General features: G+C 64.6%; 49 protein-coding genes, 2 tRNA genes and 1 pseudogene (2 of these 52 cut by a window edge). 22 read left to right on the top strand and 30 right to left on the bottom strand.

Features of this window, described 5'->3' with window-relative positions; translation table 11 throughout:
* Window positions 1-660 carry the 3' portion of a septal ring lytic transglycosylase RlpA family protein gene (locus IVA92_RS34730; protein WP_247281109.1) on the top strand. The gene continues 276 nt to the left of window position 1, outside the view, so only the last 660 of its 936 coding nucleotides appear in the window; the start codon falls outside the window, past its left edge; its stop codon occupies window positions 658-660.
* On the opposite strand, the gene IVA92_RS34725 is transcribed toward IVA92_RS34730, so the two are convergent.
* Entirely contained in the window at window positions 654-1,610 is a 957-nt protein-coding gene (locus IVA92_RS34725; RefSeq protein WP_247281108.1) for an alpha/beta hydrolase, read from the bottom strand. The two genes, IVA92_RS34730 and IVA92_RS34725, sit on opposite strands and share 7 nt — an antisense overlap.
* Before the next feature lie 154 nt (window positions 1,611-1,764).
* On the opposite strand from IVA92_RS34725, the gene IVA92_RS34720 reads away from it, so the two are divergent.
* From IVA92_RS34720 to IVA92_RS34680, 9 genes are all read left to right on the top strand, one after another.
* Window positions 1,765-3,027, top strand: coding sequence for a D-alanyl-D-alanine carboxypeptidase family protein (locus IVA92_RS34720; RefSeq protein WP_247281107.1), 1,263 nt, complete (start codon window positions 1,765-1,767; stop codon window positions 3,025-3,027).
* Between the two features lie 2 nt (window positions 3,028-3,029).
* Window positions 3,030-3,713: a dTMP kinase gene (tmk, locus tag IVA92_RS34715; protein ID WP_247281106.1), complete on the top strand. Its 684-nt coding sequence runs from the start codon at window positions 3,030-3,032 to the stop codon at window positions 3,711-3,713.
* Complete coding sequence (locus IVA92_RS34710; RefSeq protein ID WP_247281105.1) at window positions 3,710-4,756, top strand: DNA polymerase III subunit delta'; 1,047 nt, start codon at window positions 3,710-3,712, stop codon at window positions 4,754-4,756. Before tmk ends, IVA92_RS34710 begins: the two co-directional genes overlap by 4 nt.
* A 47-nt stretch (window positions 4,757-4,803) precedes the next feature.
* Window positions 4,804-6,768 (top strand): methionine--tRNA ligase, encoded by a 1,965-nt coding sequence (metG, locus tag IVA92_RS34705; protein ID WP_247281104.1) that lies wholly within the window; start codon window positions 4,804-4,806, stop codon window positions 6,766-6,768.
* Window positions 6,769-6,780: 12 nt separating this feature from the next.
* A complete protein-coding gene (locus tag IVA92_RS34700; protein ID WP_247281103.1) occupies window positions 6,781-7,557 on the top strand; it encodes a TatD family hydrolase in 777 nt (258 codons plus the stop codon).
* A 13-nt stretch (window positions 7,558-7,570) separates the two neighbouring features.
* Window positions 7,571-8,368, top strand: a complete 798-nt coding sequence (locus IVA92_RS34695; protein WP_247281102.1) for an MBL fold metallo-hydrolase — start codon at window positions 7,571-7,573, stop codon at window positions 8,366-8,368.
* Between the two features lie 164 nt (window positions 8,369-8,532).
* Window positions 8,533-9,126: a TRAP transporter small permease gene (locus IVA92_RS34690; protein WP_247281131.1), complete on the top strand. Its 594-nt coding sequence runs from the start codon at window positions 8,533-8,535 to the stop codon at window positions 9,124-9,126.
* Between the two features lie 2 nt (window positions 9,127-9,128).
* The gene (locus IVA92_RS34685; protein WP_247281101.1) at window positions 9,129-10,442 is read left to right on the top strand and encodes a TRAP transporter large permease subunit; all 1,314 of its coding nucleotides are present in this window, start codon (window positions 9,129-9,131) and stop codon (window positions 10,440-10,442) included.
* Window positions 10,443-10,481: 39 nt separating this feature from the next.
* Complete coding sequence (locus IVA92_RS34680) at window positions 10,482-11,459, top strand: TRAP transporter substrate-binding protein (protein ID WP_247281100.1); 978 nt, start codon at window positions 10,482-10,484, stop codon at window positions 11,457-11,459.
* A gap of 72 nt (window positions 11,460-11,531) precedes the next feature.
* Here IVA92_RS34680 and IVA92_RS34675 read toward each other — a convergent pair whose 3' ends face one another.
* The 3 genes from IVA92_RS34675 to IVA92_RS34665 are packed head-to-tail and all read right to left on the bottom strand — an operon-like array spanning window position 11,532 to window position 16,127.
* Window positions 11,532-13,181, bottom strand: a complete 1,650-nt coding sequence (locus tag IVA92_RS34675) for an acyl-CoA synthetase (protein WP_247281099.1) — start codon at window positions 13,179-13,181, stop codon at window positions 11,532-11,534.
* A gap of 20 nt (window positions 13,182-13,201) precedes the next feature.
* Window positions 13,202-15,091: a TRAP transporter large permease subunit gene (locus IVA92_RS34670; RefSeq protein WP_247281098.1), complete on the bottom strand. Its 1,890-nt coding sequence runs from the start codon at window positions 15,089-15,091 to the stop codon at window positions 13,202-13,204.
* A gap of 16 nt (window positions 15,092-15,107) precedes the next feature.
* Window positions 15,108-16,127 (bottom strand): TRAP transporter substrate-binding protein, encoded by a 1,020-nt coding sequence (locus IVA92_RS34665; protein ID WP_247281097.1) that lies wholly within the window; start codon window positions 16,125-16,127, stop codon window positions 15,108-15,110.
* Between the two features lie 480 nt (window positions 16,128-16,607).
* Here IVA92_RS34665 and IVA92_RS34660 point away from each other — a divergent pair.
* Window positions 16,608-17,814: pseudogene (locus tag IVA92_RS34660) on the top strand (Xaa-Pro peptidase family protein).
* Window positions 17,815-17,956: 142 nt separating this feature from the next.
* Here IVA92_RS34660 and fsrB read toward each other — a convergent pair.
* From fsrB to IVA92_RS34640, 4 genes are all read right to left on the bottom strand, one after another.
* Window positions 17,957-19,249: a siderophore utilization protein FsrB gene (gene fsrB, locus IVA92_RS34655; RefSeq protein WP_247281096.1), complete on the bottom strand. Its 1,293-nt coding sequence runs from the start codon at window positions 19,247-19,249 to the stop codon at window positions 17,957-17,959.
* Between the two features lie 57 nt (window positions 19,250-19,306).
* Window positions 19,307-21,295 (bottom strand): TonB-dependent siderophore receptor, encoded by a 1,989-nt coding sequence (locus IVA92_RS34650; RefSeq protein ID WP_247281130.1) that lies wholly within the window; start codon window positions 21,293-21,295, stop codon window positions 19,307-19,309.
* 522 nt (window positions 21,296-21,817) lie between these two features.
* A complete protein-coding gene (locus IVA92_RS34645) occupies window positions 21,818-22,483 on the bottom strand; it encodes a methionine ABC transporter permease (protein WP_247281095.1) in 666 nt (221 codons plus the stop codon).
* Entirely contained in the window at window positions 22,473-23,624 is a 1,152-nt protein-coding gene (locus IVA92_RS34640; RefSeq protein WP_247281094.1) for a methionine ABC transporter ATP-binding protein, read from the bottom strand. Before IVA92_RS34640 ends, IVA92_RS34645 begins: the two co-directional genes overlap by 11 nt.
* Before the next feature lie 334 nt (window positions 23,625-23,958).
* On the opposite strand from IVA92_RS34640, the gene nthA reads away from it, so the two are divergent.
* From nthA to IVA92_RS34625, 3 genes are read left to right on the top strand one after another with little or no spacing between them, the layout of a single operon-like run.
* The gene (gene nthA, locus IVA92_RS34635) at window positions 23,959-24,591 is read left to right on the top strand and encodes a nitrile hydratase subunit alpha (protein ID WP_247281093.1); all 633 of its coding nucleotides are present in this window, start codon (window positions 23,959-23,961) and stop codon (window positions 24,589-24,591) included.
* The gene (nthB, locus tag IVA92_RS34630; protein WP_247281092.1) at window positions 24,588-25,247 is read left to right on the top strand and encodes a nitrile hydratase subunit beta; all 660 of its coding nucleotides are present in this window, start codon (window positions 24,588-24,590) and stop codon (window positions 25,245-25,247) included. The genes nthA and nthB overlap by 4 nt, the downstream gene beginning before the upstream one ends.
* Window positions 25,247-25,630, top strand: a complete 384-nt coding sequence (locus tag IVA92_RS34625) for a nitrile hydratase accessory protein (protein WP_247281091.1) — start codon at window positions 25,247-25,249, stop codon at window positions 25,628-25,630. The genes nthB and IVA92_RS34625 overlap by 1 nt, the downstream gene beginning before the upstream one ends.
* A 121-nt stretch (window positions 25,631-25,751) precedes the next feature.
* Here IVA92_RS34625 and queC read toward each other — a convergent pair whose 3' ends face one another.
* The gene (gene queC, locus IVA92_RS34620) at window positions 25,752-26,465 is read right to left on the bottom strand and encodes a 7-cyano-7-deazaguanine synthase QueC (protein ID WP_247281090.1); all 714 of its coding nucleotides are present in this window, start codon (window positions 26,463-26,465) and stop codon (window positions 25,752-25,754) included.
* Window positions 26,466-26,590: 125 nt separating this feature from the next.
* Here queC and mazG point away from each other — a divergent pair, with 125 nt between their 5' ends.
* On the top strand, window positions 26,591-27,445 hold the full coding sequence (gene mazG / locus IVA92_RS34615; protein ID WP_247281089.1) for a nucleoside triphosphate pyrophosphohydrolase: 855 nt from the start codon (window positions 26,591-26,593) through the stop codon (window positions 27,443-27,445).
* 59 nt (window positions 27,446-27,504) lie between these two features.
* Here mazG and hflX read toward each other — a convergent pair whose 3' ends face one another.
* From hflX to IVA92_RS34595, 4 genes are all read right to left on the bottom strand, one after another.
* The gene (hflX, locus tag IVA92_RS34610) at window positions 27,505-28,902 is read right to left on the bottom strand and encodes a GTPase HflX (protein ID WP_247281088.1); all 1,398 of its coding nucleotides are present in this window, start codon (window positions 28,900-28,902) and stop codon (window positions 27,505-27,507) included.
* 11 nt (window positions 28,903-28,913) lie between these two features.
* Window positions 28,914-29,162: an RNA chaperone Hfq gene (gene hfq, locus IVA92_RS34605; protein WP_007591126.1), complete on the bottom strand. Its 249-nt coding sequence runs from the start codon at window positions 29,160-29,162 to the stop codon at window positions 28,914-28,916.
* Between the two features lie 248 nt (window positions 29,163-29,410).
* Entirely contained in the window at window positions 29,411-30,781 is a 1,371-nt protein-coding gene (locus IVA92_RS34600; RefSeq protein WP_247281087.1) for a sigma-54 dependent transcriptional regulator, read from the bottom strand.
* Window positions 30,782-30,798: 17 nt separating this feature from the next.
* Complete coding sequence (locus IVA92_RS34595; RefSeq protein ID WP_247281086.1) at window positions 30,799-33,210, bottom strand: PAS domain-containing sensor histidine kinase; 2,412 nt, start codon at window positions 33,208-33,210, stop codon at window positions 30,799-30,801.
* A gap of 174 nt (window positions 33,211-33,384) precedes the next feature.
* Between IVA92_RS34595 and IVA92_RS34590 the strand changes: the two genes are divergently transcribed.
* Window positions 33,385-33,531: a hypothetical protein gene (locus tag IVA92_RS34590; protein WP_247281085.1), complete on the top strand. Its 147-nt coding sequence runs from the start codon at window positions 33,385-33,387 to the stop codon at window positions 33,529-33,531.
* Between the two features lie 166 nt (window positions 33,532-33,697).
* On the opposite strand, the gene ntrC is transcribed toward IVA92_RS34590, so the two are convergent.
* Genes ntrC through dusB form a run of 3 tightly spaced genes read right to left on the bottom strand, consistent with a single transcriptional unit; the run spans window position 33,698 to window position 37,317 of the window.
* A complete protein-coding gene (gene ntrC, locus IVA92_RS34585) occupies window positions 33,698-35,140 on the bottom strand; it encodes a nitrogen regulation protein NR(I) (protein WP_247281084.1) in 1,443 nt (480 codons plus the stop codon).
* 9 nt (window positions 35,141-35,149) lie between these two features.
* Window positions 35,150-36,319 (bottom strand): nitrogen regulation protein NR(II), encoded by a 1,170-nt coding sequence (locus tag IVA92_RS34580; protein WP_247281083.1) that lies wholly within the window; start codon window positions 36,317-36,319, stop codon window positions 35,150-35,152.
* Window positions 36,316-37,317 (bottom strand): tRNA dihydrouridine synthase DusB, encoded by a 1,002-nt coding sequence (gene dusB, locus IVA92_RS34575; RefSeq protein WP_247281129.1) that lies wholly within the window; start codon window positions 37,315-37,317, stop codon window positions 36,316-36,318. The genes IVA92_RS34580 and dusB overlap by 4 nt, the downstream gene beginning before the upstream one ends.
* On the opposite strand from dusB, the gene IVA92_RS34570 reads away from it, so the two are divergent.
* The 3 genes from IVA92_RS34570 (at window position 37,289) to IVA92_RS34560 (ending at window position 39,394) form a co-directional block, all read left to right on the top strand.
* The gene (locus IVA92_RS34570; RefSeq protein ID WP_247281135.1) at window positions 37,289-37,537 is read left to right on the top strand and encodes a hypothetical protein; all 249 of its coding nucleotides are present in this window, start codon (window positions 37,289-37,291) and stop codon (window positions 37,535-37,537) included. The genes dusB and IVA92_RS34570 overlap by 29 nt on opposite strands.
* 62 nt (window positions 37,538-37,599) lie before the next feature.
* Complete coding sequence (locus tag IVA92_RS34565; protein ID WP_247281082.1) at window positions 37,600-38,781, top strand: bifunctional 2-C-methyl-D-erythritol 4-phosphate cytidylyltransferase/2-C-methyl-D-erythritol 2,4-cyclodiphosphate synthase; 1,182 nt, start codon at window positions 37,600-37,602, stop codon at window positions 38,779-38,781.
* Between the two features lie 4 nt (window positions 38,782-38,785).
* Window positions 38,786-39,394, top strand: a complete 609-nt coding sequence (locus tag IVA92_RS34560) for a CinA family protein (protein WP_247281081.1) — start codon at window positions 38,786-38,788, stop codon at window positions 39,392-39,394.
* Between the two features lie 7 nt (window positions 39,395-39,401).
* Here IVA92_RS34560 and IVA92_RS34555 read toward each other — a convergent pair whose 3' ends face one another.
* The 3 genes from IVA92_RS34555 to lipA all read right to left on the bottom strand — a co-directional run bounded on the left by IVA92_RS34555 (window position 39,402) and on the right by lipA (window position 42,515).
* The gene (locus IVA92_RS34555) at window positions 39,402-40,178 is read right to left on the bottom strand and encodes a mechanosensitive ion channel domain-containing protein (protein ID WP_247281080.1); all 777 of its coding nucleotides are present in this window, start codon (window positions 40,176-40,178) and stop codon (window positions 39,402-39,404) included.
* Between the two features lie 903 nt (window positions 40,179-41,081).
* Entirely contained in the window at window positions 41,082-41,552 is a 471-nt protein-coding gene (locus IVA92_RS34550) for a type II toxin-antitoxin system RatA family toxin (protein WP_247281079.1), read from the bottom strand.
* 6 nt (window positions 41,553-41,558) lie between these two features.
* Entirely contained in the window at window positions 41,559-42,515 is a 957-nt protein-coding gene (lipA, locus tag IVA92_RS34545; protein ID WP_247281078.1) for a lipoyl synthase, read from the bottom strand.
* Between the two features lie 130 nt (window positions 42,516-42,645).
* On the opposite strand from lipA, the gene IVA92_RS34540 reads away from it, so the two are divergent.
* Entirely contained in the window at window positions 42,646-43,248 is a 603-nt protein-coding gene (locus tag IVA92_RS34540; RefSeq protein ID WP_247281077.1) for a DNA-3-methyladenine glycosylase, read from the top strand.
* 89 nt (window positions 43,249-43,337) lie between these two features.
* Here the strand turns inward: IVA92_RS34540 and IVA92_RS34535 are convergent, their stop codons facing one another.
* From IVA92_RS34535 to IVA92_RS34505, 7 genes are all read right to left on the bottom strand, one after another.
* Window positions 43,338-46,214, bottom strand: a complete 2,877-nt coding sequence (locus tag IVA92_RS34535; RefSeq protein ID WP_247281076.1) for a valine--tRNA ligase — start codon at window positions 46,212-46,214, stop codon at window positions 43,338-43,340.
* Between the two features lie 126 nt (window positions 46,215-46,340).
* Window positions 46,341-47,099 carry a DUF2497 domain-containing protein gene (locus tag IVA92_RS34530; RefSeq protein WP_247281075.1) on the bottom strand — a complete coding sequence of 253 codons (759 nt, stop codon included), beginning with the start codon at window positions 47,097-47,099 and terminating at the stop codon, window positions 46,341-46,343.
* A gap of 303 nt (window positions 47,100-47,402) precedes the next feature.
* On the bottom strand, window positions 47,403-48,788 hold the full coding sequence (locus IVA92_RS34525; protein ID WP_247281128.1) for a TolC family outer membrane protein: 1,386 nt from the start codon (window positions 48,786-48,788) through the stop codon (window positions 47,403-47,405).
* Window positions 48,789-48,990: 202 nt separating this feature from the next.
* Window positions 48,991-49,653: a protein-L-isoaspartate O-methyltransferase gene (locus IVA92_RS34520; RefSeq protein WP_247281074.1), complete on the bottom strand. Its 663-nt coding sequence runs from the start codon at window positions 49,651-49,653 to the stop codon at window positions 48,991-48,993.
* A 149-nt stretch (window positions 49,654-49,802) separates the two neighbouring features.
* Window positions 49,803-49,982 (bottom strand): hypothetical protein, encoded by a 180-nt coding sequence (locus IVA92_RS34515; protein ID WP_247281073.1) that lies wholly within the window; start codon window positions 49,980-49,982, stop codon window positions 49,803-49,805.
* A gap of 211 nt (window positions 49,983-50,193) precedes the next feature.
* Window positions 50,194-50,268 (bottom strand) — tRNA-Asn (locus IVA92_RS34510).
* A gap of 361 nt (window positions 50,269-50,629) precedes the next feature.
* Window positions 50,630-50,890: a hypothetical protein gene (locus tag IVA92_RS34505; protein ID WP_247281072.1), complete on the bottom strand. Its 261-nt coding sequence runs from the start codon at window positions 50,888-50,890 to the stop codon at window positions 50,630-50,632.
* Between the two features lie 257 nt (window positions 50,891-51,147).
* Between IVA92_RS34505 and IVA92_RS34500 the strand changes: the two genes are divergently transcribed.
* A complete protein-coding gene (locus IVA92_RS34500; protein WP_247281071.1) occupies window positions 51,148-51,342 on the top strand; it encodes a hypothetical protein in 195 nt (64 codons plus the stop codon).
* A 226-nt stretch (window positions 51,343-51,568) separates the two neighbouring features.
* The gene (locus IVA92_RS34495) at window positions 51,569-51,721 is read left to right on the top strand and encodes a hypothetical protein (RefSeq protein ID WP_247281070.1); all 153 of its coding nucleotides are present in this window, start codon (window positions 51,569-51,571) and stop codon (window positions 51,719-51,721) included.
* A 271-nt stretch (window positions 51,722-51,992) separates the two neighbouring features.
* On the opposite strand, the gene IVA92_RS34490 is transcribed toward IVA92_RS34495, so the two are convergent.
* The 4 genes from IVA92_RS34490 to IVA92_RS34475 form a co-directional block, all read right to left on the bottom strand.
* A tRNA-Cys gene (locus IVA92_RS34490) sits at window positions 51,993-52,066 on the bottom strand.
* Between the two features lie 124 nt (window positions 52,067-52,190).
* Window positions 52,191-52,928: a tRNA-uridine aminocarboxypropyltransferase gene (locus IVA92_RS34485; RefSeq protein WP_247281069.1), complete on the bottom strand. Its 738-nt coding sequence runs from the start codon at window positions 52,926-52,928 to the stop codon at window positions 52,191-52,193.
* A 36-nt stretch (window positions 52,929-52,964) separates the two neighbouring features.
* Entirely contained in the window at window positions 52,965-56,069 is a 3,105-nt protein-coding gene (locus IVA92_RS34480) for an efflux RND transporter permease subunit (RefSeq protein WP_247281068.1), read from the bottom strand.
* Window positions 56,069-56,931: the 3' end of an efflux RND transporter permease subunit gene (locus IVA92_RS34475; protein ID WP_247281067.1), read on the bottom strand. 2,287 nt of this gene lie beyond the right edge of the window; only the last 863 of its 3,150 coding nucleotides appear in the window; its start codon lies beyond the right edge, outside the window; the stop codon is at window positions 56,069-56,071. Before IVA92_RS34475 ends, IVA92_RS34480 begins: the two co-directional genes overlap by 1 nt.

Here is a 56,931-nt window from a genome sequence, read left to right as displayed (position 1 = left end):
TGGTATGGCGATGATTTTCACGGCCGCCTGACCGCCAACGGCGAAGTGTTCGACATGACCTCGCTCACGGCGGCGCATCCGACCCTGCCGATGCCGTCCTATGCGCGGGTGACCAATATTTCCAACGGCAAGTCGCTGATCGTCCGCGTCAACGACCGCGGGCCCTATCACGGCAACCGGCTCATCGACGTCTCGAACAAGGCCGCCGAACTCCTTGAATTCAAAGGCAATGGCGTCGCCAAGGTCCGGGTCGAATATGTCGGCCGGGCGCCGCTGGAAGGCTCCGACGATCGCCAGCTGATAGCCACCTTGCGTACCGGCGTTCCGGCGCCTACCCCCTCAATGGTCCGGGTCGCTTCGGCCAAGCCTTTCGTGCCGGAATTGCCCTCGTCGAGCCGCGGTGCCATTCGCGGCGAGGTTCCGATGCCGGAGGGGCGGCCCTACAATCTCGGCAACAGCTCGGCCGATATGGCCTCGCTCAACGCGACCTCGGAAATGTCGGCCTCGAGCCGCAGCCGGGGCCGGGGCCACCAGAACGCCCGTGCCGTGTCCTATGACGACGACGGCCGCTATGCGACCGAGAGCGCGCTGTCCGGCGCCTACGCCTCGGATGGCGCGGCCGAGGCCCGCAGCATCCTGAGTGGCCGCGGCCTCTACTGAGTTGTGCTCGCCGTCAGGAATTTCACCAGCGCTGCGTTCACCTCCTCGGGCCGCTCCTGCTGCACCCAATGGCCGGCGCCCTCGAGGATCAGCTTGTGTTTCAGATTGGGCAGCACGCGCTCGAGCTCGTTGACGCGCTTCGCCCCGATCAGGCCGGTGATGACGGCGTCCTTCGAGCCGGCGATGAACAGTGACGGCTGCTGGATCTGTGCATCCTGCCAGGGCGCCGTCAGCTCCCAATTGCGGTCGATGTTGCGGTACCAGTTCAGCCCGCCGCGGAAGCCGCATTTGCGAAAGCTTTCGGTGAAATAGGCTAGGTCAGCCTCGCTCAGCCAGCGGGGCAGTGGCTCCTCGGCGCCCGCATGGCCGAGAAAGCCCTTGCCCTCCTGCACGAACATGGCCGCCGAGGGATCGGCGAGGCCGCGGCCGCCGAGCACGATGCGCATGGTGCGGGCGACGTCGCGCTCGAGCTCGGCCTCGGCGACGCCCGGCGTCTGGAAATATTGCCAATAGAAATTGGTGATGCCGCCCTGGCGCAGCAGATCGAGCGGCTTGCCGCGGCCGCGGAACGGCGGCGGCACGCTCAGGCCCGCGACCGCCGTGAAGATGTCGGGGCGGAACAGCGCGGCGTGCCAGGCGACCGGAGCGCCCCAATCGTGGCCGACCACCATTGCCTTGCTCTCGCCCAGCGCCTGCACCAGGCCGACGACATCGCCGACCGTGTCGAAGATGGAGTAGGCGGCCGCATCAGGGGGCGCCGCGCTCTGGCCGTAGCCACGCATGTCAGGAGCGACCACATGAAACCCGGCGGCCGCGAGTGCCGGGATCTGGTGGCGCCAGGAATAGGACAGTTCCGGCCAGCCATGGCACAGCACCACCAGCGGACCCTGGCCCTGCTCGCGGATGAAGAGCTCGATCCCGTTGGCCTTGATCATACGGGTTGAGGACATTCAAGTTTCCGCCTTGCTTCAGGGGTTTGGTCGGCAAATATAAGATGCCACGATAGGGGCGCGAGGAGAATCGTGCAATCTCAGGGACAGGCGTCCACCTCCGTGTTGTTCGCATCTGTTCCAACTGGTAGAACGCCGCTCTCAGGGCTTGGCCATGACATTTCGTCCTTCTTTGCTTCGTCGCCCCCGGTTCACCGCCGGTGCGCTGGCGCGCGGGCTGATCGCGGCGATTCTGGTCGCGGGCATCGGATGGGGCGGGGCGCTCTACGCCGCCAACCAGAGCGTGCAGGGCGCCAAGAAGGCGGAAGACACCGGCTTCGACGGCGACGCCCCGACTGCGATCCTGATCGAGGCCTCCTCGGGCAGCGTGCTGTTCGAGAAGAACGCCGACGAGCTGCGCGCGCCCTCCAGCATGATGAAGCTGATGACCGCAGAGGTCGTCTTCAACGCCATCAAGAAGGGCGACATCAAGCTGACCGACGAATATCGGATCAGCGAGAACGCCTGGCGCCGGGGCGGCGCGCCCTCCGGGGGCTCGACCATGTTCGCCGCGATCAACAGTAAGGTCTCGGTCAGTGATCTCCTGCATGGCGCGATCATCCAGAGCGGCAACGATGCCTGCATCGCGCTCGCCGAAGCCATCGCGGGCAACGAGCGGATTTTCGCGACCGACTTCATGACCAAGCGCGCACGCGAGCTCGGCCTCACCAGATCGACCTTCGCCAATTCCAACGGCTTGCCCGATCCCGGCAACAAGATGACGGTGCGCGAGCTCGGCATCCTTGCCCGCCACATCATCCTTGATTTCCCCGAGTTCTACAAATTGTTCGGCGAGAAGGAGTTTACCTGGAACAAGATCCGCCAGCCCAACCGCAATCCGCTACTCAATTCGATGGAAGGCGCTGACGGGCTCAAGACCGGCTACACCAAGGAAGGCGGCTACGGCATGGTGGGCTCGGCCGTGCAAAACGGCACGCGACTGATCGTTGTCGTCAACGGGCTCGATGATCCCGAGGACCGTGCCACGGAAGCCAAGAAGATGCTGGAATGGGGCTTTCGCAATTTCGAGACCCGCACCCTGATCGCAGCCGAACAGCCCGTCGGCTACGCCAAGGTGTTCGGCGGCGAGAGCCGCTCGGTCAAGCTCGTGGCCAAGACGCCCGTGAAAGTGATGGTCCACAAGAACGGCAGCGACAAGCTGATCGCCCGCATCGTCTATCGCGGCCCGGTGCGCGCGCCGGTCGAGGCCGGCCAGCAGGTCGGGGTGGTCAAGGTCTGGCGCAGCGGCACCATCGCGGTTGAGACGCCGGTCTATGCCGCCGAAGCGATCGGCACCGGCTCGACCATGCGCCGCGCAATCGACGGCGCCAGCGAGCTCGTGATCGGTATGTTCCGCGCAGGCGCCGAGAAGCTCTGATCATGAGTGAAAGCGCGGTACGCTGGCCGTCGGGACGCGGGCGCTTCATCACCTTTGAGGGCGGCGAAGGGACGGGCAAGTCGACCCAGATCAAGAAGCTCGCCGACCGCCTCACGGCGGCAAGGATGCGCATCCTCGTCACGCGCGAGCCGGGCGGCTCGCCTGGCGCCGAGATCATGCGACATCTGGTGCTGTCAGGCATGGGCAAGCTGCTCGGCCCCGAAGCCGAGACGTTGCTGTTCGCCGCTGCCCGCGACGACCACGTCCGCACCGTAATCCAGCCCGCGCTCAGCCAGGGCGTCTGGGTGCTGTGCGACCGCTTCGCCGACTCGACGCGGGCCTATCAGGGCAGCCTCGGCCGCGTGCCGGATGGCCTGATCAACGCGATGCAGCGGGTCACGATCGGCGATCTCAAGCCGGATCTCACCATCATTCTCGACCTGCCGGTCGAGATCGGCTTGCAGCGGGCAGCCACGCGCCGCGGCAGCGCCGCACCCGACAGGTTCGAGGGCGAGGATCTCAAGTTCCACCAAGGCCTGCGCGACGCCTATCGCAAGATCGCCGCGGAAGATCCCGCGCGTTGTGCGCTGATCGACGCCAATTCCGATCCTGACACGGTTGCCGGGCGCGTCTGGACGGCGCTGCGCGAACGTCTCCTTGCCACGCCCGCGGTGATTTCCGCATGAGCCCGCGTCGGACCGAGCGCGAAACCGCCATTCCGCATCCGCGCGAGACATCGAAGCTGTTTGGGCATCGCGAGGCCGAGACCGCGCTGCTCGCAGCCTATCGCAGCGGGCGCATCCCGCATGCCTGGCTGATCGGCGGACCGCAAGGCATCGGCAAGGCAACGCTGGCCTACCGCATGGCGCGCTTCGTGCTCGCCCACGGCCAGCCGCTGGCGCCGTCCGTGCAGCGCGCCGAAGACCTTGCGATCGATCCCGACGATGCCGTGGCGCGGCAGGTTGCGGCGAGTTCGCATGGCGGGCTGTTGACGCTGGAGCGCACCGCGAATGATCGCGGCGTGATGCGCACCGTGATCACCGTCGACGAGACGCGCGAGACGATCGGCTTCTTCGGCTCGACGGCTGCCGCCGACGGCTGGCGCGTCTGCATCGTCGACACGGTCGACGAGCTCAATCCAAACGCGGCCAACGCGCTTTTGAAGATCCTCGAAGAACCGCCGCAGCAATCGCTATTCCTGTTGGTGAGCCACGCGCCGGCACGCGTGCTCGCCACCATCCAGTCGCGTTGCCGCAAGCTGCGCCTGCGCCCGCTCGCCACCGATGACGTGATCAGTGCGGCGGCTTCGGCCGGCGACCTCGATCCGAATGATCCGGCGCTGCACGAGGCGGCGGAGGCTTCCGAGGGCAGCGTGGCGCGGGCACTGACGCTGCTCGGCGGTGACGCGCTCAAGCTCCAGCAGCGCACCGCGGCACTGCTCGCGCGTCTGCCGCAGGTCGATCCGCGCGAACTGCACACGCTCGGCGATTCGCTCGGGACCAGCGACCGCGTCGCGCTTGCCGCCTTCATCGACGGCATCGATCGCTGGATCGCCGAACGCCTGCATGCGGACGAAGCCAATACGAACCAGAATCTGCCGCGCCTTGCGCGTCTAGCTGAGGTATGGGAAAAGATCGTCCGCGCCGCGCGCGACACCGAAACCTACAATCTGGAGCGCAAGCCCTTGGTTTTCTCGGTGTTCGGCTGGCTGGCGGACGCAACGCGCTAGGCGCAGGTTCGTTTCCAATTTTCGAGAAGCCGGTAAAGGAATTCGTGGTGGCAACGCGAGCTAAAAAAACCGCCAAGGGCAAGAAGAAGGCTGCGAAGAAAGCGGTCAAGAAAGCCACGAAGAAGGCTGTGAAGGCGCGTGCGCGCAAAGGTGCCAAGACGGTCAAGAAGACCAAGAAGGTTGTCGCCAAAAAAGGCGTGAAGAAGAGCGCAGGGAAGACGGCAAAGAAGGCCGGCCGGGCGGCGAAGAAGCAGGTCGTCGCCAAAAAGGCCTCGAAGAAAACCGCCGCCCAAACGCCGGCCAAGGCTCCGGCGAAGAACGTGGTCAAGAAGGCGAGGGTGACTGCGCCTGCCGTGATCGCCGCGCCAGCTCCTGTCGCCGCTCCTCAAAGAGCCGCCAAGCTGAAGGCGCCGCGTGCGCCAAAGCCCGTCGCAGCGCCGCAAACGGCCGCGCCCGTTGCCACCCCCGCGCGCGATAACGTCTTCTACATCACGACCGCCATTGCCTATCCCAACGGAAGCCCGCATATAGGCCACGCCTATGAGGCGATCGCGACCGACGTGCTGGCGCGCTTTGCGCGGCTCGATGGCAAGGACGTGTTCTTCCTGACCGGCACCGACGAGCACGGTCAAAAAATGGTGCAGACGGCGGCCGGTGAAAACATGTCCGTGTCCGCGCTCGCGACCCGCAATGCCGGCCGCTTCAAGGAGATGGATGAGCGCCTGAACGTGTCGTTCGACCGCTTCATCCGCACCACCGAGGAGCAGCATCATCGCTCCAGCCAGGAGATTTGGCGGCGCATGGAAGCGAACGGCGACATCTATGCCGATACCTATTCGGGGTGGTACTCGGTCCGTGACGAGGCGTATTACGCCGAGGACGAGACGCGCCTGAACGATGACGGGTTGCGGCTCGGACCGCAGGGCACGCCGGTCGAATGGGTCGAGGAGAAGAGCTATTTCTTTCGCCTATCGGCGTACCAGGACAAGCTGCTCAAGCTTTATGCGGATCATCCCGATTTCATCGGGCCCGACTCCCGCAAGAACGAGGTGGTAAGCTTCGTCAGAGGTGGCCTGCGCGATCTCTCGATCTCGCGCACGACCTTCGACTGGGGCGTCAAGGTGCCCGGCGATGAAGAGCACGTGATGTATGTCTGGGTCGATGCGCTGACCAATTACATCACCGGCGTCGGCTTCCCCGACGAGAGCGACGAGAACTGGCGCTACTGGCCCGCCGACGTGCACATCATCGGCAAGGACATCATCCGTTTCCATGCGGTGTATTGGCCGGCGTTCCTGATGTCGGCGGGCATTCCGCTGCCGAAGCGGATCTATGCCCACGGCTTCCTGTTCAACAGGGGCGAGAAGATGTCGAAGTCGGTTGGCAACGTCGTCGATCCCTTCAACCTCGCCGACCAGTATGGCGTCGACCAGATGCGCTATTTCTTCCTGCGCGAGGTGCCGTTCGGCCAGGACGGCAACTACAATCACGAGGCCATCGTCGCGCGCATTAACGCCGATCTCGCCAACGATCTCGGCAACCTTGCGCAGCGCTCGCTGTCGATGATCGCCAGGCAGCTCGGCGGCGTGCTGCCGGAGCCCGGCGAGTTCAGCGACAACGACAACGCAATCTTGGCGATGGCCGACGGCATGATCGCCACGTCGCGTGAAGCCATGGCCACGCAGCAGATCCACCAATGGCTCAACGCCGTGTGGGCCGTGGTGGCGGAGGCCAACCGCTATTTCGCGGGCGAGGCGCCGTGGGCGCTCGCCAAGACCGATCCCGCCAGGCAGAAGACCGTGCTTTACGTCACCGCGGAAGTCGTGCGCCAGATCGCGATTCTGACGCAGCCGGCGATGCCGACCGCCTCGGGATTGCTGCTCGACAGCCTCGGCATCCCGGAAGCCGAGCGCAGCTTCGCCACCCTGGGTGGCACCTCGCGCATCGCGCCGGGCTCGACGCTGCCGGCGCCGAAACCGGCGTTCCCGCGCTACGTCGAGCCGGCGGCCTGAGGCGGTCGCGCGATGCTGGTCGACAGTCATTGCCACCTGGATTTTCCGGACTTTGCGGAAGATCTCGACGGGATCGTGTCGCGTGCGCGTGCAGCCGGCGTCAAACGCATGGTCACGATCTCGACGCGGGTGCGGAAGCTGAACGATCTCGTCGCCATTGCCGAGCGCTACGACGATGTCTATTGCTCGGTCGGCACTCACCCGCACAATGCGGATGAGGAGGACGGCATCGCGCCGGACGAGCTGATCGCGCTGACGCAGCATCCCAAGGTCGTCGCGCTCGGTGAAGCCGGGCTCGATTATTTCTATGACAACGGCTCACCGGAGGCGCAGGCGAGGGGCTTTCGCGCCCACATTGCCGCCGCCCGCGCCACCGGCCTGCCGCTGGTGATCCACACCCGCGAGGCGGACGAGGACTGTGCCAGCATCCTGGAGGATGAGGCCGCACGCGGATCGTTTCGCGCGGTGCTGCATTGTTACACCGGCGGGCGCGAGCTGGCGCTGAAGGCGGTCTCGCTCGGGCTGTATATCGGCTTCACGGGTATCCTGACCTTCAAGAAGTCGGAATCCCTGCGCGCGCTTGCGGCCGAACTGCCGCGCGATCGTATTCTGGTCGAGACGGACTCGCCTTATCTTGCGCCCGGAAAATTCCGGGGCAAACGCAACGAACCGGCCTATGTGGTCGAAGTCGCAAAGGTGCTCGCCGAGACACGCGGCGTGTCGACCGAGGAAATCTCGCGCCAGACCACCGAAAACTTCTTCCGTCTGTTCTCGAAGGTGAAAGCTTGAGACTGGGAGCCGCATGACACTGACGCTGACGATCCTGGGCTGCGGCTCCTCCGCCGGCGTGCCGCGCCCGGCGCTCGGCTGGGGCGCCTGCGATCCCAACAATCCCAAGAACCGCCGTCGCCGCTGCTCGCTGCTGGTCGAACGAAAGTCCGAGCACGGCACCACACGCATCTTGATCGACACCTCGCCGGACCTGCGCGAGCAATTGCTTTCCACCAACGTCGACCACATCGATGCCGTGTTCTTGACCCACGAGCATGCCGACCAGACCCATGGCATGGACGATCTGCGTTCGGTCGTCATGCACATGCGACGGCGCATCCCGACCTACTTCAACCAGTCGACCGCGAAGGACATCCTGTCGCGGTTCTCCTACTGCTTCATCTCGCCGGAGGGCAGCGACTATCCGCCGATCCTGACGCGGCATTCGATCGAGGCGGGCGAAAGTCAGACGATTTTGGGGAAGGGCGGCGCGGTGACGATGACCGCCTTCCTGGTGCAGCACGGCAATATTCCCGCGCTCGGCTACCGCATCGGGGATGCCGCCTACACACCCGACCTCAACGACATCCCGCGCGAGAGCTGGGGCGCATTGGAAAATCTGGACCTCTGGATCGTCGACGGCCTGCGCTACACCAGTCATGTCAGCCATTTCAGCATCAACGATGCGCTGTCGTGGATCGAACGTTTCAAGCCGAAGCGCGCGGTCATCACCAACATGACCGCCGACGTCGATTACGAGGTCATCAGGCAGTCGCTGCCCGCGGGCGTGGTGCCGGCCTATGACGGGCTGCGACTGGAGACGCACTAAACCCGCGGTGGAAATTCTCCTGGCAGCCGGCATACACCTTGCTTGTGGCCGCCTCATCATGTTGATCTAACGTCTGAAAGACAGGCGTCGGACAGGGCGATATTCAAGCAGGACCAGCACTTGACGTGCAATCGCCGGGGTCGGTTGAATCGCCTCATGTGAAGATGGGGATTGCGTTGGCAGCGGACGATGTAGCGGCTCGAGGACTGGTGCGACGCGCTCTGGACCTCCTTTATCTCGGCGCGGGCTACGCCGCGGGCGTCTTCCTGGTTGCGATCTTTGCAATCATGATGGTCATGTCGGTCGGGCGTCAGTTTGCGATCAACATTCCCGCCGGCGACGATTTCGCGTCCTGGTGCATGGCCGCGATGGCTTTCCTAGGACTCGCGCACACCTTCAAGCGCGGAGAGATGATCCGTGTCGGCCTGCTGCTGGAGCGTCTGCACGGGCGGACCAAGCAGGTGGCTGAGATCGTTGCGCTCGGCATTGCCGCGGCGTTCATCCTCTATTTCACCTGGCATGCCGTGCGGATGACCTACGATTCCTGGCGCTTTAACGACGTGGCGCAGGGCGTCGTCGCGCTTCCGCTCTGGATTCCGCAGCTCGGCTTTGCTGGCGGCCTTGCGATCCTGTCGATCGCGCTGATCGATGAAATGGTCAATGTCGTCGGCGGCAACCGGCCGAGCTACGAGAAGGGCTCGCCGGACGAGACGCCCGACGAATTCATCGAGCGCATCTCGCAGGGCGGCGGAGGTTGAGCATGGCCAATCTCGGCATGATCGAGCTGTCGTTCATCCTGCTCGGCGTCATGATCCTGCTGCTCGGCAGCGGCGTCTGGATCGCGGTCTCGCTCGGGCTCGTCGGCTTCGTGGCGATGGCGCTAACGACGAGTTTGCCGCTCGGTACGGTGCTCGCCACCACGACCTGGAGCGCGAGCGCGTCCTGGACGCTGGCTGCACTGCCGCTGTTCATCTGGATGGGAGAGATACTTTTCCGGACAAAATTATCGGAAGAGATGTTCCGCGGCCTGTCACCCTGGGTGCAGTGGCTGCCGGGACGGCTGACGCATGTGAATGTGATCGGCTGCGGCATCTTCGCGGCGGTGTCGGGCTCGTCGGCCGCGACCTGTGCGACCATCGGCAAGATCGCACTGCCGGAACTCGACAAGCGTGGCTACGACAAGGGCCTGAGCCTCGGATCGCTCGCGGGCTCCGGCACGCTCGGGCTCTTGATTCCGCCCTCAATCCCGATGGTGGTCTATGCCGTCACGGCGAATGTCTCCGTGCTCCAGGTGTTCCTCGGCGGCTTCCTGCCGGGCGTGCTCGTGATTGTGCTCTATTCCGGCTACATCATCATCTGGTCGCTGCTCAACCCAAAGAAAATTCCGCCGCGCGATCCGCCGATGCCGTTCCGGCAGAAGCTCCGCGAGTCGGCCAAGCTGGCGCCCTGCCTGCTGCTGATCCTGACGGTCTTCCTGTCGCTCGTGCTCGGCTTCGCGACGGCGACGGAATGCGCTGCGTGGGGTGTCTCAGGCGCGCTGCTGCTGGCGTGGTGGAGCGGCACGCTCACGCGCAAGAACTTCCTCGAGAGCATCATGAGCGCGACGCGCCTGACCTGCATGATCATGCTAATCCTGGCAGGCGCGGCCTATACGACGGCTGCGATGGCCTATACGGGTATTCCGGCGGCGCTCGCCACCTGGGTCCAGGGGCAGCAGCTCACACCCGGCATGCTCGCCCTCTATCTCAGCATCATGTACATCATCCTGGGATGCCTGATCGACGGCATTTCGATGATCGTCCTGACCGCCGTCATCGTACTGCCCATGGTCAGGCAGGCGGGCCTCGATCTGGTCTGGTTCGGCGTCTATCTCATCATCCACGTCGAGATGGCGCAAATCACGCCACCGGTGGGCTTCAATCTGTTCGTGCTCCAGAACATGAGTGGCCGCGATACGTTCACCGTTGCACGGGCGGCCTTCCCATTCTTCGTCCTGCTGCTGGCCGCCGTGTTCATCATCACGGAGTATCCGCAGATCGTGATGTTCTTGCCGAAGCTTGCTTTCCCAGACTGAGCATACCCGTCTTTCAGATTGACCTTAAGGAGAAGCCCGATGATGTCTCGTTTAGTCCGCGCGTGCCTGATCGCCGGCGTCGTGATGGCCGCGGCACCTGCTTTGGCCCAGACCAAATGGAATTTGCCGGCCGCCTATCCTGCCGACAATCCGCACTCCGAAAATCTGATCGCCTTCGCCAAGGACGTCGAGGCCGCCACGTCCGGCAAGCTCCAGATCACCGTTCATCCGGGGGCCTCGCTGTTCAAGGCGCCCGACATCAAGCGCGCGGTGGTGACCGGGCAGGCGCAGATGGGTGAGGTGCTGCTGTCGATCCACGAGAACGAGGACCCGCTCTTCGGTGTCGACGTCGTGCCGTTCCTCGCGACCAGCTTCCCCGACGCGATGAAGCTGTATCAGGCCTCCAAGTCCGCGATCGCCAAGAAGCTCGATGCGCAGGGCCTCAAGCTGCTGTTCGCCGTGCCGTGGGCGCCGCAGGGCGTCTACGTCAACAAGCCGCTCGCGACGATCGAAGACATGAAGGGCCTGAAGTGGCGCGCCTATAATGTCGGCACCGCGCGCATCGGCGAGTTGGTCGGCGCACAATCGGTCACGATCCAGGCTGCCGAACTGCCGCAGGCACTTGCGACCGGCGTGGTGAACTCCTTCATGTCGTCGGGCGGCACGGGTTACGATGCGAAGGCCTGGGAGTCGCTCAAATACTTCTACGACGTGCAGGCCTGGATTCCGAAGGACTACACCTTCGTGAACAAGGCCGCGTTCGAGGCGCTCGACAAGCCGACGCAGGAGGCGATCCTCAAGGCGGCTGCGACGGCGGAAACCCGCGGCTGGAAGGCCTGGCAAGACAAGAGCACCTGGTACATCGAACAGCTCAAGGCCAAAGGCATGACGGTGGAGCCGCCGAGCCCCGCCCTCAAGGCCGGCTTCCAGAAGATCGGCGAGCAGCTCACCGCCGACTGGCTCAAGAAGGCCGGACCCGATGGCCAGGCGCTGATCGACGCCTACAAGAAGATGTGAGGACAAAGCAAAATCCTGCCCCACCAAACAGGCGTGGGAGCAGGATTTACTCGCAGGCTGCGCGAGGTGACCTCAGGCCGAGATCGCCTTGGCCGAGCCGACCTCGTTGCGCAGCAGGAATTTCTGGATCTTGCCGGTCGAAGTCTTTGGAATCGGCCCGAATACGACAGCTTTCGGCGTCTTGAACCCAGACATGTGGCTGCGGCAGAAGGCGATGATGTCAGCCTCGCTCGCGCTGGCGCCGTCCTTCAGCTCGACGAAGGCGCAGGGCACCTCGCCCCATTTCGGATCGGGCTTGGCGACCACGGCGGCGAACAGCACGGCCGGGTGCTTGTAGAGGATGTCCTCGACCTCGACGGATGAGATGTTCTCGCCGCCGGAGATGATAATATCCTTGGACCGGTCCTTGATGATGACGTAGCCGTGCTCGTCGAGCACGCCGAGGTCGCCGGTGTGAAACCAGCCGCCCTCGAAGGCTTCCTTGGTCGCCTTCTCGTTCTTGAGGTAGCCCTTCATCACGATGTTGCCGCGGAACATGACCTCGCCGATGGTCTCGCCGTCGCGCGGCACCTCTTGCATCGTCTGCGGATTGATGACGGTGACGGCTTCCTGAAGCGGGTAGGGCACGCCTTGCCGGCGCTTCATGCGCGCGCGTTCGGCGGGCGGAAGCTCGTCCCAGCCGGGCTGCTCGGCGCAGACGGAGGCGGGGCCGTAGACCTCGGTCAGCCCGTAGACATGCGTCAGCTTGATGCCGATGCTTTCGGCGCCTTCGAGCACGGCGACGGGCGGCGCCGCACCTGCGATCAGGCCGACGACGCGGCGCGCGACCTCGCCCTTTGGCGCGTCGGGCGCATTGATCAGCGTGTTGTAGACGATCGGCGCGCCGCACATGTGGGTGACGCCGTGCTGCCTGATCAGCTCGAAGATTTTGGTCGGCTCGACCTTGCGCAGGCAGACATTGATGCCGGCTGAGGCTGCGATGGTCCAGGGGAAGCACCAACCGTTGCAATGGAACATCGGCAGCGTCCAGAGATACACCGGGTGCTGACCGAGATTGCCGGCGAGGATGTTGCTGACGGCATTCAGATACGCGCCGCGATGATGGGTGACCACGCCCTTGGGATTTCCCGTGGTGCCCGAGGTGTAGCTCAGCGCGATCGCATCCCATTCGTCGGTCGGCAGGACGGCCTCGAAGTTCGGGTCGCCTTGCGCGACGGCGTCCTCGTACTCGATCTCGCCGATGCGCTTGCCGCCCTTGAAGGCGGCATCGTCGACGTCGATCACGAATGGCCTTGGCCCGGTCATGTGTGCGAGTGCGTCACTGATGACACCGGAGAATTCCGGGTCAACCAGGATGATCTTGGCCCCGCCATGGTCAAGCTGAAACGCGATGGAAGGCGCATCGAGGCGGATGTTGAGCGCGTTGAGCACGGCGCCCGTCATGGGGACGGCAAAGTGCGCCTCGTTCATCGCCGGAACGTTCGGCAGCATCGCAGCAACGGTGTCACCGACGCCGATGCCCTTGCCTGTCAGGTAAGAGGCAAAGCGTCGGCAGCGCTCGTGCGTCTGCGCCCAGGTGAAGCTGCGGCCCTCATAGACGCTGCTGACGTGATCGGGATAGACGGCGGCGCTTCGCGCGAGGAAGCTCAACGGGCTGAGGGGCACATAATTGGCGGGGGTCTTGTCGAGGCCGATATTGTACTGGTTCTGCCGCTCACTCATCGACACCTCCTGAAAGCGCCTTAAAGGAATCCGATCGAGATCCAGGGGAAGATCGCGACGATGATCAATCCCACGAGCAGCGCCAGCAGATAGCCCCAGATCGGCCTGATGCCTTCGGCCGGGTCGACGCGTCCAATGGCGCAGGCGGCATAATAGCCGACGCCGAAGGGTGGGGCGAATAGCCCGATACCCATGGCGAGAATGATCACCATCGCATAGTGCACCTCGTGCACGCCGACGGCGCGGGCGATCGGGAACAGCAGCGGCCCGAACAGCACGATTGCCGGAATGCCCTCCAGCACGCTGCCGAGAATGGTGAAGGCCAGAATCGAGACGGCGATGAAGGTCGCCGCCCCGCCGGGCAATCCCGTCATGGCCGCCGCCAGCGAGCGCGAGAAGCCGGATTGGGTCAGGCCCCACGCCATGCCGGTTGCGGTGCCGATGATCAGCAGGATTGCGCCCGACAGCGCTGCGGTCTCGACCAGCATGGGAAACAACCGCCGCCAGTCGAAGCGGCGGTACACCAGAACGCCGACAAGGGCGCCGTAGACGATGCCGATGGTGGAGACCTCGGTGGCGGTCGCGATGCCCTCGACCACGGCGTAGCGGATCACGAAGGGCAGCGCGAGTGCGGGCAGGGCGATGATGAAAGTCCTGCCGACCTCGGATGCCTTGGCGCGGCGGACGTGGCTCATGTCCTCGTGGCGGTAGCGCCACCACACCAGCATGCAGAGCGTGATCGCCAGCACCACGCCGGGCAATAGACCGCCGGTGAAGAGGGCGGCGATCGACACGCCCGTGACCGAGCCGATGGTGATCAGCACGAGGCTGGGCGGAATGGTCTCGGTCTGGGCCCCCGTCGCCGCAAGGAGCGCGACGAGGTCGCCGGGCCTGGCGCCGCGCTGCTTCATCTCCGGGAACAGCACCGGCGCGACCGCCGCCATATCGGCGGCCTTGGCGCCGGAGATGCCGGAGACCAGGTACATCGCGCCGACCAGCACATAATGCAGGCCGCCGCGGACATGCCCGAGCAGGCTCGCCAGGAACGCCACCATGGCCCGCGCCATGCCGGTCATCTCGATCAGCAGCCCCAGGAACACGAACAGCGGCACCGAGAGCAGGATGAGGTGGCTCATGCCCTCATCCATCCGGCCGACCAGCACCATCACCGGCGTGCGCGTGGTCAGCGCCAGATAGCCGAAGATCGCGAGCCCGAAGCCGAACGCAATGGGAACGCCGGCAAAGACGCAGAAGCCGGCAACGCCGACGAAGAAGATGACCAGGTTGAGATTGCCGAGGGGGCGCAGCGATGGCTCCGCCAGCCAGAATGCGCCGATCAGGACCGCAACCGACAATACGGCGGCTGCAACCATCCGGTAATCGGCGGCGCGCAGCAGCCGCAGCAAGGCGAACGCCGCCATCAAGCCGATGCCGGCCGGCAGCGCCGCAGCACGCCACATATTCGAGATCTGGAGCGCCGGTGTGGTGATGTAGCTCTCTTCATAAGCATAGTCGCAGGACGGCCAGACGATCAGCACCAGGAACGCCAGCGCGGCCGATGTCGCGATCAGATCGAGATAGGCCCGCAACGCGGGCCGGGCACTGGCGACGACCGCGGTCATGCGCATGTGCTCGGAGCGGCGGAATGCGACTGCCGCGCCCAGCATGGCGAGCCACAGGAACAGGATCGAGGCGAGCTCGTCTGACCAGATCAGCGGCCGATGCAGTCCGTAGCGCGCAACCACGCCGGCAAACAGGATCGCGATCTCGGCGACGACCAGGATCGCCGCCGGGATCTCCACAAGAAGGCCAAGTGCGCGCTCCAGCGAAGCCAGCAACGAAGGTCGGCGAGGGGACTGAACAGTCGCCTCGCCCGCCACTTCGGTCACCTCGACTTCGACATGAGGCATGACGAGGCCTAACGCGTTACGACAGCTTGCCCACCGCCTTTTCCAGGAGGTCCCAGGCTTGATCGCCGTATTTGCCCTTCCATTCGGCATAGAAGCCGGCGGACCGCAGCTTGTCGCGGAACGGGGCCACGGCCGGCTGGTTGAAGGTCAGGCCCTTGCCCGCCAGCTCCTGCTGGAGATTGGCGTTGAGCTTGGCGGTATCCTCACGCTCCTTGACGGCAGCGGCGTTGATGTTCTTGGCGACGACGGTGCGTACGTCCTGCGGCAGCTTTTCCCAGGCACGGCGGTTGGCCAGGAACCAGAAGCCGTCCCACATGTGGTTGGTCAGCGAGCAGTACTTCTGCACCTCGTACAGCTTTGCGGTCGAGATGATCGCCAGCGGGTTCTCCTGGCCCTCGACGATCTTGGTCTGGAGCGCCGAATAGACCTCGGCGAAATTGATCGAGGCGGGCGCTGCATCGAATGCCTTGAACATCGAAGTCCATAGCGGCGACACCGGCACGCGGATCTTGAATCCCTTGAGATCGTCCGGACCGGTGATCGGCTTGGTCGACGATGTGGTCTGGCGGAAGCCGTTGTCCCAGATCTTGTCCATGACCTCGAGCCCCGCCTTCTTGATCTCGCCGCGGACGAAGGCGCCGAGATCGCCGTCCATGGCCTTCCAGACCGTGTCGTAGTCCGGGAACGCGAAGCCGATGCCGTTGATGGACGCCGCCGGCACCAGGGTCGAGAGGATCAGCCCTGACAGCGTGAAGAACTCGACGCCGCCGGAGCGGATCTGGCTCAGCATGTCGGTGTCCGACCCGAGCTGGTTGTTTGGAAAGATCTGGAGGTCGAACTTGCCGTTGGTCTCGGCCTTGATCGCCGCGGCCATCTCCTTGGCGCGCACGTTCAGCGGATGGCTGTCCGGCAGGTTGTTGGCGTATTTGTAGGTGAACTCGGCGCTCTGGGCGCGGGCCACATGGGGCGCACTGAGGCCGCCCAGGACCGCGGTCGCGGCGGAGGCCTTGAGAAGCGTGCGTCGGGAAAAGCTCATGGGTCTGCTTCCTCGGAGTTTGTTGTTGTTGTGAGATGCAAACCTATACGGACGCCGGGTCAGAAGGTCATCTGCGATCTCGCGAAGGCTCGCTTATTGCAGCCGGACAACGTCGCGGCAATATCGGCTTTCGGAGAGATGGCCGCACAAAAAATGCGAAAACAACCCCATGCACAGTAGCCGCCAAAGAGCCGGTGCGGCGGCCGGCGCAAACCCGAAAATGGGCCCGGATCGAAGGTGTAGTGGCAGGAATTTCATCTAAATGGCTGATCTAATTGTACATAAAGATATTCCATAATATACCTTATGCGAATCGTGGATATGGGCGTGCGCGGGTTGGGGCGCCTGACCTCCGAGCTATTCGGACCCTACTTCCGGCCCTAACATCAGGAGCCAACTGACCACCCGGCTATTAAGTCGGATGGTCATGATCAGGAATTCGCAGGCAGATCAAACCGCCGCGACCATGGGAGGTTCGTCATGCAGGAGACCGTTGCCGTTGCCGGCGCCGCCACCTCGGGCGCCATTCCGTTCGATGCCGCCAAGCTCGACCGTCTCATGGAGGCCGCCGGCCTCGACGTCCTGATCCGCGACCTCCAAGCACAATGTGCAGTATCTGCTGGGCGCCGAGCGCGCGATCTTCTTCGGCTACATGGACGCGCTCGGCGTCAGCCGCTATTTGCCGGTCCTGGTCTATCCCAAGGGCGCACCTGAGAAAGCGGTCTATGTCGGCCACCGGCTGGAGACCCATCAGCGCGCGGTCGCGCCGCCCTGGGTGCCGCAGGTCCGGACCGAATCCAATGGTTCGGTGGACGCCATTGCGCAGGCTGCGGGCCTGATTCGGCAGGCCGGCGTGCCATTGAACCGGATCGGTATCGAGATGCCGTTCATGCCGATGGACGCCGGGAAGGCGCTGGCCGACACCCTGCCCGGTGCCGAGCTCAAGGATGCGGTGCTGGTGCTGGAGCGGCTGCGGGCAGTCAAGTCGGCGGAGGAATTGGCGAAGCTGAAGACGGCGTCCGAGCTCGTCGTCGCATCCATGCTGGCGGTGATCGCCGGGCACGGTCGGGGCACGACCAAGCGGCAATTGTCGGAGGCGTTGCGCCTCGCCGAAGCCAACCGCGGCCTGACCTTCGAGTATTGCCTGCTGGCCTGCGGCAGCAGCCACAACCGGGCGCCATCGGCGCAGCACTGGGAGCAAGGCGAGGTGCTGTCGCTGGACTCCGGCGGCAATTATCACGGCTATATCGGCGACGTCGCCCGCATGGCCGTGTTGGGCGCGCCGGATGCGGAGCTGAAGGATTGTCTGGCCGAAATCGAGGCGGTCCAGCGCGCCGCCTTCGCGGCCGTCCGGCCGGGCGCCTTGGGCGGCGACATCTACGTCGCGGCCGAACGCCAGCTCGCCCAGATCACCCAGCGCGACTGCACCGATTTCCTCGCCCACGGCATGGGGCTCGTCAGCCACGAAGCCCCTCGCCTGACCGCCAGAGGTCCGATTCCCTACGACGACACCGACGCCCGTCAACCGCTCGAAGCCGGCATGGTGGTCTCGATCGAGACCACAATGAAGCATCCGAGGCGCGGCTTCATCAAGCTCGAGGATACAGTTGCGGTGACGTCGACGGGCTACGAAATTTTCGGCGAAGGTGGCCGCGGGTGGAATCTTGGCGGCAGCGCCTTAGCGTAGCGGCGGTTGATCGAGCTGGCTCTGCGCCCTTCTTGACGCCCGCCGCGAACCAGCTCTGGCTCGGCGCTTCCTTGGCGAAGCATTTCGCGCAGGTCGAGATAATGCCGCTCGGCGCGGCCGCATAGCTGGGCGATGCCACGCCCTACTCTGCTGGCGTGAGCTGCTGCTGGCCGAGGCGCATCGCCGCGGTCTCGCGCGCGCGGACGCGGGCACGGCGCTTGCGCCACCAGATCACGACGCCGGTGACCGAGAGTGCCGCCACGACGAGGCCCATGATCGAGATCAGGATGCGGCCGAACAGCCCGACGATGCGGCCCGAATGCAGCGGGAATTGCGCCTGCACGAAGATGTCGGCGGCGGTGCCGACCCAGGGCAGCCGTGCGCCAATGGGGCGGCCATCCTCGCTGTCGTAATAAAGCTGCGCCGGGCCGACGCCGCCGGCGCCGTGATCATCGCCAGGATGGAAAAAAGCGGCGGCATAGACGCCATGGGCCGGGCCGTAGCTGATCGCGCCGACCGGGGTGGTCCACCCTCGCCCCTTGCCGTCGGCCGCCGCGCGCGCCGCAATCTCGGCAAAGGTGACCTTGGGCTCGATGGGATCGTCGAGATCGCGATAACGCCGCTGCTCATAGGGCGTCGGGGTGTAGTTCGACACCATCTTCATCAGCGGCGAGAACACCTCGAAATAGAGGTTCAGCGAGAATGCCGTGAAGGCGATGACGAACAGCACGCCCCAGGTCCACAGGCTGAAGGCACGGTGGATGTCGAAATTGATCCGGTAGGCGCTGCCCGAAGTCTTGATGGTCCAGGCTGGCGCCCAGCGCGCCCAGAAACCGCGCTCGAGCTGGCGCGTGACTTCCGGCGCCCGCGCCGCCTTGGCGCGCCTGCGCGAGGGCAGCGTCAGATAGAAGCCGACGAAGCAATCGATGGTCCAGATGATGGCGATCACGCCGAGCACGCGCATGCCCCAGCGGTCGCTGCCCCAGAATTCCGGGATGTGCATGGTGTAGTGCAGCTTGTAAAGGAAGGAGACGAAATTCTCCCGCGTCACCGGCCATACCGCGCCCCAATAGCGCCGGCCGAGCTCGGCGCCGGTGTTGGGATCGAGGAAGACCTGATTGTAGTCGAGCGGGTAACGCTTGCCGGTTGCGGGATCGATCCGCGGCATGACGAAGAACCACAGCGAGTGGCCCTCCTCCGGCGTCATGAAGAGATAGACGACGCGCGCGCGGGGATCGCGCTGCTCGATCATCTTGGCGAGCTCGATCGAGGGAATCGCCGGACCCTTGCTGCTGACGTCGAACAGGTGACTGTTCAGGACATCGTCGATCTCGTGATCCCAGGAGATGATCGCCCCGGTGATGCCGGAGAAGAACAGGAAGCCGGCGGTGAGCAGTCCCGCCCAGCGATGCAACCTGCCGAATATCGCTCTCATCGTCTCCCACTCTCATCCATCAGGTCCGGCTCCCCATTCCCGGACCTCGGTGCGAACTCACCAGCGGTAGGTCAACTTGCCGATCGCTTTGCGCCCCTCGGCATACATGCAGCCCGACAGGCTGTAACACGCAGCGACATAGCGCGTGTCGGCAAGGTTGGTCACGTTGAGCGACAGCCGCCAATTGTCACGGGTGTAGGCGAGCAGCGCGTCGAGCACGGTCGAGGATCCCACCTTGAACGTGTTGGCATCGTCACCCCAGGTCGCGCCGACATAGCGGATGCCGCCGCCGAACTGCAGGCCTGCGAGCGGCCCGTTTTGAAGCGTGTAATCGCTCCACAGCGAGGCGCGGTTGAGCGGCACGGTGACGGGGGCCTTGCCGACATTCACCGGATCCTGCGTGACCATGGCGTCGACATAGGCATAGGCCGCGCGCAGGTTCCAGCCGTCCGCGAGCGACATCGTGCCTTCGAGTTCGATGCCGCGCGATTTCACCTGACCTGTCTGTTCGGCAAAGACGATCCCAGGCGCGTAGGTGACGACGTTGTCGCGCGTCAGGTCGAAAGCGGCGAAGGTGAACAGCGCATTCCATCCGATCGGCTGGTACTTGACTCCGACTTCGTACTGGACGCCCGTCTCGGGATTGAGCATCTGCCCGGCCGGTCCTGTCGCGAGCACCGGCAGAAACGACTCGGAATAGCTGAAATAAGGGGCGATGCCGTTGTCGAAATTGTACATGACGGCGGCGCGGCCGGTGAAGGCCGAAGCATCCTTCGAGACCGACGTGTTGGTGATACCGCTGTCGAGCTGCGTCGTCACGAAATCCTGGCGGCCGCCGAGCTGAAACGACAGCCGACCGAGCTTGATCTGATCCTGCGCGTAGAGGCCGACCTGCGACTGCTTGACGCCGGTGTTGTCGTACATGCCGCCGAGGGTCCAATCGTAGCTGTAGACCGGGTTGAAGACGTTGACCTCCGGCGACGACGTCGTGACGGCAAAGGCTGTGTCGCGAAATGCGGTGTTGCGATAGTCGATCCCGACCAGCGTGGTATGGCTGAGGATGCCGGTGGTGAACTTGCCCTGGAGCTGGTTGTCCACCGCGAAGGAATTGATGTAGGAGTTGCTGTAGCTGCCGAAACGCCCCAGCTGCCCCGCCGCCTCGTCAGTGTATCCCGTGCCGTAGAAGGTCTTTTCCTCGTTGTGCTGATAGGCGTAGCGCAGGTTCTGGCGGAACGTGATGTTGTCGGTGAAATTGTGCGAGAGCTGGTAGCCGGCGGTCGCAATCTCGGTGTTGAACGCGTTGAAGCTCGGCACTCCCGCGAAGAACGAGACGGGGATGGTGCGGCCGTTGTTCGGCCACACCGTGCCCGAAGCCGGCAGGAACTGAAGGCCCCACCCTGCCCGATCCCTCTGATAGTTGGCGAGGAGCGTGATCGTCGTGTCCTCGTTCGGCTTGAAGGTGACGGCGGGCGCGATGAAGACGCGGTTGTCCTTGGTGAAGTCGACTTGGGTCTCGCCGTCGCGGACCACACCGGTGAGGCGCCACAGCACGGTGCCTTCCTTGTTGGCAGGGCCGCCCATGTCGAACTGGCCCTGATAGCGATTGAAGCTGCCGCCCGAGATCGAGGCCTCGCCGAACTGCTGCGCGGTCGGCAGCTTGATCACATAGTTGAGGATGCCGCCCGTGCCGCTGCCGCCATACATCGCCGAGGACGGCCCCTTGAGGACCTCGATGCGCTCGGCCCCGTAGGGATCGAGGCCGTTGAAGTGCACGTAGTTGCTGGATGGAATCCGCAAGCCGTCGACGTAGAGGCCTGACATGGTCGTGTCGAAGCCGCGGATCTGGAGGGCGCCGAAGCGCGTGTCCGATCCGCCATTGACGTCGCCGCTGATGCCCGCGCTGTAGCGCAGCGCCTCGCCGATCGAGACCGCACCCTGATTCCTGACCTGATCGGTGGTGACGACGGATACTGATTGTGGGGTTTCGATCAGCGGCGTATCCGTCTTGGTGGCGGTGCCGCTCCGCGTGGCAACGAAACCGCGCACCGGGCCATTGGCGCGTTCGCCGGTACCGCTGTTCGATGCCGATGCGGACTGGGTTGGCGCAGCCTGTTGCGCCGGAGCGCGACGATTGGCACGTGCGGTGCGTGTTGCCGACGACCGCCGGGACGAGGCAACGGCGGCCGGACGGCCGCGCTGCGCCGGCGCGTCGACGGTGACAGCGGGAATCTGAGTCTGCGCCTGCACGGAACTGAAGGGCACGGCGAAAGAGAATGTGCTGACCGCTCCGAGGAAAAGCACCTGAATCTGTCGAAGACGCGTATCGGAACGCGAAGGAAGTCGGAAGTCGGTCACGTCGCTCAAGGCCCCACGCACTGCCGGCTTTGCCGGTATCGTTTTTGATGCCCCGGCCTAACTCAGGCTGTTTCGGAGTGCGATAGGAACAGCGTTAGAATCTCTCCAGACGTGTGCGCAGCAAGTGCGGCGAATGCGCTCAGTCGCGATTCGGAATTTGGAATGTTTCCAGGCAGACAAGAATCTGCCTGTCGGGAATATCTCGAAACGGCGTCAGCGATGCCGCAGCCGCCGGTTGACGCGGCGCGCCAGATAGTCGCCCGCGCTCTGAACGAGTTGTACCAGCGCAATCAGCACGACGACGACGGCGAGCATCATCTCCGGCATGAAGCGCTGATAGCCGTAGCGAATGCCGAGATCACCTAAACCTCCGCCCCCGACGGCACCGACCATGGCGGAATAGCCGAGCAGGCTGACCACTGCGAGTGTCAGCGCCAGCAGCAGGCCCGGCAGCGCCTCGGGGATCAGCACCTTGAGCACGATCTGGATTGGCGAGGCGCCGAACGAGGACGCCGTCTCGATCAGTCCACCATCGACCTCGCGGATGGCGGCTTCGACGAGGCGTGCGATGAACGGTGTCGAGGCAATCGTCAGCGGCACGATCGCCGCGGTCGAGCCGATCGAGGTGCCGGCGACGAGGCGCGTGAACGGGATGATGGCCACGACCAGGATAATGAAGGGCGTGGAACGCGTCGCGTTGACGATGACGCCGAGCACGCCGTTGATGGCAGGCGCTGCAAACAGCTCCCCCTTCCGGCTGGTTGCGAGAAAGACGCCGAGCGGCAGCCCGAAGACGGTGCCGAGCAGCGCCGCGGTACCGACCATGAACAGGGTTTCGCCTGTGGCCTGGATGATCAGGTTGATGAGTTCAGGCGACATGGCCGAGACGCTCCGCCGGGAATTGATATCGAGAAAGCCAGGCGAACGTCCGCGTCACCGCGTCCTCTCCGCCAAAAATGCCAACGGGAATGCCAAGAACGAGTGAGCCGACGTGCTGACCGCTGATCTCGTCGATGCGCGCCGAGAGCAGTGCAACGTCGAGATCGAGCTCACGGGCAAGCCGCGCCACCAGCGTATCGCCGGCGCCGGCGCCGCGGACCTGGACTCGGATCACGGCCTGCCCGCCTGCGACCGGCTCCGGAACAATGCGGCTCGCCAGCGATACCGGCAGACTGTCGCCGATCACCTCCGCCAGGAAGGATTGCGTGATCGGGTGCCTGGGATGGGTGAAGATGTCGGCGACGTGGCCGCTCTCAACCACATGGCCGGCGTCGAGCACCACCACTTCCTTGGCGAGCTGACGCACCACCGACATTTCGTGCGTGATCAGCACGATCGTCACGCCCAGCTCGCGATTGATGCTCGCGAGCAGGTCGAGGATCGCGCGCGTGGTCTGCGGATCGAGCGCGGAGGTCGCCTCGTCCGACAGCAGCACACTCGGCCGCGTCGCCAGCGCCCGCGCGATGCCGACGCGCTGCTTCTGGCCGCCGGAGAGCTCCGAGGGATAGCGATCGTGCTTGTCGGCGATGCCAACCAGCGCCAGCAGCTCGGCGACACGGGCCTTGGTGTCGGCCTTGCCCCAGCCAGCGATTTCGAGCGGCAGCGCGACATTATCGGCCGCGGTGCGCGACGACAGCAGGTTGAAGTGCTGGAAGATCATGCCGATCGAGCGCTGCGCCAGCCGCAGCTCGCGCCCTGCAAGCGCCGAGATGTCTCTGTTATCGACGATGACGCGGCCCGTGGTCGGCTTCTCCAGCCCATTGATCAGCCGGACCAGGCTCGATTTGCCGGCGCCGGAGCGGCCGATCACGCCGGTGATGGAGCCGCGCGGAATCGCGAAGTCGATGTCTTGCAGCGCCTTGACCCCGGGCTTGCCGCGATAGGCCGGATAGGTTTTTGAGATGCCTGCGAACCGGACCATCGCGTCCGACTCGGTCATGGCGGGTGAAATCGCTTCAGACGTCTGGATCGGCTGTCCGATCGCAAGCGATTGGTGGGCGTTCATGGCGGCGGCCTTCATGCACAATGGTCGCTTGCCCGCAAAAGCGCGCGGGAAGCCGGGTCGCATCGCGCGACGGAGATGGAACTGCGATGAGGGCTCAGAAAGCGCGCTGCATCGCAGCACGCACCATCGCCCTTTCAGACCCTTCTTGCAATCTCAGATATCGGCGGGCAGTTGGACAAAGTTTTCCCGATCGCTCCTTGGCGAAGAAAAATCATCTGCCGGGCTGTCGTCTGATCCGAGCACGGCGAATCCGGACCTGCGGCCCTGGCATCGACCTCACTTTGCATCCTACCGTGGCGCCAGCACGCATCCTCGACAGGCGGGGACCTTTGCGCCTATCTTTCGTCCCATGAGCCATGATCACGACCACCATCACCACGATCACGATCATTCCGAACTATCGGAAACCGAGCTGCGCGTGCGCGCGCTCGAGACGATCCTGACCGAAAAAGGTTACGTGGAGCCGGCCGCGCTCGATGCCATCATCGAGGCCTACGAGACCAAGATCGGCCCGCATAATGGCGCGCGCGTCGTCGCCAAGGCCTGGACCGATCCGGCGTTCAAACAGGCGCTGCTGGAGGACGGCTCAAAAGCCATCGGCACGCTCGGGCATGTCAGCCGCGTCGGTGACCATCTCGTCGTGGTCGAGAACACGCCGCAGCGTCACAACATGGTCGTGTGCACGCTATGCTCCTGCTATCCTTGGGAAATGCTGGGATTGCCGCCGGTCTGGTACAAGGCCGCGCCCTACCGCTCCCGTGCGGTGAAGGACCCGCGCGGCGTGCTCGCCGATTTCGGCGTCACGTTGCCGAAGAAGATCGAAATCCGTGTCTGGGATTCTACTGCCGAGACGCGCTTCCTGGTGCTGCCGATGCGCCCCGAAGGCACGGAAGGCTGGAGCGAAGAGCAGCTCGCCGAGCTCGTCACCCGCGACTCCATGATCGGCACCGGCTTTCCCAAGACGCCGGGAGCGCCGTCGTGAACGGCGTGCACGACATGGGCGGCATGGACGGGTTCGGTAAGGTCGAGCCCGAGCCGAACGAGCCGATGTTCCACGCCGATTGGGAATCGCGTGTCCTCGCGATGGTGCGGGCGATGGGCGCGGCCGGTGCCTTCAACATCGACACCTCGCGGTACTATCGCGAGACGCTGCCGCCGGACGTCTATCTGTCGAGCTCCTACTACAAGAAGTGGTTTCTCGGGCTCGAGGAGATGCTAATCGAGAAGGGCTATCTCACCAGGGAGGAGGTCGCTGCCGGCCACGCGATGCAGCCCGCAAAGCCGCTCAAGCACGGCAAGTTCGATCTCGCCAATGTCGAGCGCGTGATGGTGCGCGGCAAGTTCGCCCGCCCTGCCCCGGCCCCGGCGAAATTTGCGATCGGCGATCGCGTGCGCGCCAAGAACATTCATCCGGCGACGCATACACGGCTGCCGCGCTATGTGCGCGGCCATGTCGGCGTCGTCGAGCTCAACCATGGCTGCCACGTGTTTCCTGACACGGCGGCGATGGAGCGCGGCGAAAATCCGCAATGGCTCTACACGGTCGTGTTCGAGGGCCGCGATCTCTGGGGGGCGGACGGGGATCCGAACTCGAAGGTCTCGATCGACGCGTTCGAGCCCTATCTGGATCCGGCGTGATGAGCCGCACGCTTGCGGCCGCCGCGACGGCGGCCATTCCGAGCATTCCCCGTGACGACGACGGCCCGGTGTTCCGCGCGCCCTGGGAGGCGCATGCGTTTGCGATGGCGCTCACCCTGCACGAACGCGGCGTGTTCACCTGGCCGGAATGGGCCGCCGTACTGGCCGACGAGATCAAGCGCGCACAGGCCGCTGGCGATCCCGATACGGGCGAGACCTATTACCTGCACTGGCTCGCCACGCTGGAAGGCCTCGTCGCACGCAAGGGCGTCGCCTCGACGGAGACGCTTCACCGCTACCGCAACGCCTGGGACCACGCCGCCGATCGCACGCCGCATGGCAAGCCGATCGAGCTGCGGCCGGAGGATTTTTTTAAGGCGTAGCTGTCGCTGCCTTCGTCATTGCGAGCGTAGCGAAGCAATCCAGAATCCCTCCGCGGCGACAGTCTGGATTGCTTCGTCGCAAGGGCTCCTCGTCGACAGCAATGACAACGGAGCGAGACGCCTACCGCCCCGCCGCAAACTCCCGCCACCCCTTCGCACGCAGGCTGCAGGCCGGGCACTCGCCGCAGCCGTAGCCCCACTCATGCTGCGCGCCGCGTTCGCCGAGATAGCAGGTGTGCGACTGCTCGCGAATGAGATCGACGAGGCCGTCGCCGCCGAGATCGTGGGCCAGCTTCCACGTCGCGGCCTTGTCGATCCACATCAGCGGCGTATGCAGCTCGAAGGCTCTCGCCATGCCGAGCGAGAGCGCGGCCTGCATGGCGCGGATGGTCTCGTCGCGGCAATCGGGATAGCCGGAATAATCGGTCTCGCACATGCCGCCGACGATGTGGCTGATACCGCGCCGGTAGGCCAGCGCCGCGGCGAAGGTCAAGAACACCAGATTGCGCCCGGGCACGAAGGTGTTGGGCAGGCCGTCGGCGCCCATCGCGATCGCGACGTCCCGCGTCAGCGCCGACTCGGACACGGCCGCCAGCGTCGGGATCGACAGCGTGTGGCTGTCGCCGAGCCTTGCGGCCCAATCCGCGCGCAGGCCCTTGATGCCCTCGAGCAGGCGGTCGCGGCAGGCGAGCTCGATGGCATGGCGCTGGCCATAGTCGAACCCCAGCGTCTCCACGCGGGCGAAACGGCTGAGTGCCCAGGCGAGGCAGGTGGTGGAATCCTGGCCGCCGGAAAACAGCACCAAGGCGGTCTGCGATGAAAATGCGTCGCTCATGGTCCGCGCTTTAGCACTGCGCAGACCGCCCGCCAATCGGTGGAAATCGGCCTGTTCCGCCGCGCTCCGCTGGGAACGGGCGCCCGCTTTTGGCATAAGGTTTGGAGCCAGGAGACTGCCCCGCAATGACCCCTTCCCGCGACATCTCCCGCCTGATCGAGATCATGGCGGCGCTGCGCACGCCGGTGACCGGCTGCCCCTGGGACCTCGAGCAGGATTTCGCGACCATCGCGCCCTACACGATCGAGGAAGCCTATGAGGTGGTCGACGCCATCACACGGGGCGACCTCGACGATCTGCGCGAGGAGCTCGGCGACCTCCTATTGCAGGTCGTGTTCCACGCCCAGATGGCTGAGGAGCAGAACGCGTTCGCGTTTGGCGACGTCGTCGAAGCCATCACCCGCAAGATGATCCGCCGCCATCCTCATGTCTTCGCCGACAAGGACGGAAATCTCGCCTCCTCTCACGTCAAGGAAGTCTGGGACCGCATCAAGGCCGAGGAGAAAGCCGAGCGCGCCGCGCGCCGGCCGCCGGAGGACGCGCCGGCGCGCAAATCACTGCTGTCGGGCGTGAAGGCCGGCCAGCCCGCACTGACGCGCGCCATGGAGCTTCAGCGCACGGCCTCCACCGTCGGCTTCGACTGGAACGATCCGCGCGCGGTCTTGCAAAAGATCCGCGAGGAAGCCGACGAGATCGAGGCCGCGCTCGACCGCAACGACAAGCAGGAATTAGCGGAGGAGACGGGCGACCTGATGTTCGCCCTCGTCAACCTCGCCCGCCATGTCGATGCCGATCCGGAAAGCGCCTTGCGGGCGACGAATGCAAAATTCGAGCGGCGCTTCGCCTATATCGAACGCGCGCTGGAGGCGCAGGGGCGCACGCTGGAGCAGGCCTCGCTCGCGGAAATGGATGCGCTATGGAACGAGGCGAAGGTCGACGAAAAGCCGGCGTCGGAGGGACGCAAAGAAGTTCGCCGTTAACCAAAATGTCGTCCTGGACAAGCGCGCCTCAAGCGCGCGCAGATCCGGGACGACAGCGTCTACGCTGAGAGATGCGGCACCGCATCGAACCTAGACACCACGATATCCCGCTTGGTCTCGTCGACCCGCACGGTCATGTCGAAGCGGCCGTCGTGCAGCTTCTTGGACAGCACCTCGGAATTGCGATGCAGCCAGGAGATGCCGGCGCCGTCGGCGGCGTCGATGGAGAGATCCAGCGTGGTGCGTTTGGCCGCGAGCCGTTGCTCGATCGCGGCGAGCAGTGCTTCCACCCCTTCGCCCGACACGGCGGAGACCAGCATCGCCGGATGGTCCTCCGGCCTGCGTGCGGCGATGTTCAAAAGCTCTTCGCGCTGTTCGGCATCGTAACGATCGATCTTGTTCCAGACTTCGATGATGCGGCCGGAATCATCAGGGTTGATGCCGAGCTGGCGCAGCACCGCGTCGACGTCGCTCTGCTGCGCTTCGGCATCCTCATGCGAGATGTCGCGGACATGCAGGATGACGTCCGCCTCCAACACCTCCTCCAGCGTGGCGCGGAAGGCGGCGACGAGCTGTGTCGGCAGATTGGAAATGAAGCCGACCGTGTCGGACAGCATCGCCTTGCCGCCGTGCGGCAGGTTCAGCGCCCGCAGGGTCGGGTCGAGCGTCGCGAACAGCATGTCGGCGGCCTGCACGTCGGCGCGCGTCAGGCGATTGAACAGCGTCGATTTGCCGGCATTGGTGTAGCCGACCAGCGCGACGACGCGATACGGGACGCGCTGGCGCCCGGCCCGGTGCAGGCGGCGCGTCGCCTGCACCTTCTTCAGTTCGCCCTCCAGCTTGGAGATGCGCTCCTGGATCAGGCGGCGGTCGGCTTCGATCTGCGTCTCGCCGGGACCGCCCATGAATCCGAAACCGCCGCGCTGGCGTTCGAGATGGGTCCATGAGCGCACTAGGCGCGAGCGCTGATAGTTGAGATGCGCGAGCTCGACCTGGAGCGAGCCTTCCCTGGTCTTGGCGCGGCGGCCGAAGATTTCCAGAATAAGCCCGGTGCGGTCGAGCACCTTGGCGTGCAGCTCCTTCTCGAGATTGCGCTGCTGGATCGGCGCCAGCGCGCAATCCATCACCACGAGCTCGACATCGAGGCTTTTGATCAGCCCCGCGATCTCCTCGACCTTGCCCTTGCCGATATAGGTCGCCGGCCTGATCTGGCTGATCGGCGCGATAATGGCGTCGGCAATGACGAGATCGATCGCGCGCGCGAGGCCCGCGGCTTCATCGAGCCGGGCCTCGGCGTTACGCAGGACTTGATTAGACAAGCCATGGTTTTCCGATTGCACGTCGGCACTGCCCGCGCGCACACGCAAGTAGGGGCCGATGACAAGCACCCGCCCCGTCTGCTTAGCCCCTGCCGGCCGCGGACGGTCGGCATCCCCGTCGAAATTTCGGGGTTCCAATCAGATCACTCTCAAGCCGGCTGATCCTCGCCGCCTTCGAACAACTGGATCGGCGCACCCGGCATGATGGTCGATATCGCATGCTTGTAGACAAGCTGCGAGTGACCGTCGCGCCGAAGCAGCAGACAGAAATTGTCGAACCAGGTCACGATGCCCTGGAGCTTCACTCCGTTGACCAGAAAGATCGTCAGTGGCGTCTTGGTTTTGCGAACGTGATTAAGGAAGGTGTCCTGCAGGTTTTGTGCGCGGTCTGCCGCCATTGTTTTTATCTCGCTTTGAGTTTCTTTTTATTGCGCCGGTTGCGGCCCTCTTTTGAAATTCGGAGCCTCTTCCGGTTGCCGTGCCTCATGAGATCCCCCTCGGAAGGAACAGCTGTGCAATTAGAGGACAGGTGGGCTTATTAGGCAAGCCGCTTCACGCGGCAGCCCCAGCCGTATTGCCCCGAAAAACTACGGAAATCGATGATTTTCCTCGCTTATCTTTGATCTCTGACCGCCACCTGGCCGCGCTAGCCGACACCAAGCGCCTTCAGCTTCCGGTGCAGCGCTGAACGTTCCATGCCAACAAACTCGGCCGTGCGAGAAATATTTCCCGAGAAACGGCTGATCTGTGCAATCAAATAGTCGCGCTCGAATACTTCGCGCGCCTCGCGCAGCGGCAGCCCCATGATGTGCTCGCCATTGTTGCTGGTCGGCATCGCCGGCACCATGGAGCCGACGTCCTGCGGTAACATGTCGGCCGTGATGATGACTTCGGGCCCGCCCGCAGCCAGAATCATGACTCTCTCAACATTGTTGCGGAGCTGGCGCACATTGCCCGGCCAGACGTGCGATTGCAGCACCGCCATCGCATCCTGCCCGATCTGACGCTTCGGCAGGCCGCTGCCGGCCGAGATCTGCTCCATGAAGTAATCGATCAATTCCGGAATGTCCTCGCGCCGCTCCGACAGCGCGGGCACCCGGATCGGCACCACCGAGAGCCGATGATAGAGGTCCTCGCGGAAATGACCGGCCGCGATCTCCTCTTCGAGATTGCGCGCGGTGGAGGAGATGATGCGGACGTCGACCTGCACCTTGGCGGTGCCGCCGACGCGCTGGAACGACTGCTCGACCAGCACGCGCAGAATCTTGTTCTGGGTCTCGCGCGGCATGTCGGCAATTTCGTCAATGAACAGCGTGCCGCCATGGGCTTCCTCGAGCGCACCGGCCTTGCGCGGCTGTTCGCCGTTGGACTGCTCGACGCCGAACAGCTCATGCTCCATCCGCTCGGGCGTGATGGCGGCTGCATTGATGACGACGAAGGGTCCGTCGGCGCGGCCCGAGGCCATGTGCAACGTGCGCGCCGTCAGCTCCTTGCCGGCGCCGGCGGGGCCGACGATCAGGATACGGCTGTTGGCCTTGGCCGCGCGCTCGATGGTCTGGCGCAGCTGGTTCATGCTCGGCGAGCGGCCGACGAGCTGGCTGGCGCTCGGCGCGAGCTGCTTCAGCTCCTTGACCTCGCGCTTGAGGCGCGAGTTCTCCAGCGCTCGGGTCGCGACCAGGATCAGCCGGTCGGCCTTGAACGGCTTCTCGATGAAGTCATAGGCGCCGCGCTTGATCGCTGCGACCGCGGTCTCGATGTTGCCGTGGCCGGAGATCATCACGACCGGCAGATCGGCGTTGTCCTTCTTGACCTGCTCCAGGAGCTGCAAGCCGTCGAGCTTGGAGCCCTGGAGCCAGATGTCGAGGAACACCAGATGCGGTCTGCGGTTGGCGATCTCGGCCAGGGCCGTATCGCTGTCGCGCGCAGTCCTTGTGACGAACCCCTCGTCTTCGAGTATGCCGGCAACGAGGTCCCGAATATCGGCCTCATCATCGACAATCAGAATTTCACTTGCCATGGGTCGCGCCTGCCTTGTCAGCTACCTGTTGAGGCTTCGATTTTCGTTGAATCATTGGTCTTTTCAGTCGGCTTTTTGGTTCCGGCGGCCGGCTCTTTCGTTTCCGGGTCCTTGATGGATTCCGTAACGGCTTGCTTGTTGTCCGACTTGGTTGCTTCCTTGGCCGCGGCCGCCGGCTCGGCCGTCTCGGACTTCGCAGGTTGCCCGGAGATCGCAAAGCGCAACCGCATCCAGGCGCCGCGCTGGCCTTCGCGGAAGTCGGAAGCGTCCTTCAGCTCGATGCGTCCGCCGTGGTCTTCCAGCACGCGGCCGACGATCGCCAGCCCCAGGCCGGTGCCCTTGGCGCGCGTCGTGACGTAGGGCTCGAGCAACCGCGAGCGCGCGACCTTGGGCAGGCCGATGCCGTTGTCGATGACGTCGATCAGCACGTCCTCGCCCTCGCGCGACACCACGACGTCGATGCGGCCCTTTCCGTTTTCCTTGCCGAGCTCCTCCGGCGGGACCTGCTCGATCGCCTCGGTTGCGTTCTTGACGATGTTGGTGACCGCCTGGGAGATCAGTCGCCGGTCGAACTGGGCGCGCAGCGGATCCTCCTTGAACTCAGCCTCGATGTCGATCTCGGGATGGGCGACCTTCATCAGGAATACCGCCTGCCGCACGGTGTCGGCGACGTCCTCGCCTTCCATCACCGGCTTCGGCATCCGCGCGAAGCGGGAGAACTCGTCGACCATGCGCCTGATGTCGTCGACCTGGCGCACGATGGTGTCGGTGCACTGGTCGAAGACCTGCTTGTCCTTGTCCTCTGTGATGGTCTTGCCGAACTTGCGGCGGATGCGCTCGGCCGAGAGCTGGATCGGCGTCAGCGGGTTCTTGATCTCGTGGGCGATGCGGCGCGCCACGTCGCCCCAGGCCGAGGTGCGCTGCGCCGACACGAGCTCGGTGATGTCGTCGAGCGTGATGATGTAGCTGTCGCGCGGCTGGCTGGTCTTCTCGGCGCTGACGCGGACCGAGAGATTGCGCTCGGTGCCGTCGCGGGTGATCGTGATCTGGCCCTGCACCAGGCGCTGGGTCCCTTCCCGTGCCGTCTTCATCATTTCGTCGAGCTCGGGCAGCACGTCGGAGAGCGGGTGGCCGAGCGTCTCCGCTTCGGAGTGCCCGATCAGCTTCTCGGCGGAACGGTTGAGGATGCCGACGCTGCCGGAGGTGTCGACGCCGATGATGCCGGCGCTTGCCGATGACAGCACGGCCTCGATGAAGCGGCGGCGGCTGTCGATGAGGTCGCTGGCGTTGACGAGCTCGTCGCGCTGGCTGCGCAATTCCTGCGTCATCTTGTTGAAGGTCTCACCGAGCTGGGCAAGATCGCCTTCCGACTGGTGCACGGGCACCTGGACATGCAGATCGCCGGTCGAGACCGTGTGGGCTGCATTCATCAGCCGTCGGATTGGCGAGACCAGCGAGTTGGCGAAGTTGAGGCCGATCAGCACCGAGGCCATCAGGATGGTCAGCGCGATCACCGCAAACATCAGCGCAAACGCGACCTGGATACCGAGCCGTCGCGACTCGATCTGAGCGTATTCGGCGACGCTGACCTCGGTCTGCTTGAGCTGGTTGACGACGTTCGGATCGAGTGGCCGGGCGACGTAGAGGAACGTGTCGCTGAAGGCGCGCAGGCGGATCACCGCGGCGACGAAGCTCGCGTCCGGCAGCACCGCGATCTCGGGCTCGGACTCGTTGACGTTGCTGAGAAAGTCGGGCGCCGGCGGCGAATAGGCGAGCCGCATGCCGGTGTCGGCGGATTCCAAAATGTTGGTGTTCTTGTCGATGATCATTGCGCCCGGCAAATTGCGGGAGCCGGCGCTGGCGGTCAGCATCTCGCGGAACGAGCGGCGGTCCTGGTCGTAGAGCGGCCGGGCGTGCGCGATGTCGTTTGCCATGCCGAGAATGTCGCCGCGGATCAGCTGCGCATGGTCCTGCATGTAGGCCCGCGCGATCGTCAGCGAATTCTGGATCACCTCCTTGGTCGGCCCCGAGAATAGCCGGTCGAGGCCGCGCTCGATGGTGACGTTGGCGACCACGGCGACCAGCACCGCCGGCAGCACCGCCACGATCGAGAACAGGCTGACGATCTGGACATGGAGGCGCGCTGCCGCCCTGCCCCGCCGTCGCGCCAGGATCAGTTGCCAGAGTTCCCGGACGATGATCCCGACCAGGAGCAGGATCGTGGCCGCATTGATCAGATAGAACGAGCGGACCACCTCCGGCGTCGGCTCGATCTTGGTGAGGCCGGTCAGAACCAGGAAGGTCAGGAGGGCCGACAGCAGCGCCAGGGCCACGGCGAAGGGTGCCAGCCAGCGCCGCAGCGACCAGCGCTTGGGCTCTTCGGCTGGGGCCGTGTCAAAGGATGCGGCCGAGGTATCTGCGCTGGTCATTCCGGCAATGGGCTGCTGAAAACGGGTCCGCGGGCGCGCGGATACTGATGTATTCGTACCACATTGTTGCCGAATTGCGACAATTCCGCGGCGTCTCCGCCGCGACGGACGGCACATCCACAAGCAGATTCCGGTTGGACGGGAACGGATTCCCGCCGTCCCGGCTTGACGGGGATGGATAGATTTTTTCTCGCGACGATGGTCTCGGCCGTGCTTCTACTGATCGTGGCCGCCGACCTCCTGGTTAACGGGCTCGGCCTTCAGCAGCCGCTGGTGAATGTCGCCAGCGTGATGCCGGCATCCAGCCGACTTGTCAGGTAGATGATGCAGCGCCTTGCGGCCGAATGACCAATTTGTACGTGCGAGCGGAACATTTCAGTCCGATGCGGACTTCTGCCCACCGCGTCAGCCACAACGGCCAGCGCGATCCGGACAGGCTCAGCTCTGCCTTGGTAGGGGGAGCTGAGCCACCGTCCGTCCGGCACGACTATGCCCCGCTGCGGTAGACCTGGATGTCCAGATCCCGGATCTTCTTGCGTAGCGTATTGCGGTTGAGGCCGAGCAGGTCTGCGGCGCGGATCTGATTGCCGCGGGTGGCAGCGAGCGCGGCCGTGAGCAGCGGCACCTCGATCTCCTTCAGGATGCGGTGATAGAGACCCGGCGGCGGCACGCCGTTCGGGAAGCCCTGGAAGTGCGAGGATAGATAGGCCTCCACCGCGCCGCCCAGATTGTCGACGCCCTGCTGGACCGCCGCACCCGGGCTGACCGAAGGCGGCGCGAGCTCGCCGTCGATGACGGAGGCCGTGATCACGTCCTGCGGATAAAGCGCGGCCAAGCGCCGGGCGAGGTTTTCGAGCTCGCGCACATTGCCCGGCCAGCGGTGCTGCTTCATCCGCTCCAGCGCCAGCGCATCGAGTTTCTTCGGCGGCAATCCGTCCTTCTCGGCCAGCGTGAAGAAGTGCCGCACCAGATCAGGCAGGTCCTCGATACGCTCGCGAAGCGGCGGCAACCGCAGCGGCACGACGTTGAGACGGAAGAACAGGTCTTCGCGGAACAGGCCCTGCTGGATCAGGACGCGCAGATCCTTGTTGGAAGCCGCGACGATCCGCACGTCGGTCTTGATCGGGGTGCGGCCGCCGACGGTGGTGTATTCGCCCTGCTGGAGCACGCGCAACAGGCGGGTCTGCGCCTCCATCGGCATGTCGCCGATTTCGTCGAGGAACAGCGTGCCGCCCTCGGCCTGCTCGAACCGGCCCGAGGCGCGGGTGTTGGCGCCGGTGAAGGCGCCGCGCTCATGGCCGAACAGCTCGGATTCGATGAGGTCGCGCGGGATCGCCGCCATGTTGACGGCGACGAAGGGGCCGTTGCGCCGCTTGCCGTAATCGTGCAGCGCGCGTGCCACCAATTCCTTGCCAGTGCCGGACTCGCCCGTGATCATTACGGTGAGGTCGGTCTGCATCAGGCGCGCCAACACGCGATAGATCTCCTGCATCGCCGGCGAGCGGCCGACCAGCGGGATCGCCTCCATTTCGGCGTCGTCGTCCGGCGTCGAGACCCGCTCCTTCGGTTCGGCGAGCGCGCGGCCGACGATGGCGATCAGCTCCTTCAGGTCGAAGGGCTTCGGCAGATATTCATAGGCGCCGCGCTCGGAGGCGCGGATCGCCGTCATGAACGTGTTCTGTGCGCTCATGACGATGACGGGCAGATTGGGCCGCATCTTCTTGATCCGCGGCAAGAGGTCGAAAGCGTTCTCGTCGGGCATCACCACGTCGGTGATGACGAGATCGCCCTCTCCCTGGCTGACCCAACGCCATAAGGTTGCGGCATTGCCGGTGAGCCGCACTTCGTAGCCGGCGCGGGACAGTGCCTGATTGAGAACGGTGCGGATGGCGGTATCGTCATCAGCTACGAGAATGCTACCTGCGGGCATCGTTAATCCTCATCTTGCCCCCTGTGATGCAGGCGACGGCTTCCCGGCAGAGTCGGCGCGGCTGCTTTGATCGGCATGTTTCGCCGATGTGGAATACATCGGCATCAGCACGCGGAAGGTGGTCTTGCGCGGCTGAGATTCGCATTCGATGATGCCCCCGTGATCGCCGACGATCTTTGCGACCAGCGCGAGGCCCAGCCCCGAGCCGGTCTGCTTGGTGGTCACGAAGGGATCGAACAGGTTGGGCAGAAGGTCGTCTGGCACGCCTGGTCCGTTGTCTCTCACGCAGAATTCAAGCGGCAGGGATACCCGGGATTTTTGACCGGGGACTGACAGGCGCACGCCGGGGCGGAACGCGGTGGTGAGCTGGATCTCGGCGTCGGGCGCGTCGATCAGGGCTTCGGCGGCGTTCTTGACGAGATTGAGGAACACCTGGACCAGCTGGTCCTGGTTCGCCAGCACCGGCGGCAGCGAAGGATCGTAATCCTCGATGAAGCGGATGTTGCGGGCAAAGCCGGACTGCGCCAGCCGCTTCACGTGATCGAGCACAGAGTGAATGTTGACGGGACCGCGCACCACGGGGCGCTCGTCGCCGAACACCTCCATGCGGTCGACCAGCGTCACAATGCGGTCGGCCTCGTCGCAGATCAGGCGCGTCAGCATGCGGTCCTCGGACGAGGCCTGCTGCTCCAGCAATTGAGCCGCGCCGCGGATTCCCGACAGCGGATTCTTGATCTCGTGCGCCAGCATCGCGGCGAGCGCGATCACCGAGCGCGCGGCGCTGCGATGGGTGAGCTGACGGTCCATCTTGTCGGCGATGCTGCGCTCCTGGAGCATCACCACGATATGGCCGGGCCGCTCGGTGAGCGGAGCCACATGCAGGTCGACCTGGCGGTCGCCGCCCATGCGCGGTGTGCCCAGATCAACCTTGTATTCGTTGACCGGCGAGTTCGACGAGCGCACCTGGTCGATCAGTGCCAGCAGCGGGCTGCCGAACGGCACCAGCTCCTTGAGCGATTGCCGCTTCAAGAACTGCGTCGAGATTTCGAAGAAGGCTTCGGTCGCGATGTTGGCGGCGACGATCTTGCCGTCCGGGCCGATCATCAGCACGGGATTGGGCAGCGCATCCAAGATCGCATCGCTGTCGGACGGCCGGCGATGTTCGGCGGCTGAGCTCATGCAGCGGCCCTCCATGCGAAGTCGTCGAAGGCGTCTTGCAGCGATTGGTGAACGCGGCGCGGTTCCTCCGAGGTGAGTATCTTCTGGCGCCACGATTTCAGCGTCTCGGCCGGCGCGCCGCTGACCTCCGCCGCGACGTCGAGCGCCCAGCCCAGATGCTTGCGCGCATGCCTGAGGCCAATGCGCAAGCCGTATAGTGCGCAAACACCTTCATAGAGCGTGCGGACATAATGCAGCTGCGTCTCGAGCGCCGGCGTTGCTTCCTCTGCCCCGCCCTTCAGGCGGCGGCCGATCTGGCCGGGCAGCCAGGGCTGGCCCTGCGCGCCGCGGCCGATCATCACGGCATCGGCGCCGGAGGCCTCCAACGCCGCGAGCGCCTTCTCATAGGACGTGATGTCGCCATTGACGACGAGCGGAATGGAGATGGCCTCGCGCACGGCGCGGATCGCATCCCAATCGGCCTCGCCCTTGTAGAACTGGCAGCGGGTGCGGCCATGCACGGCGACGAGCTTGATGCCTGATGCTTCCGCGCGCCGCGCCAGCTCCGGCGCGTTGCGGCTGCGGTCGTCCCAGCCGAGCCGCATCTTCAGTGTCACGGGCACCTTGACCGCGGCGATCGTCGCCTCGATCAGGCTGACGGCATGGTCGAGGTCGCGCATCAGGGCCGAGCCGGACTGGCCGCCGGTGACGTGGCGGGCCGGACAGCCCATATTGATATCGATGATGTCGGCGCCTTCGGCCTCAGCGATCCGGGCGCCTTCGGCCATCCAATGCGCCTCGCAGCCGGCGAGCTGGACCACATGCGGACCGATTCCCGTCGCTTCGCAACGCAACCGCGACATCCGGTGGCCGTTGGCGAGTTCATCGCTGGCTGTCATTTCCGACACGACGAGACCCGCCCCAAGCTCCGCGGCCAACCGCCGAACGGGCGAGTCAGTCACCCCCGACATCGGTGCCAGGAAGACCGGGGTGGCGACATCAATATCGCCTATTTTCAACGGCTTAGAGCCGGATATTGCCGAGCCGGTCACAGGGGTCTCGTTGACTGGACAGGGCCTCATCGCGCCTGCCATGATCTATCTTGCGCACAGTTCTTGTGCAGTCAAGCGTCATGCCTACAGTTTAGACAGTTCTGCAAATCTTTCAAGTGCAGTGCAGCAAAATGCTGTTGCCCACAATGCGCCGGAAACCCCTTTTTTTGCGGGCCTGCCGTGCTAGAGGCATGCCACCAAATCACCCCACTCCCCGACTCGTCATCATCAACTGAGTATTTGAGTCCCATGGCGAAATCACAACGCACCGCGGCCGTCCTTGTCGCAGCCGGACGCGGCTTGCGCGCCGGCGCTGGCGGGCCGAAGCAATATCGCGAGATCGGCGGTGTGCCCGTGATCCATCGCGCCATGGAAGCCTTCAGCCGCCACCCCGAGGTGTTTGCGGTGCAGCCGGTGGTGAATCCCGACGATACCGCCATCTTCACGGCAGCGGTCGCAGGCCTCAAGCACGAGCCGCCGGCCAACGGCGGCGCCACCCGCCAAGCCTCGGTGCTCGCCGGCCTCGAAGCGCTCGCACGGCACAAGCCCGATATCGTCCTGATCCATGACGCCGCCCGCCCCTTCGTCTCGGAAGGCGTGATCTCCCGTGCGATCGAGGCGGCGAGCCGCACCGGCGCAGCGATCCCCGCCATTGCCGTCACCGACACGATCAAGCTCACCGGCGAGAACGGCCATGTCGAGGGCACGCCGGACCGCGCGCGGCTGCGAATCGCGCAGACGCCGCAATCCTTTCTTTTCGACGTCATCCTCGAGGCGCATCGTCGCGCGGCAAAGGAAGGACGCTCGGATTTCACCGACGATGCCGCCATTGCCGAATGGGCAGGATTGACGGTTGCAACCTTTGAAGGCGATGTTGCCAATATGAAGCTCACCACTCCCGAGGATTTCGTGCGCGAGGAAGCACGTCTCGCCGCCCAGCTCGGCGATATCAGGACCGGCACGGGCTATGACGTGCACGCCTTCGGCGACGGCGACCACGTCATGATCTGCGGCGTGCGCGTCCCTCACACCAAGGGTTTTCTCGCCCATTCCGACGGAGATGTCGGCCTGCATGCGCTGGTCGACGCCATTCTCGGTGCGCTCGCCGACGGTGACATCGGCTCGCACTTCCCGCCGAGCGACGCGAAGTGGAAGGGTGCTTCCTCCGACCAGTTCCTGAAATATGCCATCGAGCGCGTCGCGGCGCGCGGCGGCCGCGTCGCCAATCTCGAGGTGACGCTGATCTGCGAACGGCCGAAGATCGGTCCCTTGCGCGACATCATGCGCGCGCGCATCGCCGAGATCTCCGGCGTCGACATCTCCCGCGTCGCGGTGAAGGCGACGACCAGCGAGCGGCTCGGCTTCACCGGCCGCGAGGAAGGCATCGCGGCCACCGCGAGCGCCACCATCCGCCTGCCCTGGAGCCTGTAGGACCATGGGCGGCAGCGACGCACGCGCCCTCTCTCGCTCGCTGCTCGATTTGTGCCGGATGCGCAAGCTGACGATCGCGACGGCCGAGTCCTGCACCGGCGGCCTCGTCGCCGGCGCGCTGACCGACATCCCCGGTTCTTCCGACGTGATCGACCGGGGCTTCGTCACCTATTCCAACGACGCCAAGCGCGCGATGCTCGGGGTCGAGGCGAGCACGCTCGCCAATTTCGGCGCGGTCAGCAAGGAGACCGCAACCGCCATGGCGATCGGTGCCCTGGAGCGCGCCGATGTCGATCTCGCGGTCGCCATCACCGGAATTGCCGGCCCCGGCGGCGCAACGCCTGGCAAGCCGGTCGGCCTCGTGCACTTCGCGGCGGCGGCGCGCGACGGCCGCATCATCCATCGCGAGCACCGCTTCGGCGCGATCGGCCGCAGCGCCGTGCGCGCGCGCTCCGTGGTCGAGGCGCTGCGCATGCTGATGGACCTCGCCCGCGGCCCGCAAGTCCAGGTCAAGCCGCGCCCCGCAGCCGCAAGCCGTCTGCGTCCCCGCGTCACCCGCTCGCCACGCCGACACGCGGTGAAGCGCAGGCCGCCGCGCTCGCCGCGGGGCTGAGGCGCTCTCAGTCCGTCGACAGCAGCGCGCTTGCACGATCGAGCACGCGCTGCCTAACCGCATCGGCATCTGATGGATTGACCTTCGCGCTCACCGTCAATTCCACGACGGGTGCTGCGGGATCGGCAGCGATCACCTTTGACACATTGACCGACGGCGCGGTCCTGTCGTCGATGCGGGGATCGTCACGCAGCTCCTTCAGGATCTGGTCGGCCAACGCATTGGCCGCACCTGCCCTGACCGGAAACGCCACCTTGACTTCCCCCGTACCTGGATAGGCGCTGTGGTTGATGATGGCCGCGCCCCACACCTGCCCGTTCGGCAACAGGATCTGCGTATTGTCGAGCGCGACCAGCTCGGTCATGAACAGCGACAACGACTTCACCTTCCCCGCCTTGCCGGCGACCTCGACGTCGTCGCCGATGTGAAAGGGACGAAACAGCAGCAGCATCACGCCGGCGGCGAGGTTGGAGAGCGTGCCTTGAAGCGCAAGGCCGATGGCGAGTGAAGTCGCGCCCAGCACGGCAACGAGGCTCGCGGTCTGGATGCCGAAGAGCTGCAGCACGGCGATGCCGACCACCGCGAGCACGGCATAGCGAGCCACACTGGCGACGAACAAGGTCACCAGCGGATCGACCCGGTGCGTGACACTCAAGACGCGCGTGACGAAACGCTGCATTGCGCCGGACAGATACCAGCCGACCGCGAACAGCAGGATCGCGTAAATCGCGTTCAAGCCATACAGGACGAGCGATGCTTTCAACGTATCGAAATTGATGGTCATGGAAGCTCCAACCCGGACGAATCGGTTGAGAACTCGCGGCGGCGCGAAATGATCCCGGCGGATGTCGATGGGAACGCCAACCTGGTAGCCCGGATTGCGCTGCTCTCCATCTGGGCCACAACCCTTTGTGTTGCCCGTCGGGCAAGACACACAATTGCGCGGTCAATCCGCTCGCGTCAAAATATTCGCTTTTACAGAATTTCTGATTTTGCACATTGTCCGGCCACCTCATCCCTGTCAGAGGGGCGGATCGCGATCGTCACGAACGCGGGATGGGCCGTGGTGGACGCTGGCAGCACCGGCGCGAAGGGCATCGCAGGGCGGGCAACCGTGAGCGATCGCCGCGCGCAAACGACCGATGCGATCAGCGTACGGCAAAACCGTGTCGTCCTGACGCCCGGGGCCTGTGCGTCAAGTCTTGCGGTGATGCGTTTTCGTCCAACCGGGCGCGCGCATCAGCGATCCGCAAGGCGACGGGGGCAATAGTGCATCGCTCCCCGGGGAGAGCTCGGCATAAGCCGTCAAACCACTGCGCAGGGAAGGCCGGTTGTTTGGCTTCACCTGTATGCCGCTGTGCAGCTCTTCGTAGCGTAACTCCCGCACAGTGGACCGCGGGTGCCCAGCCGGCATCCGGTCTTCCCTGCGCCCTCTGACTTCAAGAGGGTGTCTCGACGAAGCAAAGCTCGGGCGAGAGAAAGCCGCGAGGACGCGCAGGTGTGTCTGCGATTGAGATGCCAATTGGAAAAGCTACCTGGATGCTCATCCTCAGTCATTTCCCAGCGGCTTGTCCGCCGAAGCTCGGAGAGCGAAGGCGGAAGCGAAGCAATCCAGAATGTTCCTCAGAGGGATTCTGGATTGCTTCGTCGCAAGAGCTCCTCGCAATGCCGGTGGAAAGAGTGCGGCCTACGTCGGCGCCAGCTTCGGCCGGCCATAAATCGCGTCCGCGCGTTTTTCGAACGCAGTGGAGAAGCGCGCGAATGCGGCGTCGAATATCGAGCCCATCAGCATCGCGAGCATGCGGCTCTTGAATTCATAGGCGAGAAAGAAACCGACATCGCAGACGCCCTCACCCTTGGGCTCGAACGTCCAGCGGTTTTCAAGATTTCTGAAAGGACCTTGCAGATATTCGACCAGGATTTTCAGATTGGCGCGGTCGAGTGTCACCCGGCTGGTGAAGGATTCCTTGACCAGCTTGAACGACACTGTCATGTCGGCGACCAGCACCTCGGTGCCGTCAGGTTTCGCCATGCGCTGACGCACTCTCAGCGCGCTGCACAGCGGCACGAATTCCGGGTATCGCTCGACGTCGGCGACCAGATCAAACATCTCGGATGCGCTGTGACTGACACGGCGCTTGCTCGAAAATTTGGGCATAGCGGTTCAGCGGGCGTTAGCTGCCCGCGCGGCCTTCAATCTCGCAAAATCCTCGCCGGCATGATGGGACGAGCGGGTCAGCGGGCTCGCCGACACCATCAGGAAGCCCTTGGTGTAGGCGACCTTCTCGTAGGAGGCGAACTCGTCGGGCGGCACGAAGCGCATCACGGCGTGATGCTTACGGGTGGGTTGGAGATACTGGCCGATGGTCAGGAAATCGACCTCGGCAGAGCGCAGATCGTCCATTACCTGGAGCACCTCGTGGCGCTCCTCGCCAAGGCCGACCATGATGCCGGACTTGGTGAAGATGGTGGGATCGAGCTCCCTAACCCGCTGCAGCAGCCGGATCGAGTGGAAATAGCGCGCGCCGGGCCGCACCGTGAGATAGCGCGACGGCACGGTCTCGAGATTGTGGTTGAACACGTCGGGCTTCGCCGCAACGACGACCTCGAGTGCCCCCTCCTTGCGCAGGAAGTCCGGCGTCAGGATCTCGATCGTGGTCGAAGGACACGCGGCGCGGATCGCACGAATGGTCTGGGCAAAATGCTCGGCGCCGCCGTCGGCGAGGTCGTCGCGGTCGACCGAAGTGATGACGACGTGCGCCAGCCCCAGCTTGGCCACGGCCTCGGCGACGTGCTGCGGTTCGGACGCATCGAGCGCGTTGGGCAGGCCGGTCTTGACGTTGCAGAAGGCGCAGGCACGGGTGCAGGTGTCACCCATGATCATGAAGGTCGCGTGCTTCTTGTCCCAACACTCGCCGATATTCGGGCAGCCCGCTTCCTCGCACACCGTGTGCAGGCCGTTGGCCCGCACGATGTTGCGGGTGTCGGCATAGCCGCGGGTATTGGGCGCGCGCACGCGAATCCAGTCCGGCTTCGGCGGCGAAGCGGAATCGGGCCGGTTCACCTTTTCAGGGTGGCGCGGGCGCAGCGGGTTCGTGATGGTATCGACAATAACGACCATGGGGTGTCCGGTCTGTTCAGGTCCTACCTAGTCGGTCTGGCTGAGCATCGCAACCCGGCTCGCCCCGCTTCAGCGAACATGGCAGATATGGGCAATATCCTGCTCTGTTCTCAGGCGATTCTCACCTCGAATGGCTCCAAGATCGAATGCCTCTCCGTTGCGGCTTGGCAAGCCGCTGAAGCGGACCTTTTTCGACCGCAGCGTCCACGAGGTCGCGCCCGACCTGATCGGCGCCACCATGCTGGTCGACGGCGTCGGTGGAATCATCGTCGAGGTCGAGGCCTATCATCATACCGACCCGGCCGCGCATTCCTATCGCGGGCCGACGCCTCGGAACCAGGTGATGTTTGGGCCGCCCGGCTACGCCTATGTCTACCGTTCCTACGGCATCCATTGGTGCGTGAACTTCGTCTGCGAGGAGGAAGGTTCGGCCAGCGCCGTGCTGATCCGCGCGCTGGAGCCGACCCATGGCTTAGCCGCGATGCGACGCCGCCGCCATCTCCAGGATTTGCACGCGCTGTGCTCGGGCCCGGGCAAGCTGACCGAAGCGCTCGGCATCACGATCGCGCACAACGCGCTGCCGCTGGATCGGCCGCCGATCGCCCTGCACGCGCGGACGGAGGATGTCGAGGTCGCTGCCGGGATTCGGATCGGCATCACCAAGGCGGTCGAGCTGCCCTGGCGCTATGGCATCAAGGGCTCGAAATTTTTGAGCAAGCCGTTTCCGAAGTAACGATCATTCCGGGATGGTCCGAAGGACCAGACCCGGAATCTCGAGATTCCGGGTTCGGCTCTTCGAGCCGCCCCGGAATGAGGACCAGATTAAGACGCCTGCTTGAGCCGCTCCAGCGCCTCCAGCAGCTTGGCCTTGCGGGCCAGCGCCGCCTCGCGCTTTTCGCGCTCCTCCTCGACGACCTCCTCGGCCGCGTTGGCGACGAACTTCTCGTTGGCCAGCTTGGACTCGGCGCGCTTGATGTCGGCGTCGGCCTTGCCGATCTCCTTGTCGAGACGCGTGCGCTCGGCGGCGACGTCGATTACGCCCTTCAGCGGCAGCGCGGCCACCTCGCCGCGCACAAGCAGTTGAACGGCGCCGTCAGGTGCGCGGTCGGCGAAAGAGATGTCGGAGAGCCGCGCCATGCGCTTGATGACTTCGGTCCAGCGCGGCGCGCGCTCTTTCGTCTCTGCCGAAACGCCCACGAGCACCAGCGCCGTCAGCGTCGCCGGCGGGATATTCATCTCGGCACGCACCGAACGGATCTGGGTGACGAGATCGATCACCCAGCCGATCTCGGCCTCGGCCGCGGGATCGCTGAAGTCGGCATGGTCGAAGATCGGCAGCACCCAGGCCGGCGAGACGAGCGGATCGGTCGGTCCCGTCGTCGCGGCGAGCATCGCAAGCTGCTCCGGCGTCGGCTCAACCGGCTTGAGCGGCCACGGCGCCAATGCGAGCAGGCTATCGCGCTTCGCCGTCACCTCCCACAGCTCTTCGGTGATGAAGGGCATGAAGGGGTGCAGCAGCTTGAGGATCTCGTCGCGCGCCCAGGCCACCATAGCGCGGGTTTCGTCCTTGGCGGGACTGTCGGGACCGAGCAGCACGGGCTTGGCGAGCTCGACATACCAGTCGCAATAGACGTTCCAGACGAAGCGGTAGATGCTGCCGGCGGCATCGTTGAAGCGATAGGCTCCGATGGCCTCGGTCACTTCTCGCGTGGTGTGCGCGCTCTCGTGCGCGATCCAGCGGTTCAGCGTCTGCTTCGCCTTCGCCGGCTCGAAGCCGTCGGGAACGGCACAGTGATTCATCTCCGCGAAGCGACAAGCATTCCAGAGCTTGGTCGCGAAATTGCGGTAGCCCTCGACGCGGCTGGTGGCGAGCTTGATGTCGCGGCCCTGCGCCGCCATCGCGGCCAGCGTGAAGCGGAGCGCGTCCGCGCCATATTCGTCGATCAGATGGAGGGGATCGATGACGTTGCCCTTCGACTTCGACATCTTGGCGCCCTTCTCGTCGCGGACGAGGGCGTGGATGTAGACGGTCGAGAACGGCACCTCCTTCATGAAGTGCAGGCCCATCATCATCATGCGGGCGACCCAGAAGAAGATGATGTCGAAGCCGGTCACCAGCGCATTGGTCGGATAATAGCGCTGCACCTCGGGCGTGTCGTCGGGCCAGCCGAGCGTCGAGAACGGCCACAGCGCCGACGAAAACCAAGTGTCGAGCACGTCCTCGTCGCGCGTGATGAAGCCTTCGCGCTTGTTGCGATCGAGCGCCATCTCACGCCCCTGCTCGGCCGTGATGACCTCCTGCTCGACGTAGTAGCCGAGCGCGTGGCTGACGGCCTCCTCCTCGGTCTCGGCGACGAACACCTTCCCATCCGGACCGTACCAGGCCGGGATCTGGTGGCCCCACCAGAGCTGGCGCGAGATGCACCAGGGCTGGATGTTCTCCATCCACTCGAAATAGGTCTTTTCCCAGTTTTTCGGCACGAACGTCGTTTCGCCCGAACGCACCGCCGCGATCGCGGGCTTCGCCAGCGTCTTGGCATCGACATACCATTGATCGGTCAGATACGGCTCGATCACGCTGTTCGAACGATCGCCATGCGGCACCATGTGGGTGTGCGGCTCGATCCGCTCGACGAAGCCGAACGATTCCAATCGCTCGACGATGCGCTTGCGTGCGACAAAGCGGTCGACCTTGTGGAATTCCTCGGCGAACTGCCCGGCGCCTTCCGGCAGGTCACGCAGATAATCCTCGTTGTCGAGGAGATCGAGAGAACCCTCCCTGTCGAGGACGCTGATCCGGCGCAGGCCGTGGCGATTACCGAGCTCGAAATCGTTGAAGTCGTGCGCCGGCGTCACCTTCACCGCGCCCGAGCCCTTGTCCGGATCCGAATAGTCGTCGGCGACGATCTGGATCTTGCGGCCGACCAACGGCAGGATGACGTTCTTGCCGATAAGCTTCTGATAACGCTCGTCCTCGGGATGTACCGCCACGCCGGTGTCGCCGAGCATGGTCTCGGGGCGCGTGGTGGCGACGACGATGAAGCTCGAGGGATCCTCAGGGCTGAACGTCTTCCCCTCGATCGGATAGCGCAGATACCAGAGGCTGCCCTTGACCTCGACCTGCTGCACTTCGAGATCGGAGATTGCGGTCAAGAGCTTGGTGTCCCAGTTCACCAGCCGCTTGTCCTTGTAGATCAGCCCCTGGCGGTGCAGCTCGACAAACACCTTGACGACGGCCTTCGACAGGCCCTCGTCCATGGTGAAGCGCTCGCGCGACCAGTCGCAGGACGCGCCGAGCCGCTTGAGCTGATTGATGATGGTGTCGCCGCTCTCGGCCTTCCACTGCCAGACCCGCTCCAGAAACTTCTCGCGGCCCATCTCGCGGCGGCCGGGCTCTTGACGCTCCATCAGCTGGCGCTCGACCACCATCTGGGTCGCGATGCCGGCATGGTCGGTGCCGGGCTGCCACAGCACGTCGCGGCCGCGCATGCGCTCGAACCGGCACAGGATGTCCTGAAGCGTGTTGTTGAGGGCGTGGCCCATGTGCAGCGAGCCCGTCACGTTCGGCGGCGGGATCACAATGGTGAACGGCACCGCGTCGCGGCGGTCGGGGCGGCCGGCCTTGAAGGCAAGGCTGTCCTCCCACACCACGGACATGCGGGTTTCGATATCGGCGGGCTGGTAATTTTTCTCGATCATGGGGCTGTTAGAAAGCCGCGCGCGCGGTTCAAGTCAACGGGAAGCTCGACGACAGGCGTTTTCGGCCCGGGCCGCAGGCCGAATATGACGCCGGAGCAGGGCTTTATCTTGGCCGCACGGCCCTTCTCAGCGGCCGCCGCGCGAGACTCGCTCGATTTCGGCCTTCACGATGCGTTCAACCAGGCCCGGCAGATTGTCATCGAGCCAGGACTTCAGCATCGGACGCAACATCTCCTTGACCAGATCCTCCAGCGTCCGCGCATTGCTGCTCAGAACCGTGTGGGCCAGCGAGTTGAAGGCAGATTCGACCGCGGAGACCGTCGATTGCGCCAGGATCGGCTGTTGCGGCGGCACCGGCGGCGCATCGTAGTCCACCGGCGTGTAGGACGGCGGCGACGGGGGGCGCGGCTGCGGCGATTCCGTGAATTCGAGATCGTCGCGCGGCTCGACCTTGTGGAAGGTGGGTGGCGGCGGAGGCGGTGTCGGGTCCATCGCCATCTCGTCGGTCAACTCGAGCACGTCGGGCTCCGGCTCCGGCTCGGGAGCGCGGACCTCCGGCGCAGGCGTTGCTGCGTCGAGCCCGGCCAGCAGCGCGTCGATATCGTCTTGGCTATTGGATGCGTCCGCCGCAGCTGCGGACGGCGGCGGCGCCGGCTTTGCAGCCTGCGGCGGTGCGGGCTTCTCGGCGGCGGGTTTGGGCGGAGCGACCTTGGATGGCGGAATGTCGTTCATCGCCTGCGGCTTTGGCGCGGCGGGCGCCGCAGCCTTCTCGGGTTTTGCGGCTTCTGTCGGCGGCGGCTTGGCCTCATCGTCGGCGATGATGCGCCGGATCGAGGCCAGAATCTCCTCCATCGAGGGTTCTGTAACCTTTGCAGGCTGCGTCATCTCCGACTCCACATCATCAACGCCCTCGCATGCGTTGTTTTACACCAAGCACGGCAGGATTGGCCGGTTCCGGACCGGCGGCCCGACGATTTTCGTCGCAGCAGCCCGACTTGTCCCCAGATCACGGCTCAACGTGCGGCGGTGCGCCCCTGCCCCCGGCACTCAAGCTTTACGCACACGGCATCGATACGGGCGAATCGACCCGCATCTTCTTGGCAAGGCTATGTCAGGGATTTTGATGATTGCAAGCAAAGCGCCAGTCGGCCTCGGCACTTCGCGAGACCGACCGGATCACTACGGACATCAGCGTCCGTCAGGCGTGCGTACACCGGCCCAGCTGTCGCGGACCTGCTGGTAATGCACGGAGGGATCGTAGACCGTGGTCGCGAGGCCGAGCACCTGCGGCGACAGGCGGCCAACAGCCGCGAGAACGTTATAGGATGCAACCACGCGGTCATGCTGCGCGGTGACCAGCGCGACGCGCGCGTTGACCAAGGCCTGCTGCGCGTTGAGGACGTCGAGCGTGGTGCGCTGACCCGCCTTGGCTTCTTCGCGCACGCCATTCAGCGCGATCTCGGATGCCGCAACTTGCGCCTGCGCGGACTGCACCTGCGCCTTACCGGCCTGCAACGACCCCCACCACTGAACCACGGTCGCACGAATCTGATCGCGCGTGGTTTCGAGATTGAGACGCTGCTGCGCCAGGTTTTCCTTGGATTGACGGATCAGCGCATATTGATTGCCGCCATCATAGAGCTGCCACGAGGCCTGTGCGACCGCGGCTGCGCTAAACGACCTGTATTGAATCAGCGACTGTTCATTGGCCTGCGTTGCGCTGGCCTGCAACGTGACCGTGGGCAGCAGCGCGCCTTCGGCGACCTTGACCTGCAGATAGTTGACGTCGATGCCGAACATTGCGGCCGTGACGTTGGGATGCTCGACCAAGCTGAGCTCGACGGCCGAAGCGAGCGTCGCAGGCAGGAACCGGTCGACCGGCGAGCCCGGCGCGAGGTTTGTCGGCTCGTTGCCGATGATGCGACGGAAATTCGCGCGCGTCGTGGTGAGATTGGCTTCGGCGGTAAGCGCCTGCGTCCTGCCGGCAGCGAGTTGCGCTTCCGATTGGGCGACGTCGGTACGCGTCACTTCGCCGACATTGAAGCGGTCACGGGTCTGCTTCAGCGTCTGCTCGAGCACGCGCACGTTGCTGCGTTGGACTTCCAGCGTGGCGGCATCGCGCAGATAGTCCATGTAGGTCGTTGCAGCCTGAAGCAGCACGCTTTGATCGAGGCTGCGCAGCGCTTCGCGAGCACCGGACACCTGGCTCTCTGCCGCGCGCGTCCTGTTGGCGGTCTGGTTGCCGTTGTAGAGCGTCTGCGAAACCGTCAGGCCCGCGCTGCGGGGAACGGTGGTGCCATTGATTGGGGCACTGCCCGGCGCGGTCAGCGTGTCCTGATATTGATAACCGGCGCTCGCCGTCAGCGCGACTCTGGGGCGATATCCCGACAATGCCTGAGGCACGTTCTCGTCGGTCGAGCGCACCTGGGCACGCTGTGCGTTGAGCTGCGGATTGTTCTGATAGGCGCGCACCAGCGCGGACTCGATCGTGTCCGCCAAGGCAGGCGTCGGCCCGGCTAGCGACAGCAGCAGGACCGAAACCGCAGCTCCGGTGAAGAGCTTCACCCCATGCATCCCTGAAATTCCGTTCATTCTAACGCCCGGCTCGTGCCCGCGAGCTGGGTACCGTCTATCGAGTGGAGTCGTTGCCCCGCCGCAACATAGGACGGGGATTGTCGCGGCGGAACCACCTCAGGGTAGTTCTCGGTGGAAACTCTTCACGTGCAGCATCCCGGCCACACTTCTGATTCAGAACGGGATTTTTCGGCTCCGGGCCTCAGAAAACGAAGGCGGCGGCCCGTTCCATCCCGGGAAGGACCGGGGCGGCGGCGTCGAACAACGCCCGATGGCCGAATTCACCATGAGTCTTTGTCACGATCATGGCCCGCGGCGGCCTGGATTCGGCCGACACTCCCACGAGGCGCCCGCCTTCCTTCAGCTGCCCGAGCAGCCCCTCCAGGGTTATCTCGGCAGCGCCATTGAGGACGATCACGTCATAAGGAGCGGTGGACGGATCACCCTCGCTGCAGGAGCCGACTTTGCAGGTAACGTTGGCGAGCCCAAGGGCAGCGAAGGCGTCCTTGGCCTTCGCCGCCAGACCCGGATCACATTCCGTCGCCGTGACCTGGCGCGCGAGCTTGGCGGCAAGCGCGGCCAGATAGCCCGTCGCGCAGCCGACGATCAGCACATTGTCTCCTTGGCCGATTTCGGCGGCCTGGAGCAGCTTGCCGGTCAGTTGCGGCTTGATCAGGAACCGCTTGGCGCCGCCCTCGCTCACATCGAGGTCGAGGTCGAGATAAGCCAACGCCTGCCTGCTGGCCGGCACGAAGGCCTCGCGCGGAACCGTAAGCATGGCATCGAGAATACGACGGTCGGTAACGTCATTGGTGCGCACCTGGCCATCGACCATTTTTTGGCGCGCAGTCGAGAAACCGGACATTTGCGGACCCTGGAATGCGGACGATGCCGCGGAGATGAATTGGCGGCATCTTTGAAACATGCCCGCCGAAAACGCAACATGGCCGTTGGCCGCGAGGAGCCCCATGGGCTTGCGCAGCTCACCGCATCAGGATCAGGGTGCGGGACGCATCATTCGATCGCCACCGCGAGGCGGCCGATCAGAGCGGCGACCTCGTCCAGCCGTGCCGAATCGGGTGCCTCGACCGCACGCGCAAGACAAGCGATGCATTCGTCGTCGCTGAGTTCGGGAATGTCGGCCGGCAGGATCGAGGGTCCCCTATGAGAACGGTCGATCTGAATGTCTGGCATGGGAATCAGCTCCGTAAGGATCCGGCACGGGGCAAGCTCGATTTGAATTGAGTCGATTTGGCGCCGTCCTCATGGCGCCAAGGCGCTATTGCACACGTCTGGTTGAGTTTGATTGCGCGTCGGGATCGTGGAAGCAGTTCAGATATTGCCGCAACGAAATCGCGCGGCACGTGAAGGCGCTATCGCAACTCGTTGAACTGGCGATAAAATTTGGCTCCCCGGGCTGGATTCGAACCAGCGACCATCCGATTAACAGTCGGATGCTCTACCGCTGAGCTACCGAGGAAAAGGCGAACCAGTCGTTCGCGCGCGGCTGCGTATAACAAAGCCAGTTGCGCTTGCAAAGGACGAATTCGTCGTCCTTCGCAATGCGTTCGCAATAATGGCAGGCGGCGAACTTAGGTTTCTCGTCCCCTCTGACTGGGATGAGGTGGCCGGACAATGCGCTAAGTCAGAATTTCTGTAGAGGCGAAGCTCCGATGGAGCAAAACGTAGTCCGAGACGTTCCGTCATTGGGATCGACGCGTGCGGACCGACGTTGGCTTTTCGATCACTCAACAGCCTGTCCGCAGCATATTCACAAGCGCGGATTCAACAGATTTGCGTGGCGCGCACGCCACTTGCTGCGCACAAATCCACAGAGACGACTACCCGCCGGCCTGGTCGAACACGCCGCGGCACGCTTCGCTCAGGCTGGCCCGGTGACGTCGCAGGCACGCGGTGATGGCACGGACGTTGGGGATTTCGCCGGCGCAGAGACGGTAGACGTCGGGCGTGCAGGCCCGGCGCTGCTCCGGCGTTCCCTGCGCATGGGCGGCGGAGGCAAACATCGTCAGGAAAAGCCCGACCGTCGAGGCGCGGCGCGCCCGGCTCTTCACAATTGCAAACCGCAAGAACCTCACCTTCATGACCGCTCTCCCGTTCTGCTCTGCCCGCCCGGCGGCGTTGGCCGGGGTCGCGACAACGTTTGCGAGAAATAAAGCCGGGACGATGTGACTTCTTTCACACTGCGGGCAAGGCTCAGGAACCTAAGTTCCAAGGGGATTTTCAGGACTCGCTAACCAATCGGGACCCGAGCGCCGGATCGTTAAAATGCGAACGACCGGGTCAATCGGGAAACAAGCCGGCTTTGCGATATTGGGCCGTCTGCTTTCCGGAGGGTGCGATGAGCGAAGCCGAATTCAACTTGCTGCTGGATGCCGTCGGGGGCGCCATGATTCACGAAGATTGCACGCCCGCGCCGAAGGAGGAATTCGTGCCCCGTTCGTGGTCGTGCGTCGCAACGCCCAGGGCCGCCAATGATAATGAGGGCGCCTGGCCTCTCCTCCCCTTTCCGGACGGCTGGTACGCAGCCTGCTGACTACCTTCATCGTAAACGGAAGCGTCCCGCCCTTGCGGGATTTTTGAACGATGCTGTTAAGCATCGCGCGCCCCACGAATGAGTCGAGCTCCCTCCAGCTCGGATTTCGGGATAGATCGGACGATGCCACCCACGATCTTTCCAGCGCTCGATTGATAGGCGTGGTTTTGCGGGACAGGCACGCTCCTTGCCTATTGGACCTGCCCAAGCATGGAGGCGTGCACTGATGGGACAGCGAGCTCGTATTTCAAAGCGTCCGAAGTCCAATTTGACACATGCTGCCCGCGACAAGCTGCTCGCGTTGTTAGACGCAATCGAGGAACTTGAAGATCTCAGAGAGAAAGTCCGGCTCGCCGAAGCCGCCCGCGTGCTGCACTAGGATTAGGTGGAGAATCCATTCTCTTCGGGGGCGCTTCGGCGCGTCCTAGACTAGCCCGGGGGTCACCGCGACTGACCGACACGCCTCTCGTCGCAGAGCCGTTTCGAACAGCAATCTCGGCCCAGAGACATCAGCGGGCCGCCGTACTGTCGCGAACTCGGTGGGACCGGTCTTGCTGTGCGCCGCTACCTAGAATTTGCAATCCGCTGGCCGGCCGGATCAGCGGAACTGAGACCGAATGAAGTCTACAAGCAGTTTCCGTAGCTTGTAATGGAGGCCACGACCAGAATTGAACTGGTGTACACGGTTTTGCAGACCGTTGCGTAACCACTCCGCCACGTGGCCCCGTAAGGCCGGAGCAATATAGGGGATGAAAGGTTTAGGCAACCCCGATGGGCCAGCTGTCCCTTTACCCCATCGGTCGGTTGGTAGATGCAGGCGAGAACGCGCAGCACGATGTAGGCTTGGGTCAGGCTCGTTTGCGACGCCGGAAGTCGCGGCGGCCCTTCGGGGCAGGTTTGGGCGCCAGTTCCGGCATCTCGGCCTGGACCTCGCGGTAGCGTGTCAACAGTCGTTCAAAACTGGCGTGCAGGGTGTCGGCGATATCGGGACGCCGCTCGACGGCCGCGAGGATCGTCGCCGCGGCCTCGATGGTCGAAAGACCGTCGCGGCGTGGCTCCTTGCGCAGGCGGCCGTAGCGCGAGGGGTGCGCCGGGTTCAGGATCACGCGCTGGCATTTCAGCATCCAGGGATTGCGCCACCACAGCGCCTTGGCCTGGCTCCAGGTGCCGTCGAGCAGCACGACGCCTTCGAGCTTGCCGAGGATCGCGCGCTGGTTGTCCGCGATCTCACCCTTGCGGTTGAGCGCGACGATCTCGCCCTCGGCCTCGAGATCGGCGGCGCGAGCCGAGCCGAGATAGAGCACGGCCCACCGCGCGGCATTCTCGACCGGCCGGCCCAGCGCCTTGGACAGGCTCGGCCAGGACAGGCCAACGCGCAGCGTGGCATCTACGAAATGCTTAGCGAGCAGCCGCGCGGTGCCGAGCGCCCTGTCCTGTTCCTGCGGATGCTGGAGGATCAGGAGCGACAGCCGATTTTCAATGGGCGTGACGGTGTCGCAGATGCACAGCGGCATCGGCTTCTGGCAGTGCGGGCATTCGGGGATCGGCTCGGTCGGCGCGGCAGCGGTGTCGGGCTGGTTGGACATGGCGCCGCTATACGCTCCAAGCGACGCTTCAACAACCTATTCCGCCGGCGCGGGCAGCGGGCGCGGCGCGGTTCGCCGTCTCAGACGGTCGATCAGGAGGTAGATCACTGGCGTCGTGTAGAGCGTCAGGATCTGCGAGACGAACAGACCGCCGATGATGGTGATGCCGAGCGGTCGGCGCAGCTCCGTGCCGGGGCCGGTCGCGACCACCAGCGGAATGCCGGCGAACAGCGCCGCCATTGTCGTCATCAGGATCGGGCGGAAGCGCGCCTGGCAGGCCTCGAAGATCGCCTCCGCCGACGACAATCCGCGCTGGCGCTCGGCATCGAGAGCGAAGTCGACCATCATGATGCCGTTCTTCTTCACGATGCCGATCAGCAGGATGATGCCGACGAAGGCGATCACGGTCAGCGGCGTATTGGTCAGTTGAAGCGCAAGCAGCGCGCCGAGGCCGGCTGACGGTAGCGTGGAGATGATCGTGAGCGGGTGGGCAAGGCTCTCATAGAGCACGCCGAGCACGATATACATCGCGACTAGCGCACCGAGGATCAGGAGCGGCTGACGCCCGCTGGTCTTGGCGAAATCGCCGGCATTGCCGTCAAAGCTGCCACGGATGCCCTCGGGCATGTGCAATTCCTCGACCGCACGCTGGATATTTTGCGTCGCGGCCTGGAGCGGCACGTCCGGCAAGAGGTTGAACGAGACTGTCGTCGAGGGGAACGACTGCGAGTGATAAACCGCGAGCGCGGCAAGTCCGCGCGTTGCGTGCACCACGGCCGACAATGGGACCTGAGCGTCGCCGGCGCCGGCGACATAGATGCGATCGAGATTGGAGGGATCGACCTGGAATTTCGGGTCGATCTCCAGCACGGTCATGTACTGGTTGCGCTGGGTGTAGATGATTCCGATCTGCCGCTGCGCGAAAGCGTTGTTCAACGCATTGTCGATGTCCTGGACCCTGACGCCCAGCGCCGAGGCCTTCTGGCGATCGATGCTGAGCGTAAGCTGGAGCCCACCGGGATCGCGGTCGCTGGAGATATCGGTGATGCCCTCGATGCTTTCCATCCGCTTGGCCACGATCGGCGCCCATTTCTGCAGCAGGCCGAGATCGGTGCTGGTCAGCGTGTACTGGTAGTCGGAATCGCTTTGCCGCCCGCCGGCGCGCACGTCCTGGGCGGCGAACATGAACAGGCGGATGCCGGGCACGGGATACAATGCGCGCCTGAGACGGTCGATGACGACCTGCGTCGAGACGTGCTCGCGCTCCTCCGGCGGCTTCAGGCTGATGAACATGGTGCCGCGGTTCGAGGTCGCCGCCCCCGGGCCGCCGCCGCTACCGACGGTCGAGCCGATGCCGGCGACGGCCGGATCCTGCATCACGATGTCGGCGAGCCGCTGCTGGAGGCCGAGCATGGACTGGAACGAGATGTCGGCCGAAGCGCGGGTCGCGCCGATGATGAAACCGGAATCATCGGTCGGGAAATAGCCCTTGGGCACCTTGATGTAGAGCGTCACCGTGAGGCCGATGGTGGCGAAGAATACGAGCAGCGTCAGCAGCGGAAATTCCAGTACGGTGCGCAGAGTGCGGGTGTAGAAGGCGACGATGCGCGACAGCGAGCCCTCGATCAGGCGGTCGAACAACGTCGCGGTGCCGGACGTGGTCTGCCGGATGTAATGGGCGCAGATCATTGGCGTGACCGTGAGCGACACCAGCGTCGAGACCAGGATCGCGAAGGTCAGCGTCAGCGAGAATTCGCGCAGGAGACGGCCGACGATGCCGTCCATGAAGATCAACGGCGTGAACGCTGCGATCAGTGACAGGCTGATCGAGACCACGGTAAATCCGATCTGCTTCGCACCCTCCTGCGCCGCCCGAAACGGCCGCATGCCGTGCTCCAGATTGCGGAACATGTTCTCGATCATGACGATAGCGTCGTCGACCACGAAGCCGACGGAGATCGCCAGCGCCATCAGCGAGAGATTGTCGATCGAGAAGCCCGCGACCCACATGCCGGCGCAGGTGCCGGCCAGCGCCAGCGGCACCGAGATGCCCGCTGCGATCGTCGGCGTCAGCCGCCGCAGGAACACGAACACCACGACCATGACGAGGAGCGCGGTTGCCAGCAAGGTCCATTGCATATCCAGGACGCTGGCGCGGATCGTACCGGTGCGATCGACCAGCGTCGAGATCTCGACGCCGGCCGGGATCCACTGCTTCAGCGCGGGGATCAGCGCCTTCACCCGATCGACCGTGCCGATGACGTTGGCGTCGCCCTGCTTGGTGATCTGGATCAGCACCGCCGGCTGCTTGTTGAACCAGGCGATCGAGCGGGCGTTGCGGACGGAATCCTCGATATCGGCGACGTCGGACAGCCGCACGAAATTGCCGTTGGAGCTTTTGATGACGATGTCGCGGAACTCTTTCGCCGTGCGCATCTGCCGATTGAGGGCCAGCGTCTCGCTCTGGCGCTCGCCGTTGAAGATGCCGACGGGACCGAGCGGGTTGGCGTTGATGATCGCGGTCCTGACGTCGTCGGTGGCGATACCTGCATTCGACAGCGCGACGGGATTGAGCTGCACCCGCACGGCCGGCTGGTCGGCGCCGGAGACCGTGACGTCGCCGACACCAGGCACCTGTGAGATACGCTGCGCGATGACCGTATCTGCGACGTCGTAGATCGCGCTGGCCGACAGCGTCTTCGAGGTCAAAGCGAGCACGAAGACGGGCGCGCCGGCCGTGTTGGCTTTGCGGAAGCGAGGCAGCGTCGGCAGGTCGCTGGGCAGATCGACGAGCGAGGCGTTGATGGCTGCCTGCACGTCGCGGGCGGCCTTGTCGATGTTGCGGCCGATGTCGAACTGGAGCTGGATGTTGGTCGTGCCGAGCGAACTTGTGGACGTGATCTGGTTGATGCCGGCGATCTCGCCGAGCCGCCGTTCCAGCGGCGAGGCCACGGTCGCGGCCATCACGGACGGATCGGCGCCGGGGCGACTGGCAGAGACGAAGATGGCGGGAAAGTCGACATTCGGGACCGAGGCAACGGGAAGGAACTGGTAGGCGACGACACCCAGCAGGAACAACCCGATCGACAGCAGCGTGGTCGCGACCGGGCGGCGGATGAAGGGCTCCGAGATCGATGCCATCACTGCATCCCCTCGGTCGCGCCGGCAATCGGCGGGCCGCCGGATTCGGCCGGCGGCAGCGCCTGCTCGAGGCGGCGGTTGATGCGGTCGAGCGCGAGGTAGATCACGGGGGTGGTATAGAGCGTCAGTAACTGGCTCAGCAGCAGGCCGCCGATGATGGAGATGCCGAGCGGAAAGCGCAGCTCGGCGCCGGTGCCGCTCTCGATCGCCAGCGGCAGCGCGCCGAACAGCGCCGCCAGCGTCGTCATCATGATCGGACGGAAGCGCAAGAGGCAGGCCTGCACGATCGCCTCGTTCGGCGACATGCCCTGCCTGCGCTCGGCCTCCAGCGCGAAGTCGATCATCATGATCGCGTTCTTCTTGACGATGCCCATCAAGAGGATGATGCCGATCAGGCCGATCACCGAGAGGTCCTGGCCGCACAGCACCAGGGCCAGGATAGCGCCGACGCCGGCCGAGGGCAGCGTCGAGAGGATGGTGATCGGGTGGATGTAGCTCTCATAGAGCACGCCGAGCACGATGTAGATGGTGATGACGGCGGCAAGCAGCAGCCAGGGCTGGCCGGCCAGCGCCTTGGCGAATTCGGCGGCATCGCCGGCATAGACGCCGACGATGCTGTTGGGCATGCCGATCCGGGTCTCGATCGTCTTGACCGCCTCGACCGCATCGCCCAGCGCCGCGCCCGGCGCAAGATTGAAGCTGAGCGACACGGAGGGGAATTGCGCCTGGTGCGAGATCGCGAGCGGCGCCGTGGTGCGCTTCAGCGTCGCCACGGCCGACAGCGGCACCTGGGCGCTTGGCGCGCCGACGGTGGTGCTCGCGGCGCCCGGCAGATAGAGCTTTGACAGGATCGAAGGGTCGC

Origin of the sequence: Bradyrhizobium sp. 154, from assembly GCF_023073875.1 — a bacterium.
GTDB lineage: Bacteria > Pseudomonadota > Alphaproteobacteria > Rhizobiales > Xanthobacteraceae > Bradyrhizobium.
The sequence above is the reverse complement of the archived record's forward strand: the minus strand, read 5'-3'. Positions and strand labels throughout refer to the sequence as shown.

What these genes read in the sequence shown, in the direction of transcription:
- IVA92_RS34725 (WP_247281108.1), bottom strand. Translation starts at nt 1,610, where the DNA reads ATGTCCTCAACCCGTATGATCAAGGCCAACGGGATCGAGCTCTTCATC.
- IVA92_RS34720 (WP_247281107.1), top strand. Translation starts at nt 1,765, where the DNA reads ATGACATTTCGTCCTTCTTTGCTTCGTCGCCCCCGGTTCACCGCCGGT.
- tmk (WP_247281106.1), top strand. Translation starts at nt 3,030, where the DNA reads ATGAGTGAAAGCGCGGTACGCTGGCCGTCGGGACGCGGGCGCTTCATC.
- IVA92_RS34710 (WP_247281105.1), top strand. Translation starts at nt 3,710, where the DNA reads ATGAGCCCGCGTCGGACCGAGCGCGAAACCGCCATTCCGCATCCGCGC.
- IVA92_RS34700 (WP_247281103.1), top strand. Translation starts at nt 6,781, where the DNA reads ATGCTGGTCGACAGTCATTGCCACCTGGATTTTCCGGACTTTGCGGAA.
- IVA92_RS34695 (WP_247281102.1), top strand. Translation starts at nt 7,571, where the DNA reads ATGACACTGACGCTGACGATCCTGGGCTGCGGCTCCTCCGCCGGCGTG.
- IVA92_RS34690 (WP_247281131.1), top strand. Translation starts at nt 8,533, where the DNA reads ATGGGGATTGCGTTGGCAGCGGACGATGTAGCGGCTCGAGGACTGGTG.
- IVA92_RS34685 (WP_247281101.1), top strand. Translation starts at nt 9,129, where the DNA reads ATGGCCAATCTCGGCATGATCGAGCTGTCGTTCATCCTGCTCGGCGTC.
- IVA92_RS34680 (WP_247281100.1), top strand. Translation starts at nt 10,482, where the DNA reads ATGATGTCTCGTTTAGTCCGCGCGTGCCTGATCGCCGGCGTCGTGATG.
- IVA92_RS34675 (WP_247281099.1), bottom strand. Translation starts at nt 13,181, where the DNA reads ATGAGTGAGCGGCAGAACCAGTACAATATCGGCCTCGACAAGACCCCC.
- IVA92_RS34670 (WP_247281098.1), bottom strand. Translation starts at nt 15,091, where the DNA reads ATGCCTCATGTCGAAGTCGAGGTGACCGAAGTGGCGGGCGAGGCGACT.
- IVA92_RS34665 (WP_247281097.1), bottom strand. Translation starts at nt 16,127, where the DNA reads ATGAGCTTTTCCCGACGCACGCTTCTCAAGGCCTCCGCCGCGACCGCG.
- fsrB (WP_247281096.1), bottom strand. Translation starts at nt 19,249, where the DNA reads ATGAGAGCGATATTCGGCAGGTTGCATCGCTGGGCGGGACTGCTCACC.
- IVA92_RS34645 (WP_247281095.1), bottom strand. Translation starts at nt 22,483, where the DNA reads ATGTCGCCTGAACTCATCAACCTGATCATCCAGGCCACAGGCGAAACC.
- IVA92_RS34640 (WP_247281094.1), bottom strand. Translation starts at nt 23,624, where the DNA reads ATGAAGGCCGCCGCCATGAACGCCCACCAATCGCTTGCGATCGGACAG.
- nthA (WP_247281093.1), top strand. Translation starts at nt 23,959, where the DNA reads ATGAGCCATGATCACGACCACCATCACCACGATCACGATCATTCCGAA.
- IVA92_RS34625 (WP_247281091.1), top strand. Translation starts at nt 25,247, where the DNA reads ATGAGCCGCACGCTTGCGGCCGCCGCGACGGCGGCCATTCCGAGCATT.
- queC (WP_247281090.1), bottom strand. Translation starts at nt 26,465, where the DNA reads ATGAGCGACGCATTTTCATCGCAGACCGCCTTGGTGCTGTTTTCCGGC.
- mazG (WP_247281089.1), top strand. Translation starts at nt 26,591, where the DNA reads ATGACCCCTTCCCGCGACATCTCCCGCCTGATCGAGATCATGGCGGCG.
- hfq (WP_007591126.1), bottom strand. Translation starts at nt 29,162, where the DNA reads ATGGCGGCAGACCGCGCACAAAACCTGCAGGACACCTTCCTTAATCAC.
- IVA92_RS34600 (WP_247281087.1), bottom strand. Translation starts at nt 30,781, where the DNA reads ATGGCAAGTGAAATTCTGATTGTCGATGATGAGGCCGATATTCGGGAC.
- IVA92_RS34595 (WP_247281086.1), bottom strand. Translation starts at nt 33,210, where the DNA reads ATGACCAGCGCAGATACCTCGGCCGCATCCTTTGACACGGCCCCAGCC.
- IVA92_RS34590 (WP_247281085.1), top strand. Translation starts at nt 33,385, where the DNA reads ATGGATAGATTTTTTCTCGCGACGATGGTCTCGGCCGTGCTTCTACTG.
- ntrC (WP_247281084.1), bottom strand. Translation starts at nt 35,140, where the DNA reads ATGCCCGCAGGTAGCATTCTCGTAGCTGATGACGATACCGCCATCCGC.
- IVA92_RS34580 (WP_247281083.1), bottom strand. Translation starts at nt 36,319, where the DNA reads ATGAGCTCAGCCGCCGAACATCGCCGGCCGTCCGACAGCGATGCGATC.
- IVA92_RS34565 (WP_247281082.1), top strand. Translation starts at nt 37,600, where the DNA reads ATGGCGAAATCACAACGCACCGCGGCCGTCCTTGTCGCAGCCGGACGC.
- IVA92_RS34560 (WP_247281081.1), top strand. Translation starts at nt 38,786, where the DNA reads ATGGGCGGCAGCGACGCACGCGCCCTCTCTCGCTCGCTGCTCGATTTG.
- IVA92_RS34555 (WP_247281080.1), bottom strand. Translation starts at nt 40,178, where the DNA reads ATGACCATCAATTTCGATACGTTGAAAGCATCGCTCGTCCTGTATGGC.
- IVA92_RS34550 (WP_247281079.1), bottom strand. Translation starts at nt 41,552, where the DNA reads ATGCCCAAATTTTCGAGCAAGCGCCGTGTCAGTCACAGCGCATCCGAG.
- lipA (WP_247281078.1), bottom strand. Translation starts at nt 42,515, where the DNA reads ATGGTCGTTATTGTCGATACCATCACGAACCCGCTGCGCCCGCGCCAC.
- IVA92_RS34540 (WP_247281077.1), top strand. Translation starts at nt 42,646, where the DNA reads ATGGCTCCAAGATCGAATGCCTCTCCGTTGCGGCTTGGCAAGCCGCTG.
- IVA92_RS34535 (WP_247281076.1), bottom strand. Translation starts at nt 46,214, where the DNA reads ATGATCGAGAAAAATTACCAGCCCGCCGATATCGAAACCCGCATGTCC.
- IVA92_RS34530 (WP_247281075.1), bottom strand. Translation starts at nt 47,099, where the DNA reads ATGACGCAGCCTGCAAAGGTTACAGAACCCTCGATGGAGGAGATTCTG.
- IVA92_RS34525 (WP_247281128.1), bottom strand. Translation starts at nt 48,788, where the DNA reads ATGCATGGGGTGAAGCTCTTCACCGGAGCTGCGGTTTCGGTCCTGCTG.
- IVA92_RS34520 (WP_247281074.1), bottom strand. Translation starts at nt 49,653, where the DNA reads ATGTCCGGTTTCTCGACTGCGCGCCAAAAAATGGTCGATGGCCAGGTG.
- IVA92_RS34515 (WP_247281073.1), bottom strand. Translation starts at nt 49,982, where the DNA reads ATGCCAGACATTCAGATCGACCGTTCTCATAGGGGACCCTCGATCCTG.
- IVA92_RS34505 (WP_247281072.1), bottom strand. Translation starts at nt 50,890, where the DNA reads ATGAAGGTGAGGTTCTTGCGGTTTGCAATTGTGAAGAGCCGGGCGCGC.
- IVA92_RS34500 (WP_247281071.1), top strand. Translation starts at nt 51,148, where the DNA reads ATGAGCGAAGCCGAATTCAACTTGCTGCTGGATGCCGTCGGGGGCGCC.
- IVA92_RS34495 (WP_247281070.1), top strand. Translation starts at nt 51,569, where the DNA reads ATGGGACAGCGAGCTCGTATTTCAAAGCGTCCGAAGTCCAATTTGACA.
- IVA92_RS34485 (WP_247281069.1), bottom strand. Translation starts at nt 52,928, where the DNA reads ATGTCCAACCAGCCCGACACCGCTGCCGCGCCGACCGAGCCGATCCCC.
- IVA92_RS34480 (WP_247281068.1), bottom strand. Translation starts at nt 56,069, where the DNA reads ATGGCATCGATCTCGGAGCCCTTCATCCGCCGCCCGGTCGCGACCACG.